This window comes from Streptomyces sp. NPDC059224, assembly GCF_042754285.1.
Classification (GTDB): domain Bacteria; phylum Actinomycetota; class Actinomycetes; order Streptomycetales; family Streptomycetaceae; genus Streptomyces.
The window spans coordinates 7,874-64,706 of record NZ_JBHZAN010000044.1 but is presented as its reverse complement, the minus strand read 5'-3'; the positions used below and the strand labels follow the sequence as shown (position 1 = coordinate 64,706).

The following is a 56,833-nucleotide window of genomic DNA, read 5'->3' as shown; positions in this document are numbered from 1 at the left end:
GCGGCCGTGCTGGCGCTGTGCGTGGAGGATCCGCTGCTGGGGCTCTCGCTGGTACGGACCGTCGCCGAGATCCTCGCCAGCCGGCTGGAGGCCACCCGGGGCAAGCTGCTGGACGCGTACGTGGGGCGGCGGCCCGCGTAGGGGGTCAGACGCGGTAGCGGCGCAGCGCGGGGGCGGCCGCCGCCAGCACCAGCATCACGGCCACGACCAGCAGTCCTCCGCCCGCAACGGCCGCCCGCGGTCCGAACACGGACCCCATGGTGCCGTGCAGGACGTCGGCCAGGCGCGGGCCGCCCGCGACCACCACCGTGAACACGCCCTGCATCCGGCCGCGCATCTCGTCGGTCGCGGCGGACAGCAGGATCGCGCCCCGGAAGACCATCGAGACCATGTCCGCGACCCCGGCCGCGGCCAGGAAGGCGACCGCCACCCAGAGGTTGCGGCTGAGCCCGAACCCGGCGACGGCCGCTCCCCAGCCTACGACCGCGCCGATCACCATCCAGCCGTGCCGGCGCGCCCGCGAGAACGTGCCGGAGAAGAGCCCGCCGAGCACCGCGCCGACGGGGATCGCCGCGAACAGCAGACCGAGCGCCAGCCCTTCGCCGTAGGAACCGTAGGTCTCGGCGGCCAGCTGCGGAAAGAGGGCGCGGGGCATGCCCAGGACCATCGCGATGATGTCGGCCAGGAACGACAGGAGCAGCACCTTGTGCATCGAGATGTAGCGGAACCCCGCCACGACCTCCCGCAGCCCGGCCCGGCGTGCCACCGCGCGTGCCAGCGGCGGCAGCGCGGGCAGCCGGTAGACCGCCCACACCGTCACGCACAGCGCCAGCGCGTCGATCAGATACAGCTCGGGCAGGCCGATGACCGGGATCAGGGCACCGGCCAGCAGCGGGCCGATCACCTGCCCGGTCTGCATGACCGTCGAGCCGAGGGCGTTGGCCGCGGGCAGTTGCCCCTCGGGGACCAGCCGGGCTATGGAGGCCGTGCGGGCCGGGGCGTTCAGCCCCCAGAACGCCTGCTGCAGGGCGAGCAGGACCATCAGCGCGGCCACGGATTCGAGACCGGTGACGGCCTGGAGCCAGAACAGCAGCGAGGTGACGGCGATACCGCAGTTGGTGATCAGCAGCAGCTTGCGGCGGTCCATCGCGTCGGCGACCGCGCCGCCCCAGAGCGCGAACACGACGAGCGGCAGCAGTCCGGCGAGGCTCGCGGCACCGACCCAGGCCGAGGACCCGGTGATGTCGTAGATCTGCTTGGGCACGGCCACCGCCGTGAGCTGGCTGCCGACCGAGGTGACGATCGTCGAGGTCCACAGCCGGCGGTAGGCCGGGACGGCCAGCGGGCGGGTGTCCATCGCCCACCGGCGCCAGCCTCGCCGGGGCGGGGGCAGGGGCGCCGTGGTGTCCTCGGGGGGCTGTATGCCGGACTGGGTGCCGCTCTCGCTGGTGTCCACTGAGTTCCTGGTGTCCTGGTCCTCTTGGTGCTCGCTACATCTTTCGACCGCGGGATCACTATCCCAGCAACTTCTGTGACCGCCGAACCGGCTGTCTCAGGATGCGGCCGCAACCGGGTTCGGGGACGTCAGGATCCGGCCACGAGCATCAGGCCGAGCCCCACCATGGTCAGGGCCACCAGTGCGTCCAGCACCCGCCAGGCGGCCGGCCCGGCGAGGTACCTGCCGAGCAGCCGGCCGCCGAAGCCGAGCGCGGCGAACCAGCACAGGCTCGCCAGGGCGGCGCCCAGACCGAAGGTCCAGCGCAGGTCGCCCCGGTCGGCGGCGAGGGAGCCGAGCAGGAACACGGTGTCCAGGTAGACATGCGGGTTCAGCCAGGTCATGGCGAGGCAGGTGAGCACGGCCCGGCGCCGGGACCCGGCCGTCTCGCCCTCGGTGCGCAGACCACCGGTGCCGGGCCGCAGAACCCGGCGGGCGGCCAGGACGCCGTAGCAGAGCAGGAAGGCACCGCCGACCAGGCCGACCGCCCGCACCGCGCCCGGCCACGCCACCACCAGCGCGCCCACCCCGCCGACGCCGAGGGCGATGAGGGCGGCGTCGGACAGGGCACAGATGCCGACGACGACCAGGACCGCGTCCCGGCGGACCCCCTGGCGCAGGACGAAGGCGTTCTGGGCGCCGATGGCGACGATGAGCGAGAGGCCGCTGCCGAAACCGGCGGCAGCGGCGGCGAGAGTGCTGGACATGCCTCGACGGTAGGAAGGCGATCTCTGTACGTACAGCTAAAGGTTCTTACGTACCCTTAGCACGACTGCAGACGGGAGCGGAACGGTGGAACTACCTCTCGACCAGGTGCGGACGCTGCTGGCGGTGGTGGACGAGGGGACGTTCGACGCGGCGGCCGTGGTCCTGCACGTGACACCGTCGGCGGTCAGTCAGCGGGTGAAGGCGCTGGAGCAGCGGACGGGACGGGTCCTGCTCCAGCGCACCAAGCCGGTGCGGCCGACCGAGTCGGGCGAGGTACTGGTGCGGTTCGCCCGGCAGCTGGCCCGGCTGGAACGCGACGCGCGCGGCGAACTGGGCATGAGCGGCGCCGGGGAGCCGACCCGGGTGTCGGTCGCGGTCAACGCGGACTCGCTGGCGACATGGTTCCTGGAGGCGTTGACCGGTCTTCCCGACGTCTTCGTGGAACTGCGCCGGGAGGACGAGGAGCACACGGCCGCGCTGCTGCGGGAGGGGCTGGTGATGGCGGCGGTGACCTCGTCGCCGGACGCGGTGCCCGGCTGCTCCGTGCGGGCGCTGGGACGGATGCGGTACCTGCCGGTGGCCGCCCCGGCGTTCGCGGCGGCGCACCTCACCGGGCCGCTGCCGGACGCCCTGGCCGCGGCACCGGTGATCGTGTTCGACCGGGTGGACGACTTCCAGGACGCGTTCCTGCGACGGCTGGGCCGGGACGGGGCCAGTTCGCTCCGGCATTACGTGCCCACCTCGGAGGGGTTCGTGGAGGCGGTGACGGCCGGGCTGGGGTGGGGGATGGTGCCGCAGGCGCAGGCGGAGCCGCGGTTGCGGGAGGGGCGACTGGTGCGGCTCGGGGGGCCGGGGCTGTGGGTGGACACGCCGTTGTACTGGCAGCAGTGGAAGCTGGACTCGCCGGCGCTGGGGGCGGTGGCGGAGGCGGTGGTGAGGACGGCGGGGGGTGCGTTGCGCCGGCCGTAGCGGGTCAGTTCACCGGACGGCGGCTGCGGGTGCGTGGGGGCCGCTCGCGCGAGTCCCCGCGCCCCTGGCGGGGCTCTGCACTCACCAGGAGCATCTCCAGTGCTGTCGGATAGGCACTGGTCACCATGCGTTTCGCCAGAAGGGGGGCCGCTTCCGCGATGCGCGGGTGCGTCGTGGGCGACACCTGGGCATAGGTCGACTGCCACTTGGCCTCGTCCGCCCGCTGGGAGTCCGCCGGCAGGGTCAGCGAGGCCGCGTCCAGGGCCGCGAAGGCCAGGGTCTGGTCGATGAAGGCGTGGTAGACGCGGACCGTCTCCGGCAGCGAGAAGCCCGCCGTGCGCAGGACGTCGAGGATCGCCTCGTCCGCCGCCAGCTCCTGCGCCCGGCCCGTCACCCGGTTCGCCGTCAGCAGGGCCGCCTGCGGATGGGACACGTACCGCGCGTGGATGCGCAGGCCGATCGCGCGCAGGTCCGTGCGCCACTCCCCCGTCGGTGCCCAGCCGGCCAGCGCCTCACCGATGAGGGCGTCGCCGATGGCCAGGGTCAGCTCGTCCATGCCCCGGAAGTAGCGGTAGAGGGTGCTCGGGTCGCAGTCGAGGGCGAGGCCCAGACGGCGGGCGGTGAGACCCGCGCTGCCGTGCTCGCGCAGCAGCCGCAGGGCGGTGTCGACGATCAGCCGCTCGGACAGCACGGTACCGCCGCGGGTCGGGCGGCGCCTGCGCCTCCTGTCCTCCGGCACGACCTGTTTGGGCACCGCGCTCTCCCTTGTCCGTTCTTATGCCAACGCCATTGACCTTATGCGACGGCCGGGCGTTTGATTCCGGCCAAGGCGCCCCGTACCCGACCCCGTGTTCTGTTCGAGAAGGAGATTTGGCCATGCGTGTACTGCTCGTGGGAGCCGGAGGTGTGGGCACCGCCGTCACCCGGATCGCGGCCCGCCGTCCGTTCTTCGAGGTGATGGTGGTCGCCGACTACGACCCGGCCCGCGCCGAGGCGGCCGTGGCCGCCGTCGGCGACGACCGGTTCCTCGCCGAGCGGGTCGACGCCGGTGACGAGGGGGCCGTGGCCGGCCTGCTGGCCCGGCACGGCTGCGACGTGCTGCTCAACGCCACCGACCCGCGCTTCGTGATGCCGCTGTTCCGGGCCGCCCGCGCGGCCGGTGCCGACTACCTCGACATGGCGATGTCGCTGTCCCGGCCGCACGCCGAGCGGCCCTACGAGGAGTGCGGGGTCAAGCTGGGCGACGAGCAGTTCGCGCGGGCCGGTGAGTGGGCGAAGGCCGGCGCGCTGGCGCTGGTCGGGATGGGTGTGGAGCCGGGGCTCTCGGACGTGTTCGCGCGGTACGCGGCCGACGAACTCTTCGACGAGATCGAGGAGATCGGCATCCGCGACGGTGCGGACCTGACCGTGGACGGCTACGCCTTCGCGCCCTCGTTCAGTATCTGGACCACGATCGAGGAGTGCCTCAACCCGCCCGTCGTGTACGAGAAGGAGCGTGGCTGGTTCACCACCGCCCCGTTCAGCGAGCCGGAGGTGTTCGACTTCCCGGAGGGCATCGGACCGGTCGAGTGCGTCAACGTCGAGCACGAGGAGGTCCTGCTCGTGCCCCGCTGGGTGGACGCGCGGCGGGTCACCTTCAAGTACGGGCTCGGCCGCGAGTTCATCGACACGCTGAAGACGCTGCACCTGCTCGGCCTCGACAGCACCACGCCGGTGACCGTGCCGGGCGCCGACGGCCCGGTCGCGGTCTCGCCGCGGGACGTGGTCGCCGCCTCGCTGCCCGACCCGGCGACGCTGGGCGACCGGATGCGCGGCAGGACCTGTGCGGGCACCTGGGTGCGCGGCGTCAAGGACGGGCAGCCGCGCGAGGTGTATCTCTACCACGTTGTCGACAACGAGTGGTCCATGACGGAGTACGGTAGTCAGGCCGTGGTGTGGCAGACGGCCCTCAACCCGGTCGTCGCCCTCGAACTCCTGGCCACCGGCGCGTGGTCGGGCTCGGGCGTCCTCGGTCCGGAGGCGTTCCCGGCCCGCCCGTTCCTCGACCTGCTGACCGAGTACGGCTCGCCCTGGGGCCTGCGCGAGCAGTGACCGCCCGCGATTTTCCCGGGACTTGGCCGTTTCGGCGGCGCCCGCTCCGGTGACCCGGACCGGAGCACGCATACGAAACGGCAGAGTCGACTTGGATCGCAGGTGACTTCGATGGACGACTGGCGAGACCACGCCGAGTGCCGCGAGGAGGACCCCGACCTCTTCTTCCCGATCGGCACCACCGGACCTTCGCTGCACCAGACGCGGCGCGCGAAGGCCGTCTGTGAGCGTTGTCCGGTCCAGGAACCGTGCCTGGACTGGGCGATGGACACCGGGCAGACCGTAGGCGTCTGGGGCGGTACGACCGAGGCGGAGCGCCGACTGCTGGCCCGGCGCCGGCAGCGGGCCGCACGCCGGTTCAGCTGACGTCGGCCGGTACCGGGGCGGCCGGCAGCCGCAGGGTGAACTCGGCCCCCTTGCCCGGTTCGCTCGCGGCCTCGACGGTCCCGTCGTGGGCGGCGACCAGATGACGCACGATCGGCAGCCCGAGCCCGCTGCCGCCGGTCCGGCGGCTGCGGGACTTCTCGGCGCGCCAGAACCGCTCGAAGACGTGCGGCAGATCGGCGGGGGCGATGCCCTTGCCGGTGTCGGTGACGGTGAGCCGGACCTCGTCGCCGGCCCGGCGGGCGGCCAGCGTCACCGTGCCCTCGGCGGGGGTGTGCCGGATCGCGTTGGAGACCAGGTTGCCCAGCGCCTGGCGCATCCGCACCGGGTCGGCGTCGAGCCAGGCCGTACTGTCGGCATCGGTCAGCAGGGTGACCCCGGCCGCGTCCGCGGCCACCCGGTGGGCGGCGGCGACCTGGTCGAACAGGTCGGCGGCGCCGACCGGTTCGCGGTGCATGCGCAGGGTGCCGGCGTCCGCGGCCGCGAGGTCCTGGAGGTCGTCGATGATCCGCTGGAGCAGCAGCGCCTCCTCGTGCAGCGAGGCCAGCAGCGCCGGGTCGGCGTCGACCACGCCGTCCCGGGTGACCTCCAGCCAGCCCCGGATGTTGGTGAGCGGGCTGCGCAGCTCATGGGCGATGTCGCTGACCATCGCCTTGCGCTGCTCCTCCAGGCGTTCCCGGCGTTCGGTGAGGTCGTTGAACGCCTCGGCCAGCAGCCCGGTCTCGTCCCGGGTCCGCACCGGCGCCCGCGCGTGCAGTTCGGGCGGCTGGCGTACCGTGACGGTCAGCGCGCGCAGCGGCCGGACCAGCCGGGTGGCGATCACCGCGGTGACGGCGACCGTGAAGGCCAGGACCAGCCCGGCCGCGCCGACGATCTTCGCCTTGTTGGTCCGGGACATGTCGAACCGGGGCACGGTCTGGTCGCCCAGGCCGAGGAAGAGTTCGGCCGGCGGGGCGGCGTACGGCTCCAGTTGGGTGCGGCGCGCGCTGGTGACGCAGTTCTTCGCGACCTGGTCCGTGTGCGCCTGGTCGCGCCTGGCCTTCCTGGTGGTGACGACGAAACCGCCGGTGACCGGGTTGCGTCCGGTCTGGTCGAAGGTGAGGTACAGCTGTCCTGCGATGTCCAGGTCCTTGGCCTGCAGACATGGGCGGACCAGGTCCGTCAGCGTGGCGAGGGCCTTCGTCTCGGTGCGGGTGACACCGAGGAACCCCTTCTTCATCGCCATGAGGGGATCGCCCAGCCCGCCGCAGCCGACCGAGCGGAACGCCGAGGCGTCCGTGCCGTCGTCGTCGACGAGGTAGGGCCGCCCGCTGGGCGTACGGGCGACGGTGGTGCGGATGCCGTAGGCGTTGTAGCAGGACCGCTCCTTGTCCGCCACCGTGTCCAGCTCGCCGCGTTCCTTCGCCGTGAGCCGGTACGGGCCGACCACCCGCGGGTCGATACCGCTGAGCTGCGCGCCGGACTCGGTGTAGGTGTCGGTGTGCAGGGGGTCGATGGCGGCGGCCGGCCGGGGCGGCAGCCCGGTGCCCCGTGCCGCCGAGTCGGCGATCAGCGTGCGGTCGGCGGTGGTCAGCGCGATCCTGCGGCCGGTCTGCACGGCCAGCGTACGGACCGTGCGCTGCACCCCGCTCCAGTCGGAGTGGTCCGCCGCGTACCCGCTGAGCTGGGCGAGGATCTTGTTGTCGGCCGCGAGGTCCTGGCCCTGCTCCTCCTCCAGCGCGCTGGTGGTGGTCGTCACCGCGAGCCAGGCGGTGGCGGCCACCGAGCACGCGGCGATCAGCACCGAGGCGAACAGCAGCCGGACCAGCAGCCGCTTGCGCCAGGGTATCCGGGTTCTCACGGCCGGCCGCCGCTCAGCTTGTAGCCGACGCCGAACACGGTCAGCAGCCGTCGCGGCCGCCGGGGGTCGGCCTCGATCTTCCGGCGCAGGTTCATCACGTGGACGTCGACGGCCCGTTCGGTCGAGGCCCGGTCGAAGCCGCGGGTGCACTGGAGCAGCTGCCGCCGGGTGAACACCCGGTCGGGCTCCCCGGCCATGGCGAGCAGGATCTGGAACTCGGCCGGGGTCACCTCCACCGGCGCCCCGTCGCAGCGCACCTCGTGCCGCACCGGATCCACACTGATCCCGGCCGCGGTCACCGCCGGTTCCTCCCGCACCGCCGTGACGCGCCCGCTGCGCCGCAGTACCGTCCGGATCCGGGCCATCAGCTCACGCGGGCTGTACGGCTTGGTCATGTAGTCGTCGGCACCCAGCTCCAGGCCGAGCAGCACGTCGTCCTCCTCGGCCCGGGCGGTGAGCATCAGCACCGGGATCTCCGGGTCGCCGCCGCGCAGCACCCGGCAGACGCCGAAACCGTCGATCACCGGGAGCATCAGGTCGAGGACGACCAGGTCGGGCCCGAGCCGCCGGGCCGCGTCCAGCGCGGCGGCGCCGTCGTGGACGACCGTCGCGGTATGGCCCTCGGCCAGCAGGGAGCGCCGGATCAGCTCGGCCTGCATCTCGTCGTCCTCGGCGACCAGCACATGTGCGCACACAGGTTCGGATCCTAAGCGGTCTTCCGGCGGCTACCGGGCGAGCCAGTCGGCGTACCCCATGACGACGACCGGATGCCGGTCCGGGTCCAGGGTGCGCAGCAGCTGCCTCATGTGCGCCTTGGCGACGCTGACACAGGCGTGCGTCGGACCGCCGTGGTCCACGTGCAGCCAGACACCGCCGCCGCGCCCGGCTCCCATGGGGCGGGTCCAGTCGAGGGGCGAAGTGCCGGGCTGCCGGTTGTAGTTGATGGCGACGACGTAGTCGAAGGAGCCTTCCAGCGGCTCGCCCTCGAAGCCGGTGCCGGGTGAGCGGAAGCCCCACCCGTGGTCGTACGGCAGCCTGCTGCCCGGGTCGGCGAGCAGGCCTCCGGCGTCGGTGAGCCCGTACACGCCGACGGGCGAGCGCAGGTCCCCGGCCATGTGGTGCTCGCTCCAGCCGTCCTTGCCGTTGTGTGCGGGCCAGGTGGCGCCGGGCTGCCAGACGTCGTCGTCGCGCTCGTACAGGACGACGCTGGAGACGGGCGAGTTCCTGCCCCGCCCCCGGGCGACGACGACCTGTTCGGCCCGCTCGGGTATCGCCGCCGCGGTCCGCGGACCCAGGCCCGGTATGCCGGTGGGCCGCGGGCTGCTGCTCTCGGCTGCGGGGGCAGCCGCCGCCCGTGCCGGCCGGTCGTCGTCCGACCGGCTCGGCGCGGCCTCGGCGCCGCCCCCGCAGCCCGAGAGCAGGAGGGGGGAGGCGAGGAGCGCGACAGCTGTTCTGCGATGGATCATGAGACCGACTCTGGCTGAAAATTGTAAGAAACTCGTCAGCTTCAGATCCCTGTTGGTGGAAGCGCGCCGAAGGGGCGCGGGGAACTGCGCGACAAGCCCCTGCCGGCCCGCACTCAATTCCCTACGGCTTGCCCTTCTTGTACAACCACGTCTGGAACAAGGACCCGAGATCCTTGCCCGACTGCCCCTGCGCGAGCTTCACAAACTCCGCGGTGGTCCCGTGCCCGTACCGATGCCCACTCGCCCAGACCCGGAGAATCCGGAAGAACACCGCGTCCCCCACGGCCTTGCGCAGCTCGTGCAGCGCCATCGCGCCCCGCGCGTACACCGGCGTGCCGAAGATGTTCGCGCCACTGCCCGGGTCGGCCGGCGGATACGCCCACAACTCGTCGCTCGCCGGCTTGGCGTACAGCGCGTCGAAGGTCTTCTGCGCGCTGTCGCCCCCGTGCTGCTCCTCGTAGAGCCACTCCGCGTAGGTCGCGAAGCCCTCGTTGAGCCAGATGTCCTTCCAGGAGGTGAGCGAGACGGAGTCACCGAACCACTGGTGGGCGTTCTCGTGCACCAGCGTGTCGAGGTCGGGCGCGGAGTCGTAGATCGGCCGGCCCTGCGTCTCCAGGGCGTAGCCGACGCTCGGCGCGTGGTCGACGATCGCCCCGGCCGAGCGGAACGGATAGGGCCCGAACAGCCTGCTCTCCCACTCCAGGACCGACGGCAGCTTCTTCAGCACGGCCGCGGACCCGCTCCCCTCGCGCGGGTCGACCGCGTTGTACACCTTGATCCCGTCGCGGGTGGTGTACTGCTGCACCTTGAAGTTCCCGACAGTGGCGGTGGCCAGGTAGGCGGCCATCGGCTCGCTCTGCCGCCAGCGGAAGGTGGTGCGGCCGCCCGAGGTGTGCTGCCCGAGCAGGACTCCGTTGGCGACGGCGGTGCGCCCCTTGGGGACGGTGATCGTGAAGTCGTACGACGACTTGTCCTTGGGGTGGCTGTTCGCCGGGAACCAGGTCATCGCGCCCTGCGGCTCGCCGGCGACGAACGCGCCGTCGTCGGTGCGGATCCAGCCGTCCGGCGAGCCGTCGGGGTCGGTGACCTGCTTCGGGGTGCCGTTGTAGGCGACCGCGACCCGGAACTGACGGCCCTTGGCGAGCGGGCGCGACGGCGTGACGACCAGCTCCTGCCCGCTGCGGCTGAATCGGGCGGTCCGGCCGTCGACGGTGACCCGGGTGACCTTCAGGCCGCTGAGGTCCAGGTCGAAGCGGGTGAGCTTCTGGGTGGCGCGGGCCGTGAGGACGGCCTTGCCGTCCAGATGGCGGGAGGAGGTGTCGTAGCGCAGCGTCAGGTCGTAGTGGCCGACGTGGTAGCCGCCGTTGCCGCTGAGCGGGAAGTAGGGGTCGCCCGCGCCCGCGGCGCCTGTCGTGCTCGCCGAGGCCGTGCCGGCGGCGGCGAGCAGGGCCGCCACGGCGACCGGGACGGTGGCGAGGACCGCCTCGCGGCGGAGGACTGCGGTACGTCTGCTTGCACCCTGCACCTGCACAAGCGCTCCTTCGGACGGTGGCCGATGATCAGTGGCCCACAGACTAGGCGCGCGGGCGTCCGTGTTTCCCCCTCATTCTGGTCAAGCCGCGTCGCGTCGGCAGCCGGTGGGGCGGACCCGCCGCTACCCTCGCGGGGACCGTCACCGAGCCGAGGGGCGCCCGACCGTGAGTGTGCGTGTCCGCAGGATCTATGAGAGTCCCGAGCCGGACGACGGGGTGCGGGTCCTGGTGGACCGGCTGTGGCCGCGCGGGATGTCGAAGGCGGACGCGCACGTGGACGAGTGGCCCAAGGCACTGACGCCCTCGAACGAGCTGCGCCGGTGGTTCCACGACGGCGGTTCCTACGAGGAGTTCACCCGCCGCTACGAGGCGGAGCTGGCCGCCCCCGAGGCGGCCGGACTCCTCGACGGCCTGCGGGAGTCGGCGAGCAGGGGCCGGGTGACCCTGCTCACCGCGTCCAGGTCCCCGGACGAGAGCCACGCCACGGTACTGGCACGGCTCCTGTCCGCGTAGGGCCTGTCCGGCGGACCGTGCGGCGGACACACCAGACCCCGCTCACCGGCGGCGACGAGGCGCCGTCGACCTCCCGCGACCCGTTCCGCCGGACAGACCCTAGGCGGTCTGCCTGGCCGCCGCGCGGCCCGCCGAGCGGCCCGAGAACAGGCAGCCGCCGAGGAAGGTGCCCTCCAGCGCGTTGTAGCCGTGCACGCCGCCGCCGCCGAAGCCGGCCACCTCGCCGGCCGCGTAGAGCCCCTCGATCGGCTGCCCGTCGGCGCCCAGGGCGCGGGATTCCAGGTCGGTCTGGATGCCGCCGAGGGTCTTGCGCGTCAGGACGTGCATCCTGACCCCGATCAGCGGTCCGGCGGCCGGGTCGAGGATGCGGTGCGGGGAGGCGACCCGGCCGAGGCGGTCGCCGATGTAGCGGCGGGCGTTGTGGATGCCCTGGATCTGGGAGTCCTTGCTGTAGGAGTTGCCGATCTGCAGGTCGCGGGCGACGATCTGGCGGCGCACCTCGGCCGCGTCCAGGAGCGCCTTGCCGGTGAGCCCGTTCATCTTCTCGACGAGCTGCTCCAGGGAGTTCGCGGTCACGAAGTCCGCGCCCTTGTCGACGAAGGCCTGCACCGGGCCGGGGGCGCCCTTGCCGAGCAGCCGGTCGCGCAGCACGGCCTTGCGGTCCTTGGCGGTGATGTCCGGGTTCTGCTCGGAGCCGGAGAGCGCGAACTCCTTCTCGATGATCTTCCGGGTGAGGACGAACCAGGAGTGGTCGTGTCCCGCGATGTCCTCGGTGGTGCGCAGGTACTTCAGGGTGCTGAGGGTGTCGTATCCCGGCAGGCAGGGGTCGGGGAGCCGGCGGCCGAGGGCGTCCAGCCAGATCGAGGACGGGCCGGGCAGGATGCGGATGCCGTGGCCCGGCCAGACGGGGTTCCAGTTCTGGATGCCCTCGGTGTAGTGCCACATGCGGTCGCGGTTGACCAGGCGGACGCCTGCCTCGGCGCTGATGTCGAGCATGCGGCCGTCCACGTAGGCGGGGACGCCGGTGACCATCTCGGCCGGGGGTGTGCCGAGGCGCTCGGGCCAGTAGCGGCGGACGATGTCGTGGTTGGCGCCGATGCCTCCGGTGGTGACGACGACGGCCTGGGCGGTGAGTTCGAAGTCGCCGGTCCGGTCACGGCTGGAGGCGACACCGCGCGGCGAGTCGTCGGGGGCGAGGACCGTGCCGCGCACGCCGCGTGCCGCGCCGTCCTCGACGACGAGTCCGTCCACCCGGTGACGGTGGTGGAAGGTGAGCAGTCCGTCGCGGGCGGCCTGCCTGGCGTACCGGACGAAGGGTTCGACGACGCCGGTTCCGGTGCCCCAGGCGATGTGGAAGCGGGGTACCGAGTTGCCGTGCCCGGTCGCGCGCAGGTCGCCGCGTTCGGCCCAGCCGACGGTCGGCAGCAGGCTGATGCCGTGGCTCTGCAGCCAGGGCCGCTTCTCCCCGGCCGCGAACTCCACGTAGGCCCGCGCCCAGCGCACCGCCCAGGAGTCCTCGTCGTCCTCGCGGTCGAACTGGGCGCTGCCCCGCCAGTCGTTCCAGGCCAGGTCGAGGGAGTCCTTGATGCCGAGGCGGCGCTGCTCGGGCGAGTCGACGAGGAAGAGCCCGCCGAAGGACCAGAACGCCTGGCCGCCGAGGTTGGCCGCGTTCTCCTGGTCGACCAGGGCGACCCGGCGGCCCCTGCTGGTGAGTTCGTGCGCCGCGACCAGGCCGGCGAGGCCCGCTCCGACGACGATGACGTCCGCGTCCATGGCGACCGTTGCCTTTCTCATACGGGGTGGGTGCTGCCGTCGGTCAGCAGCGCGGTGAGCAGTTGCTTGAGCCAGGCCCTGGCCCGGTCGACGTCCTTGTCGAGGAGCAGTTGGGTGCTCACGCCGTCGTACGCGGCGACCACGGCGTGGGCGGCGCCGTCGACGCCGCCGAGCACGGCGGGGACCGGGGTGTGGCCGCCGGCCCGGAAGAGCCGGTCGGCGACGGCCTGCCGCAGCCGGGCGCGGTGGTCCAGGAGCGCATCGGCGACGGCCGGGTCCCGGGCGGCGTGCACCAGGAAGTCGGTCTTCACCAGCAGCCAGTCCACGTCGAGGAGCAGCACGTCGGTGACCCGGTCCACGGAGGCCGCCACGTCCAGGTCCGGGCCGTCCAGGGCGAGGGCGTCGGCGACCTGCCGGGCGATGAGGTCGGCGCGGTCCCGGTAGAGGGCGAAGAACAGCTCGTCGAGGGTGGCGAAGTTGGAGTAGAAGGCGCCTCTGCTGAACCCGGCGGCCTCGCAGACCTCCTCGATGGAGACGCGCCCGAACCCCTTGGCCGCGAACACGGTGAACGCGGCGTCGAGCAGCCGGGCCCGGGTCCGGACCCGGCGCCGGGTGACCCGCCCGGTCGCGCCGTCGGCATCCATGTCCCGACCTCCGTTCGATACAGGAACGTATCCGATACATGAACGTATCGAAAGACCTCGGCCGGAGGTCGCGCGAGACCGCCAAGATCGAATGGGAACACACATTCGATTAAGGAGTACGCTGGCTCCATGGCCACGCACCTCCAGGGCTCCCTGTTCGACCAGACCGACGAGCTGCGGCTCAACACCCTCGACGGCGTCGGCCGCACCGAGCTGGGCTCCGGCGCCTGGATCGACGTGCTGCCCGGCTGGCTGAGCGGCGCCGACGCCCTGTTCGAACGGCTGGCGGCGGACGTCCCCTGGCACGCCGAGCGCCGCACGATGTACGACAGCGTCGTGGACGTACCGCGGCTGCTCGCCTTCTACGGCTCCGCCGACCCGCTCCCGCACCCCGTCCTCGCCGAGGCCCGCGCGGCGCTCACCCGCCACTACGCCGACGAGCTGGGCGAGCCGTTCAGCACGGCGGGGCTCTGCTACTACCGCGACGGCCGGGACAGCGTCGCCTGGCACGGCGACCGGATCGGCCGGGGTTCACGGGAGGACACCATGGTCGCGATCCTCTCCGTGGGCGCCCCACGCGACCTGCTGCTGCGCCCGATGCGCGGCGGTCCCTCGGTCCGGCGCCCGCTGGGCCACGGCGACCTGATCGTGATGGGCGGCTCCTGCCAGCGGACCTGGGAGCACTGCGTACCGAAGACCGCGCGGGCCGCCGGTCCGCGCATCAGCATCCAGTTCCGGCCGCACGGGGTGCGGTGACCAGGGTCCCCGTCGGCGGTCACCGCGCCTCGTCTGGTTGGCTGTCCTCCGGTTCGGTCAGGATGCTGCGGGAACGTCGGAGAGATCATGCGCGCAGAGGTACACGAAGTCGGCAAGGGCATCTACCTGGTGCACGGACAGCACACCAACTGGGTGATCCTCAAGGACGGCGACGCCGTCACCCTGGTGGACACCGGCTACCCCGGTGACCGGCCGGGGCTGCTCGGCTCCCTGGCGGAGGTGGGCAGTTCACCGGAGGCGGTAGCGGCCGTCCTGATCACCCACGCGCACAACGACCACCTCGGGTCGGCCGAGTACCTGCGCGACGCCCACGGCACCCCGGTCTACCTGCACGAGGCCGAAGTGCCGCACGCGCGGCGGGACTTCCTCCAGCAGGTCTCGGTGGGGGCGGTGCTGAAGAACGCCTGGCGGCCGGGTGTGGTGCCGTGGCTGGTGCACGTCCTGCGGGTCGGCGGCACCGAGCAGCACCCGGTGACGGCGCCCGAGGCGTTCCCGGTCACCGACGGCCCGCTGGACCTGCCCGGCCGCCCCGTCCCGGTGCACACGCCCGGCCACACCGACGGGCACACCGTCTACCACCTGCCCGACGCCGGGATCGTCATCTCCGGCGACGCCCTGGTCAGCGGCCACGCCACCGCGCGCCTCACCGGCCCGCAGCTGCTGCCCGACATGTTCCACCACGAGCGCTCCCGGGCGGTGGACTCGCTCGGCGTCATCGAAACGCTCGACGGCGACGTCCTGCTGCCCGGGCACGGCCCCGTGCACCGGGGATCCATCGAGGCCGCCGCCCGGCTGGCCCGCGAACGCGCCGTCTAAAGTCGGGCCATGGCTTTGCAGATCAGCGCCACCAACCCGGAGCACCCCGCGCTCCTGCTGGAACTCCCCTGGGACGTCCCGCTGGAGGAGTGGCCCGAGGAGTACCTCGTACCGCTCCCCCGCGGCATCTCCCGGCACGTGGTGCGCTACGCCCGGGCCGGTGACGAGGTCATCGCCGTCAAGGAGCTGGCGGAGCGCCCGGCGCTGCGCGAGTACGAGCTGCTGCGCGATCTGGACCGGCTCACCATCCCCGCGGTCGACCCGCTCGCGGTGATCACCGGACGTACCGACACGGCGGGCGGGCCGCTGGAGTCGGTGCTGGTCACCCGGCACCTGGGCGGCTCGATGCCGTACCGGTCCATGTTCGAGACGACCATGCGGCCGGCCACCATGCACCGCCTCATGGACGCCCTCGCCGTGCTGCTCGTACGGCTGCACCTGGCCGGCTTCGCCTGGGGCGACTGCTCGCTGTCCAACACGCTGTTCCGGCGGGACGCGGGCGCCTACGCGGCCTACCTGGTGGACGCCGAGACCGGCGACCTGCATCCGCAGCTCAGCAACGGCCAGCGGGAGTACGACCTCGACCTGGCCCGGGTCAACATCAGCGGCGAGCTGCTCGACCTGGAGGCGTCGGGGGCGCTGCACCCGTCGCTGGACCCGGTCGAGTTCGGGTTCGAGATCTGCACCCGGTACGGCGAGCTGTGGCAGGAACTGACCCGCACCTCGGTGTACCCGGCCGGCAAGTACCACTACATCGAGCGCCGGATCCGGCGGCTCAACGAGCTGGGTTTCGACGTGGCCGAGATGCAGATCGAGCACTCCTCCAACGGCGACAGCGTCACCTTCGTGCCCAAGGTCGTCGACGCCGGGCACCACCAGCGCCAGCTGCTGCGGCTGACCGGCCTGGACGCCGAGGAGAACCAGGCCAGGCGGCTGCTGAACGACCTGGAGAGCTGGATGGCCACCCAGGACGACTACGCCCCCGGCGACCCCCTCGCCGCCCGGCCCGAGGTACTGGCCCACCGGTGGGTGCGGGACGTCTTCCGCCCCACCGTGCGGGCCGTGCCGCCGGAGCTGCGCGGGTCCATGGACCCGGCCGAGATCTACCACGAGCTGCTCGAACACCGCTGGTACCTGTCGGAGCGGGCGCAGCACGACATAGGCCTGGACAGCGCGGTCGAGGACTACATCGCGAACGTGCTGCCCAAGGCGCGGGAGACCCTGGAGCCGGTCACTCCGGAATGACCCGGTCGTGCGGCACCACGGCCACCGGGCAGTCGGCGTGGTGCAGCACACCGTGCGCGACCGACCCGATGCGGGCGCCGACCGCCGTGCGGTGGGCGCGCCGGCCGACGACCATCAACTGGGCCCGTCCGGCCACCGACAGGAGCACCTGGCCCGCGCTGCCCATCTCCACGTGCTCGGCCACCGGTACGTCCGGGAACCGCTCCCGCAACGGCCGCACCGCCTCGGACAGGGCCTTCTTCTCGTAGGGCTCCAGACCGCCGGTCTCGTCCAGCAGCTTCAGCGAGCCCGGGCTGTAGGCGAAGACCGGCGGCAGGGTCCAGGCCCTGACCACCAGGACCGTCGCGCCCCGGGCCGCCGCCGTCCCGAACGCGAACTCCAGCGCGTCCGCACTGTCCTCGGGGCCGCCCTGCTGGCCCACGACGATCTCCCGCCCGGCGGCCTCGGTCGCGACCCGGTCCCCGGCGCGCACCAGGACGACGGGCCGGGCGGCCTCCGCGATCACCTGCTGGCCCACCGAACCCAGCAGGAACCCGACGACCGGACCGTGCCCGCGCGAGCCCAGGGCCAGCAGCTCGGCCCCCGCCGCCGCCTCGACCAGCACCTCGACCGCCGCGCCCTCCAGGACGTCCACGCTCACCTCGAGCTCCGGATACCGCCCGGTGACGGTCCGCACCGACTCGGTCACCCCGTCCGACACCCAGCCGCGCTGGGTCTCCCGGTCGCCGCCCAGCCCCTCCTGCTCCTCGTGGCGCCAGGCGTGCACCACCCGTAGCGGCAGACCGCGGCGCACCGCCTCCCGGGCCGCCCAGTCCAGAGCCGCGAGGCTCTCCTCCGTACCGTCGACCCCTGCCGTGATCGGGCGTGTCATGCACCGGCCTCCTCGTCGGTTCCGCGTCTGCGTGAGCAGTCTTCCGCACTGACGGGTGCCCGCTGTGCACCGGCGTACCAGAGCGGAGGCGGGCGATCGAACATACGATGGACGGGTGCGGTGGCCGCGCTCCTCCCGGAGGGCCCGCCGTACCGACGAACCAACGGCTCGGGGTGGGAGACGTATGGCACAGGCTGCCGACGCAGCACGGACCGTCATCATGACCGTGGACGACGACCCGGGGGTCTCCCGTGCCGTCGCCCGCGACCTGCGGCGCCGCTACGGCGCGTCGTACCGGATCGTGCGCGCGGAGTCCGGGGAGTCGGCGCTGGACGCGCTGCGGGAACTGAAGCTGCGCGGCGACCTGGTGGCGGTGATCCTGGCCGACTACCGGATGCCGCAGATGAACGGCATCGAGTTCCTGGAACAGGCCCTGGACGTGTACCCGGGCGCACGGCGCGTGCTGCTGACCGCGTACGCGGACACCAGCGCGGCGATCGACGCGATCAACGTGGTCGATCTGGACCACTATCTGCTCAAGCCCTGGGATCCGCCGGAGGAGAAGCTTTACCCGGTCCTCGACGACCTGCTGGACGCGTGGCGGTGCAGCGCGTACAAGCCGGTGCCGGCCACCAAGGTCGTCGGGCACCGCTGGTCGGCCAGGTCCTCGGACGTGCGGGAGTTCCTCGCCCGCAACCAGGTGCCCTACCGCTGGTACTCGGTCGAGGAGCCGGAGGGCCGGCGGCTGCTGGCGGCCGCCGGGGCCGACGGACAGCGGCTGCCGCTGGTGATCACGCCGGACGGCACACCCCTGATCGAGCCGGAGGCACCCGAACTGGCGGCGCGGGTGGGGCTCGCGACCACACCGACGGCGGACTTCTACGACCTGATCGTCATCGGCGGCGGGCCGGCCGGGCTCGGCTCGGCGGTGTACGGGGCGTCGGAGGGGCTGCGGACCGTGCTCGTGGAGCGGGCGGCGACCGGCGGGCAGGCCGGGCAGAGTTCCCGGATCGAGAACTACCTGGGCTTCCCGGACGGGGTGTCGGGAGCCCAGCTCACCGACCGGGCCCGGCGGCAGGCCGCCAAGTTCGGCGCCGAGGTGCTGACCGCCCGCGAGGTCACCGCGCTGGAGGTCAACGGGGCCGCGCGGGTGGTGCGGTTCGCGGACGGTTCCACGATCGCGGCGCACAGTGTGATCCTGGCGACCGGTGTGCAGTACCGGCAGCTGGAGGCCGAGGGCTGCCTGAACCTGACCGGCTGCGGGGTGTTCTACGGTTCCGCGCTGACCGAGGCCGCCTCCTGCCAGGGCCAGGACGTGTACATCGTCGGTGGCGCCAATTCGGCGGGCCAGGCGGCCATGTACCTGTCCCGTTTCGCCAAGTCCGTGACGCTGCTGGTGCGCGGCGCCGACCTGTCGGCCTCGATGTCGTACTACCTGATCCAGCAGATCAGCGAGGCCCCGAACATCTCGGTACGCGGCCACACGGTGGTCGACGCCGCGCACGGGACCGGCCGGCTGGAGCGGCTGACGCTCCGTCATTCGGTGAGCGGGGAGACCGAGTCGGTCGAGGCGCAGTGGATGTTCGTGTTCATCGGCGCGGCCCCGCTGACCGACTGGCTCGGCGACACCGTGCTGCGCGACCGACGCGGCTTCATCCTGGCCGGCCCCGACCTGACCGTCGACGGACGGCCGCCGACTGCCTGGGAGCTGGACCGGCCGCCGTACCACCTGGAGACCAGCGTGCCCGGGGTGTTCGTGGCGGGCGACGCGCGTGCCGAGTCCGCCAAGCGGGTCGCGTCCGCCGTCGGAGAAGGAGCCATGGCCGTGATGCTCGTCCACCGTTACCTGGAGCAGTCATGAGCGGTCAGCTGATGCCGTGCAGTCCGCAGGAGGTCGGCGCGCTCTTCCTCTTCGAGAAGCTGGAGCCGGAGCAGCTGGGGCGGCTGTGCGCGGCGGGCCGGGTGGAGCTGTTCGAGCCCGGTCCGGTGTACACGGAAGGCGAACCGGCCACCTGTTTCTTCGTGATGATCGAGGGCACCGTGGTGCTCTCCCGGCAGGTCGGCGGGGACGACGTCGAGGTCACCCGGACCTCGCAGCCCGGGGTGTACGCGGGTGCCATGCAGGCGTACCTCGGGGACCGGGTGCGGCAGGCGTACAACAACTCGATGCGGGTGACCGAGCCGACACGGTTCTTCGTGCTCCCCTCGGACACGTTCGCGGAGATCATGCAGGACTGGTTCCCGATGGCCGTGCATCTGCTGGAGGGCCTGTTCTTCGGTTCGAAGAACACCCAGGCGGCGATCGGGCAGCGCGAACGGCTGCTGGCGCTCGGCTCCTTGTCCGCCGGACTCACCCACGAGCTGAACAACCCGGCCGCGGCGGCCGTCCGGGCCACCGCCACGCTGCGCGAGCGGGTGGCGAAGATGCGGCACAAGCTTGCCGTCATCGCCGAGAGCCCTTTCTCCCGCGAGCAGTTGGCCGCGCTGATCGATATCCAGGAGCGCACCGCCGAACGGGTCGCCAAGGCACCGACCCTCACGCCGCTGGAGGCCGCCGACCGGGAGGACCTGCTCACCGACTGGCTGGAGGACCACGGCTGCGACAACGGCTGGCAGGTCGCGCCCACCTTCGTACAGGCGGGACTCGACGTCGACTGGCTGGACCAGGTCGCGGCGGCCGTGGACGAGGAGATCCTGCCGAACTCGATCCACTGGCTCAACTACACCATCGAGACCGAGCTGTTGTTGAACGAGATCGACGACTCCACCACCCGGATATCGAACCTCGTCGACGCGGCCAAGCAGTACAGCCAGCTGGACCGGGCGCCGTACCGGGTCGTGGACGTGCACGAACTCCTGGACAGCACGCTGCTGATGCTGTCCGCGAAGATCGGGCAGGACATCCAGGTGGTCAAGGAGTACGACCGTACGGTCCCGCCGGTCCCCGCCTACCCCGCCGAGCTCAACCAGGTGTGGACCAACCTGGTCGACAACGCGGTCTGCGCGATGAAGGACGGCGCCGGGGCCGGGCGGGGCACGCTGACGGTGCGGACCGCGCGCGACCACGAACAGCTGCTGGTCGAGTTCCGGGACACCGGGGCCGGGATCGCGCCGGAGATCAAGGACCGGATCTTCGACCCCTTCTTCACGACGAAGCCCGTGGGGCAGGGTACGGGTCTCGGTCTGGACATCTCGTGGCGGATCGTCGTGAACAAGCATCACGGAACCATGCGGGTGGAGTCGGTGCCCGGGGACACCCGTTTCCAGGTACTGCTTCCGCTGACCGCAGAGGTGACCGAGACACAGACCCCCCGAACATCCGAGGAGACGGTATGAGTGCCGACACCGCGATCGACCCGAACGTTCCACCGAGCGGTGCCGGGTGCGTGGAGTGCGACAAGGCGGGGGGTTGGTGGTTCCATCTGCGGCGGTGTGCGCAGTGCGGGCACATAGGGTGCTGCGACGACTCGCCCGCGAAGCACGCGACGGCGCACTTCCGTGACACCGGGCACCCGATCATCCGCAGCTACGAGCCGGGCGAAGGCTGGTTCTGGAACTACGAGACGGACGAAGTGTTCGAGGCGGGACCGGAGTTGGCGCCGCCGGAGTGCCATCCCGCGGACCAGTCGGTGCCGGGTCCCGCGGAGCGGGTGCCGGAGAACTGGGCACAGGTACTGCGGGGTTGAGCGGGGCGCCGCGTGCCAGGATGGGGCACGTGTCGCAGAGATCGTTCACCACCACCGAGCTGATCGGGCGGGACGACGAACTGGCTCGTCTGGCCGCGGTGGTCACTCGTGCCGGGGGCAGCAGCGGGCAGGCCGTGCTGGTCGCCGGGGACGCGGGGGTGGGGAAGACCCGGCTGCTGGACGAGGTGACGGCCCGGGCGGCCGCGGCCGGGGCCACCGTCGTCACCGGACACTGCGTCGATCTCGGTGACGTGGGACTGCCGTACCTGCCCTTCACCGAGGTCCTCGGGGTGCTGGCCGCGGATGCCCGATTCGCCGCGGTCGTCTCCGCGCATCCCCCCGTGGACCGGCTGCTCGGGGCCGGGTCGGACTCCGCCCGGGACGCGGACGGCCGGCTGCGGCTCTTCGAGGGGGTCGTCGGCCTGTTCGCGGATCTCGCCGCGACCGCGCCGCTGCTGCTGGTCCTGGAGGACCTGCACTGGGCCGACCAGTCCTCCCGGGACCTGTTGCGCTTCCTGCTCAGCCGGGCCGGGCTCGCCCGGGGTCTCACCGTGCTGGCCTCCTACCGCGCGGACGACCTGCACCGCCGGCATCCGCTGCGGCCGCTCCTCGCCGAGCTGGTGCGGCTGCCCGCCGTGGAGCGCCTTGAGCTGCGGCCGCTCGCCGACGCCGAGGTGACGCGGCTGGTACGGGCCCTGGCCGACCGGCCGCTGTCGGACACGGCCGTGCGGGGCATCGTCGAGCGGGCCGAGGGCAACGCCTTCTACACCGAGGAGCTGGTGGCCGCCGACGCCACGCAGGGCATGCCGGACGGGCTCGCCGATCTGCTGCTCATCCGGGTCGAACAGTTGCCGGAGACGGCCCAGCAGGTGCTGCGCACCGCCGCGGTCGCCGGTCGCCGGGTGGGGCACGACCTGCTGCGGGACGCGGTCGGGCTGCCGGAGGAGGAGCTGGAGTCGGCGCTGCGCGAGGCCGTCGGCCGCCGGCTCCTGGTCCCGGGCGACGGGGACACGTACGCCTTCCGGCACGCCCTCGCCCGGGAGGCGGTCTACGCCGACCTGCTGCCGGGGCAGCGGTCGCGGCTGCACGGCACGTTCGCCAGGCTGCTCGCCGTGGGCGGGGGCGGCGCGGCCACGGCGGCCGAGCGGGCCCACCACTACCGGGAGAGTCACGACCTGCCCGAGGCACTGGCCGCCTCGCTGGAGGCGGCCGACCACGCCCGCCGGGTGCGTGCCCCCGCGGAGGAGCTGCGGCAGCTGGAGACGGCGCTGGACCTGTGGCCGGCCGTGCCCTGCGAGGAGCGGCCCACCGGTGAGGGGCTGGACCGGGTGACCCTGACGCTGCGGGCCTCGGCGGCGGCCGCGCACGCCGGTGACGCGCACCGGGCGGTGTCCCTGACCCGGTCCGCGCTGGCCGGCACCGGACAGGACGCGGATCCCGAACTCGCCGCCCGGGTGCGCTACACGCTCGCCGGGAACCTGATGACCGTCGACAACCTGGCCGCCGCGTTCGCCTACAGCAGCGAGGCGCTCGCGATGATCCCCGCGGATCCGCCCTCGCGGACCTGGGTGTGGGCGGCGGCCACCCACGTGGTGGCGGCCCGCCAGATCGGCGACGACGTCACCGCGCTGCGGGTGGCCCGGCAGGCTCTGGAGGTCGCCGAGCGGATCGGCGCCACCGCGGCCCGGGCCGACCTGCTGATCTCACTGGCCCGCCTCGAAGGCGGCGGCCGGCACAGCCTGGAGGGGCGGGCCCGGCTCCGGGAGGCCCGCGAGCTGGCCCGGTCGGCCGGGGACGCTCCGGTGGAGATGCGGGCCCTGTTCACCCTGGCCATCGGATGCTTCGAGGCGGGTGAGTTCCAGGAGTGCCTGCCGTGGATCACCGAGGGACTCGACCGGGCGCGGCGCTCGGGCCTGCTGTCCTCGCCGTACGCCTCGGAGATGCGGTATCTGCGGCTGCTGGTGCTGTACACGCTCGGGCAGTGGGACGAGTGCGTGCGCTCGGCCGGCGCCGACCCGGTGCCCGGTTTCACCAGGGGGCCCGCCCTGTACGTGGCGCTGGCCCGTGGCGAGCCGGATGTCGTGGAGCGGGGCCGGGCCCTGCTCGGGGAACCCTTCGACTGGATGGGCCGGCTCGTCGGGGGCATCGTGCTCACCGACGCGGCGGCGCTGCGCGGCGACCCGGAGGAGGCGGTGGCGCGGATGCGGGACGCGGTCACGGCGCTGACCGACGAGTCGGGGCGGCCGCCCTACGTGACGGTCCGGCTGGCCGCGCTGGCGCTGGCCGCGGTCGCGGACCGGGCGGCCGAGGTGCGTGGCACCGGGGACGAGGGCCGCTGGAGGGACCTCGCCGGCGAACTGGTGGAGTCGGCCCGGGCCTCGGCCGGCCGGCAGGGTCCGGAGGGGCAGGCCTGGCTGGCGCGTGCGGAGGCGGAGCGGATCCGTGCGGTGTCCGGGCCGGACGTGACGGCCTGGGAGAAGACGGTGGCCGCGTTCGCGCACGACGACGTCTACGAACTGGCCCGGGTCCGGTTCCGGTACGCCGAGGCGCTGTCGGCCGGCGGCCGGCGCGCGGAGGCGGCGGAGCAGGTGCGGGCGGCGCGGGAGACAGCCGTCGCGCTGGGCGCCGGGCCGTTGCTGGAGCGGCTGGGCGCGCTGCCGGGCGGGGCACCGGAGGTCCGGGTCTCCCCGCTGACCGCGCGGGAGCGGGAGGTGCTGCGGCTGCTGGCGCTCGGCCGCAGCAACCGGCAGATCGGCGAGGCCCTGTTCATCACCGGCAAGACGGCGAGCGTCCACGTCTCCAACATCCTCGCCAAGGTGGGTGCGGCGAGCCGTACGGAAGCGGTGGCGATCGCCTACCGCGAGGGCCTGATCACCCCTGAGCCGGCGGCCCAGGAGTGATCGGGCGCCGTGCGGGTCAGCGCGTGCAGGCGAGACTCGCCAGGTCGACGGAGTCGGCCATGGCCTGCATTCCCTTGTCGTTGGGGTGGATGTGGTCGCCGCCGTCCAGGAACGGCAGCATCCGCGCCTGGTCGTAGGGGCTGCGCAGGATCCGGTCGAAGTCGGCGGTCGCGTCGAACTCCCCGCTGGTGCGGATGAACCGGTTGACCTCCTGGCGTACGGCCTCGCCCGCGGTGTCCCACTCCGGCCAGCCCTCGAACGGGCCGACGGTCGAGGCGACCACGCACTTGCCGGCCGCGTGCGCCCGCCGGACGATCTCGCGGTACCCGGCGATCAGGCCGGCCGCGGTGACCCCGGTGTGGGCCTTGATGTCGTTGACCCCCTCGAAGAGGAAGACGGTACGGACGCCGGGCTGGCTGAGGACGTCGCGGTCCAGGCGGTGCAGGGCCGCCTGCCCGGCGCCGTCGGCGAGCACCTGGTTCCCGGAGATCCCTTCGTCGGCCACGCCCTCGACCCCGGTGTCCGCCTTCTGGAGGCGGCGGGCGAGGTAGTCGGGCCAGCGGCGGTTGAGGTCGCTGGTGGACGCCCAGCCGTCGGTGATGGAGTCGCCGAGCGCCACGACGGCCCCGGTGGCCGGGTTCGCCGGCCGAACGGAGACCGAGTCCAGGTACCACCAGGAGCCGGTGGTCCCGGTCCAGTTGGCGCCGCTCTCCTCGGCCGTGTGGTCGCCCTGGGTGACGTAGGAGGTCTGCATGGCCATGCCGTGGCCGGTGGCGGGACCGGCCGCGTCCGGGCTGTGCAGGCTCACGACCAGGTTGCTGCCGGCGGGCAGGCTGCCGGGCAGCGGGTCGCTCCAGGCGGTTGCGCCCGCCGGCACGGTGACCGTGCGGGCGCCGTCGAAGGTGAGCCGCCTGTTGCTGCCCGGTTCGAGGGCGGCGCCCTGGCGCTGCCGGCCGGCGTAGACGCTGTCCAGGGTCAGCGGCCGGTCGCCGAAGGCGTTGGACAGGCGGACCCGCAGACCGCTGCCGGCGGCGCTGGTGTGCACGACCAGCCGGTAGCCGCGGTCGGCGGCGCCCTGTCCCAGCTGGTCGGCGCTGGCTCCCCAGGTGACGACGTCGTGCCGTGCCGCGGCCGCCTGGGCAGGCCCGGTCTGGCAGGCGACCGTCGCGAGCAGGACGGCGGCGAGGCCGAGGAGCCGCCCGATCCGGCCGGTCACCGCGCGAAGTCCTTCAGGGTGACGGACCCGCCGGGCTTCAGCGTGATCGTCCGTGTCTTGCCGCCGTACGCCACGGTCGTCGTACGGCCGCCGACGCTGCGGATCCGGGCCTCGGTGGGCCGGCCGTCGCGCCAGCTCAGGTCCACGACGAAGCCACCGCGCGCGCCCGCTCCGGTGATCTTGCCGGAAGCGGCCCAGGCGGCGGGCAGGGCGGGCAGGAGCTCCAGATGACCGGGGCGGGAGTACAGCAGCATCTCCGCGATCGCGGCCGGGGTACCGAAGTTGGCCTCGATCTGGAAGATGCCCCGGCCCTGCTCGACCTCGTAGATGTCGAAGAGGTTGGGTGAGGTGCCGTTGCTGCCGTTGCTGGACGGGCGGAGGTTCCTGACGACGAGCTGGTAGGCCTTGTCGGCGTCCTTCAGCCGCGCCCAGCACAGCGAGCGCCAGGCGTTGGCCCAGCCGAAGCTGTCCATGCCACGTGCGGTGAGCAGGGCGGTGGCGCCCTTGACGATGTCGGCGGGCGTGGAGCCGTCGGGGCGGATCCGGTCGCCGGGGAAGAGGTTGATCAGCGGCGAGAGGTGGCGGTGGGTGGTCTCGCCGAGGTTGTCCGGAGACATCCACTCCTCCAGCCAGCCGGTCTTGGGGCTCACCACCGGCAGGTAGAGGCGGTCGCGGAGCTCGCCGATGGTGCCCGCGTATCCAGCATCCCTCTTCAGCTCGGCGGCCGCAGTCCGGAAGTTCCCGAACAGCGTCCACACCTGTTCCTGGGCGTAGGTGATGCCCTTGGCGTCCAGCGGTCCCTGCTCCGGCGACCAGTCGCTGTCGGCGATCAGCACGTCCCTCCCGTCGTCCAGGGTGGTGGTCAGCAGCCGCGCCTCCCAGAACTCGCAGGCGCCCTTGAGGAGAGGGTAGATCTTCTCCAGGTGAGCGCGGGACCGGGTGAACTCGTAGTGCTCCCACAGGCTCTGGCAGAGCCAGGCGTTGCCCGCCGGGTGCCACCACCAGCCGCCTCCGCCGAAGGGGTTGGTGGAGATGGCGACGGTCCAGCCGGCCACCTTGCCGCTGGAGTTGCGGTAGCGGTTGCGGGAGTCCTGGAAGAGCCGCCGGGTCAGGTCGGTCCAGGCCGGGAGCTGGTCGACGCAGTAGTCGGTGTAGGCGTCGAAGCACTGCGACAGGCCCAGCCGGTCGGACATCCAGTAGTTCATCTGGATGTTGATGTCGGTGTGGTAGTCGCCCATCCAGTCCGGGTCGTTGCCGTCCAGCCAGAGGCCCTGCAGGCCCATCGGCAGGCTGTCGCGCGACCCGGCGATCATCAGATAGCGGCCGAACTGGGCGTAGGCGGCCTCCAGTTCCGGGTCGGGGTCGCCGGTGTCGGCGCGGGCCTGGATGCGCTCCCAGGTGTCGAGTTCGCGCTGGTCGGCCGTCGAGGTGCCGAGCGACAGGTCGAACTGCCCGAACAGCGCGCGGTGGTCGGCGGCGTGGGTACGCAGCAGCGAGTCCGCCGAGTGCCGGGCGGCCGCCTTGACCTTGGTGCGGGCGAGCGCCCGCGGGTCGAGGGACGGGTCGCGGAAGCCGGCGGCGGCGTCCGGCGCGTAGTTCGTACCACCGCTGAGCACGACCGTCAGCTCCCGGCAGTCGGTGAAGGTGACGTGCGTGCCGCTCACGCGGACGCTGCCACCGCTGCCGTACGCGTTGACGGCGGCCCCGTACTTCAGCCCGTTGGCGAAGGAGCCGGCGAACGACTCGGCCGTGCCGCCGGTCTCGTCGTGCGTGCCTTCGAGCGTGATGGTGCCGGTGTACCGGCCGCCGCCCTCCTGGCTGAAGTGCAGCACGATCACGTCGTCGGGGCGGCTGGCGAAGATCTGCCTCCGGTAGGTGACCCCGGAGCGGACGTACGACGCCGAGACCACGCCGTTGTCGAGGTCGAGGTCGCGGCGGTAACCGGAGACGGCGCCCAGGTCGTGGTCGGGGATCTCCACGGTGAGCCTGGCGAGCAGGGTGAGCGAACCGAAGTCGGCGCGGCCGTAGGGGAACTGGCCGTCCGAGTCCAGGGTGTCGTTGAGGCCGCCGGTCCACAGGGTGGCGTCGGTGATCAGGAGGAGTTCACGACCGGAGTCGTTGCTCGCGAGGGCACCGAGCCGGCCGTTGCCGACGGGCAGGCCCTGCTCGATCATCGACCCGTCACCGGCGGGCGCCTGCCACCAGAGCCGGTGGCGAGGAGCGGTGAGCGGCTCCGCGGACCGGACCGGGGCGGCGGAAGCGGTGAAGGAGGGAAGCGCGGCGAGGGCCCCGGTGGCGGCGGCCAGGGCGAGGAAGCTTCGTCTGCTGGGGTGGTTGTCCATGGGGTTCCAATCCGACGTCCGTGAGGGGGTGCCCCTTCGGGGGCGCTGGGGGTATCCCCGGCGCCCCCGAAGGCTGGGGGAGGAACTGCGCGACCGGCCCCCACCGGTCCGCAGTTCCCGAACGACGCACGTGCCGAGGTGACTACCGGGGCGACTTGGGAACGTCGATCCGGTCGACGTCCGGCGCGTACCCTGACCCGCTGTCGAAGCTGATCGTGTTGGCACCGGCCTTCAGGGTCACCGGGACGCTCACCGTGGAGACGGTTCCCCAGTCACCGGTGGACGGGAACTTGTGACTCGTACCGCCCCCGGAGTTGGCCGCGATCGTGGCCGGCCGGGAGTCACCGCTGACATAGGCCACCTTCACCAGGTACGTGCCGGCCTTGTCGACCACCACGTTGTTGAAGGTCAGCTTGCCGCCCTGGTACAGGTTTCCGACCTTCTTCTGTCCGGAGCACGCGTCGCAACCGGCCACCGACGCGTTGCCGCTCAGCGTGTTCCCGCTCGCCTCGGCCTCGTACCCGGTGGACGCCTGCGCACCGCCCTTCGGCGTCACGGTGAACAGCCGCGAGCCGTGCGCGGGCAGCGCCTGGGTGATCTTGTTCGTGTAGGAACCGAGGTTCTCGCTGTTCCACACGTCCCGCACCGAGGCCTTGCCGCTGAAGCCCAGCGCGGTCCAGTCGGCGGTGACGGCCGAGGGTGAGTCCGCGAGGTTGAACAGGGCCACCGTGTAGGTGCCGTCGGCGTTCTTCGCGGCCCACACCTGCTGCGGGTCGGACGGGGTGACGGGCCGGGCCGGCGGGTTGTCGCTCTGGTCGATCGCGATGACGTCGCGGTTGGTCAGCAGGGAGACGCCGTAGTCGTCGAGCTTGGTGAGGTCGTCGCCGGTGAACAGGGGGGACTTGGCGATGGCCCAGAGGGTGGCATAGCTCTGCCGTTCGGCCTTGGTGAGGCCGTCCATCGCGCCGTTGCCGACGTCGAGGGAGTCCAGGTCGTTCCAGCCGCCGGGGCCCGCCTTGCCGGTCCAGGCCGGGGTGTCGTCCCAGCGGTCGTCGACCGAGTTCTCCCAGCTGACCAGGGTGTTGCAGTAGCACTCGACGTCGGTGTCGATGCGCCAGCCGTTGGTGTACTTCTGCCAGTCGGCGGCGTGCCCGAAGTCCAGGGACCAGGAGGCCTCCAGGTGGATCGGGCGGCCGGTGGCGGCGATCGCCTGGTGCCAGGCAGCCACGTCGGCGACGTTGTCGTACTGGTCGCCGCTCTTGCCGGAGCCGGGGCCCACGCCGTCGAGCTTGAGGAAGTCATAGCCCCAGCCGGCGATCAACTGGGCCTGGGAGTCTATGTACTTCTGCGCGCACGGCTTGTCGAAGTCGATCTTGTACGAGCTGTCCCAGCCGTTGGTGGTGCGCAGGTCGTCGTAGACGATGTCTGCGGTGGTGCAGCCCTCGGCGTTCCAGATCGGCGTCTTGCCGTCGCCGTAGGCGCCCTTCTCCAGGCCGGCCGGGAGGTAGATGCCGGCCTTGAGGCCCTTGGCGTGGATGTGGTCGGCGACGGCCTTCATCCCGCTCGGGAAGCGGGCGGAGTCGGCCTTCTGGCGGCCGTACTGGTCGTACCCCTGCTTCCAGTTCCAGTCCATCCACCAGCCTGCGTCGATGTTGACGTAGTCGTAGCCGTACTTCTTGAGCTTGCCCGCCAGGGCGTCCGTCTGCTTGAGGACGTTGGCCTCGGTGAGGTAGCTGTAGTCGCCCTTGTCGTTCAGACCGGGGTACTTGGACGACTGCATGCTCCAGCTGGACCAGCCCATGTAGGGCTTGGCGGCGATCGGGGCGGTGGCCCCGTCGGGAGTCCGGGCCTGGGCGGCCGGCACGGCGGCCGCGAAGGCGGCGGTGAGTGCCAGCACCAGGACTGTTCTCAGTCCGCGTGCGGGCAGGACGGAGTACGAAGGTGACCGCATGGGCCCTCCTGGGTTCGGGGTCTCGGGCGGCTCAGCCCTTGCCCGTTGGGGTGGGAGAAGAGGTGATGAAGGACTGGATCGCGGTGGCCGCGGCCCCGCGCGCCCACTCCTCGAAGGGGAGCGGGCGGGTCTGTACGTCGCACTGCGCGGCGGAGCCGAAGGCGGCCGCGGTGAACGAGTCGAGGATCTGCTCGGCGAAGAGGTCGTAGGCGGCGAGTCCCTCGCCGGAGATGATCACGCGTTCGGGGCCGAAGAGGTTGGCCACGGTGGCGATGCCCCGGCCGATGGCCTCGCCGGCGTTCGCGTACACCTCCCGCGCTCCGGGCACGCCTTCGTGGGCGAGGGCCACCGCTTCGGCGGAGTCGGCCACCTGACGGCCGGTCACCTCGCGCATGCGGGCGACGATCGCGGCGTCCCCGGCGATCGCCTCCACACAGCCGCGGTTGCCACAGTGGCACAGGGGCCCGGCCGGGTCGATGGCGACATGCCCGATCTCCCCCGCCACCCCGTGCGCGCCCGCGACCAGCAGGCCGTGGATCACCAGCCCGCAGCCGATGCCGGCGCCGACGGTGACCACGGCGAAGTCGGAGAGCCCTACGCCGGCCCCGAACCACTGCTCGGCGACGGTCAGGGCACGGACGTCGTTGTCGACGACGACCGGCAACCCGGTGGTCATGGCGGCGATTTCGGCCAGGGGCACGTCCCGCCAGTCGAGGAAGGGCGAGTAGCGCACGGTCCCTTCGGCGCGGTCCACGTCGCCGGAGACGGCGATGCCGAGGCCGAGGACGGGGGCGCCGAAGTCCTCGGCCTCGGTGCGCAGTTCGTGGGTCAGTTCGGCGATGGAGGTCAGGACGGCCTTGGCGGCGCGGTCGGTGACCGGCAGCCGGCGGGCCAGCCGGATCCGGCAGCACAGGTCGGTGAGGACGGCGATGACCTCGTCGCCGGTCACCTTGACCCCGATGAACAGCGCCCGTCCACCGTCGACCCGCACCAGGTTGGCGGGGCGGCCGAGGGCCGGCCGGGCCTCGCCGTCGGCGTCCTCCGCGAGATACCCGGCCGCCAGCAGCGGCCGGACGGCCTTGGTCACGGCCGCCGCCGACAGGCCGGCCCGGCGGGCCGCCTCCAGCCGGGTGAGGGGGCCGTGGGACAGGACCGTTGTGAAGATCTGCGAGGCGGCCGGCGTGTGGGCCGGGAACGTCTCGGTACGGGAGGTGGAGCGCATGGCCGGGAACTTAGGTGGCTTATTTTCCGCTGTCAATAAAAGAAACAGGAATCACCCGAAGGTTGACTGCGAGGCTGCCGTGGCCTTCAAATGGCGGGTGACGTGGGGGCGTTGACCCCTGTTCCACCGGCGGCTGCGACCCGTTCGCGCCGGGGGACCGATCCGGGTGCCCGGCCCCCCGACAGGGCACCCGGATCAGCGGTGCGGTGCCCGTCAGTGGCGGGCGGCCGGCGTGTCGGCCTCGGTGACGTTGACCGCGGACCAGGCCTGGTCGACCGTGCGGTACTCGACGCCGCTCGCGCCGTAGAGGTCCCTGGCGGCCTTCAGCGTCGCGGTCCGCGCGTCGTGGAAGTCGGTCGAGGAGACCATGTACCGGGTCAGGGCACGGTAGAAGATCGCCGTGGCCTTGGCGCGGCCTATGCCCTTGACCGTGGAACCGTCGTAGGTCGGCGAGTCGTAGGTGGTGGCGCCGACCTTCTTGCGGCCGCTGCCCTCGGCGAGCAGGTAGTACGCGTGCGAGGAGACACCGGAGCCCGCGTGCACCTCGGCGTCCGCCACCTCGGGCGACCAGTAGTCGACCGTGCCTTCGAGGCGGTCGAGCGAGGGGTGGTCGAGACGGCGCAGGAACTTCTGCGCCAGGCCGAGCTTCTCGCCGAGCAGGTAGTTCGGCGGGTTCTTCGGGTTGTTCGCGGAGAACTCCACGTTCGAGCCGAAGATGTCGGCCAGCGACTCGTTGAGGGCGCCCGGCTCGCCGTACTGGTTGCCGTCGTCGTCGACACGGGTCGGTTCGAGCTTCGCGGTCGCGTCCACCACGCCGTGGGTCAGCTCGTGGCCGGTGACGTCGAGAACGACCAGCGGCTTCTTGATCTCCCGCCCGTCGCCGTCGCCGTACAGCATGCAGCCGCAGTCCGAGTCCCAGAAGGCGTTGCCGACCTTCCGTCCCCAGTGGACCATGGCGCGGGCGGGCTTGGAGTTGTTCGCCATGCCCTTGCGGCCGAAGGTCTTCTTGTAGAAGTCCAGGGTCTTGGTGATGCCGTACTGGGCGTCGGCGGCGGCGCTGCCCCGGCTGCTGGTGGCGCCGTTGCCCCAGCTGTCGGTGGTACTGGTGAACCTGGTGCCCTGGGCGAAGCTCTCGGTCTCCTTGCCCTTGGCGTCCCGGGTCTCGGTGCCGTACCGGGTGGGGTCCTTGAGCAGGAAGCTCTTGCGGGCGGTCTGCGTGGTGGTGAGCGGTACCTTGCCGACGAAGAGCGACCTGCCGAAGCCGTGCGCGGTCGCCGGGTAGCGGGCGGCGGCGGAGGCGGACGCCCCGGTGAGGGCCCGGGCGGCGATGCCGGTGGCCGGGTCGAGGCTCTCGCCGCGCCGGCGCAGTGCCTCCAGCACCCTGGGCGAGAGGAACTCGTCGTTGTCCGGCGTGTTGCTCCGTACGGCGCCGGTCGTGGCGTCGACGACGACCGTCCGGGAGCCGTCCGCACCGTCGACCGTCACCTGGTAGGCGAGGGCGGAGGCAGCGCCGCGGGCGTCCACCACGAGTGCGGCGGTACCCGCGTGGCCGTCGGCCGCGGAGGCGGCCTTCTCCTCGGCCTGGCGCGCCGTCAGCTTCGCCTCGGTGGCGGCGGGCCGGACGGCGTGGTCGGCCGCCCGGGTGACGCCGGTGTAGGCCAGCAGACGGGAAAGATGGACGACGAGATCTCCGCCGAGTACCGGCATCCCCCGGTGGGTACGGACGAAACGGACATGACGTGCCCCCTCGGGGTCGATCATCACGTCCTGCGGCTGGAGTTCGTCGCCCGCGCCGACACCGGTCGCCGAGGCGTGGGCGAAGGCCGCGGTCCGCGCCGCGGTCACCACCACTCGGGCCGTCGTGGCGGCGGTCGCGGCCCGCTGCTCCACCCCCGTGGCGGGACCGGCGAAAGCCGTACCGGTCAGGCCCGTGGCGGCCGTCGTCACGGCGACGGCGACCGCCACGCTGCGTATGTGCGCGCTACGCACTGATCAGGGTTCCTTACGTTCGAAGGCGGCCGGGATCGCTCACCGACCGCCTTGCGGCACGGCGCCGTCGAGGCGCCAAAGGGGCTGGTCGGGCCCCGGCCGCAACCCTTCCGGACAAGTCATGTCCATGTAAAGCACAATTCATCGCTTTTCTTGCGCTTCCGGGCAATATTTTGCGAAGGCGCACCGCGTGGTGATCGCAGGGTGACCAACTGTGCGTCGACTGTGGAGAGGTGACGGGATGCGAGAGGGTTCCCCGAACCGAATGTGACCCATCTCGCATCGGAGGCAGACAGAGAGGAGCAGGGTCCGGATGGTCTCGGCAAAGGTGAGCAGAAGCGCGGTGCACGGAGCGGTGGCGCTGTCACTGCTCGCGGTACCGGCCCAGGCGGCGCCCAGGAAGGCGGGAGCGGAGCCACGGCCGGCCGCCGCCCTGCCGGCGCCGGACACCGCCGGCATGGCCGCGGTGCTGAACTCGGTGGTGGCCAAGGGGGCACCCGGCGCGATGGCGCGCATCGACGACGGCGCGAAGGTCTACAAGACGACACGGGGCGTCGCCGACCGGACCACCCGGCGTGCCATCATGACCGGCGACCGGTTCCGCGTCGGCAGTGTCACCAAGACGTTCTCGGCGGTCGTCCTCCTGCAACTGGCCGACGAGGGCAGGCTCGCCCTGGACGCACCGGTCAACCGCTACCTGCCCGGGCTGTTGCCCGACGACCGCATCACCGTGCGGCACGTGCTCGGCCACCGCAGCGGGCTGTACGACTACACCAACGACATGTTCGCCGACAGCGTGTCGGGCTTCGAGACGGTCCGGAACAAGGTCTTCACCTACCGCCAGTTGGTGAACCTCTCCCTTCGGAAGCCGCGCACCAACGCGCCGGGCGCCGCCTACTCGTACTCCAACACCAACTTCGTGGTCGCCGGGATGCTGATCGAGAAGCTCACCGGGCACAGCGTGCGGACCGAGTACGAGAACCGCGTCTTCGAGCCGCTGGGACTGCGTGACACCTTCTACGTCCACCCCGGCACGAAGATCCCCGGGCAGCACGCCAGCGGCTATCTCACCGCGGACAGGGCGGGCGCGCAACCGGTCGACGCGACGGACCAGACGGCGTCCTGGGCACAGAGCGCGGGCGCCATCATCTCCACCGCCCGGGACCTCGACACCTTCTACTCGGCGCTGGTCCGGGGCAAACTCATGTCGGCCGCGCGCCTCGCGGACATGGAGCGCTTCACCCGGGTCAACTCCACCACCTCCTACGGTCTGGGGCTGCGCCGCCGCGATCTGTCCTGCGGGATCTCGGTGTACGGCCACACAGGCGCCGTGCAGGGCTACTACACGTACGCGTTCACCACCAAGGACGGCAAGCGCAGCCTGACCGCGCTGGCCAACGCCTCCAACAACTCGGCCGTGCTCAACACGCTGGCGGACTCGCTGGAGCCGGCGTTCTGCGGCAAGCAGGCGGCACCGGCGAAGGGGACGCGGAGCGCCGCGACACCGCCGGAGCGGGAGGACATCGCACCGTCCGCACCCCGGGAGCAGTAGCGGCGGGCCCCGTCGGACAGCCCGGCAGCACCGGCCACGAGGCGCCGGCCGCCCGTGCGGCGCCTCGGCCCGGTAGGGGAACCTCGTGCCCGGGCCGGACGTTCTACCGGCGACTTCCCCACCGGGCGCGGCGTTCGGCCCCTGACCTCACGGAGGCGGCGCGATGAGCGAGCTGGTCCCCGGGGGCAATCTGCCTCTTCCGGACGGCGCGCTGACGCTGCGGGTGCCCGGTCCCTTCGACGTCTCGGCACTGATCACCGGGGAGGGCGGCAAGGTCGGCGGCGACACCGACTTCGTCTTCTACAACCAGCCGGACGCGCCCGGTGTCCGGCTGCGCGGCGACACGCTGACCGTCGAGCCGGCCAGACTGCGGACCGGCGCGCAGCGCGTGACCCTCACGGTCACCGGCGCCGAGCCGGGCACCCCGCTCGGCCGGCTGCCCGCCTCCACGCTGCACGTCACCGACCGCCTCGGCCGGACGCTGGCCAGGTTCGCCCCGCCGCGCCCGCAGACGGAGACCTTGCTGCTGCTCGCCGAGATATACCGCCGGGGCACCGGCTGGAAGCTGCGTGCGGTCGGACAGGGGTACGCCGACGGACTGGCCGGCCTGGCCCGGGACTTCGGGGTCGACGTCGTCGAGGACCGGCCGCCGGCCCCGGCGCCCCGCCCCACGATCCCCACTCAGCGCACCGCGGCCGCACCGCCCCGGCCCTCGGCGGCCGCCCCCGCGGACCCGGACGGTCTGCTGGGCCTGGTCAACTCCGCGCGCGGCCGGGCCGGCCGGCCGCCCGTCGCCCCGGACGCCCGGCTCACCTCCGCCGCCCTCGCCCATGCCACCGCGATGGCCGACGCCGGCCGCCTGGTCACCGAGAGCCCCGACGGCGTCTCGCTCCACCAGCGGATCGGCCGCACCGGATTCGCGTACGTCACGGTCGGCGAGCATCTCGTCTCCGGCCCGCGCACCCCGGCCGAGTTCCTCGACCACTGCCTGCGCACCGAGGGTGCCCGGCGCACCCTGCTCGACCCGGCCTTCACCCATGCCGGCCTGGCGCACGTCCGGGGCCCGCGGGACGGGGACACCTACTGGACCGCACTGTGGGCCCGGCCCCTCACCCCGGCCGAACTGACCCGCACCCGTACCGAGGTGGCCGACCTCACCAACCGCGAGCGTGCCCGGGCCGGGCTGCGGCCGCTCACCGTGGACCCGCACCTGGCCACGGCCGCGCAGGCGTACAGCACGGACATGGCGGCCCGGGACTTCTACTCGCACACCTCCCCCGAGGGCACCCAGCCCTGGGACCGGGCCGCCGCCGCGGGTTCCCGGCGGCGCACCATCGGCGAGAACATCGCCTGCGGTCAGCGCTCGGCAGCCGAGGTGGTGGACGGCTGGATGAACAGCCCGGGCCACCGGGCCAACATCCTCGGACCGGACTTCACCCACATCGGGACCGGCTTCGCGGGCGGCGGCCGGGCGGGCACGTACTGGACCCAACTCTTCGGTGCCTGAACCGATACGGTCCGTGATCTTGGCGGAACGGGTCCGTCCGGGACACCATGCCCGGCATGAAGGGTGATCTCTTTTCCAGTCAGCACATGGTGGAGCCGGCCGTCGAGCCGGGCATGACGATCGAGAACGCCAAGTGCGTCCGGTACGCCGTGAACGGCGAGATGCTCGCGCGCCAGGGCGCGATGATCGCGCACCGCGGCAATCTGCGGTTCGAGCGCAAGGGCCAGGGCGTGGGCGGCATGCTCAAGCGCGCGGTCACCGGCGAGGGGCTGCCCCTGATGTCCGTACAGGGCCAGGGCGAGGCCTGGTTCGCGCACGAGGCACAGAACTGCTTCATCGTCGAGGTCGAGCCCGGCGACCAGTTCACGGTCAACGGCCGCAACGTCCTGTGTTTCGACGCCTCGCTGGCGTACGAGATCAAGACCGTGAAGGGGTCCGGCATCGCCGGCGGCGGCCTGTTCAACAGCGTGTTCACCGGACACGGCAGGCTGGGGCTGATCTGCGACGGCAATCCGCTGGTCATACCGGTGTCGCCGCAGGCACCGGTGTACGTCGACACGGACGCGGTGGTGGGCTGGACGGCCCAGCTCCAGACCTCGCTGCACCGTTCGCAGTCCATCGGGTCGATGCTGCGCGGCGGCTCGGGTGAAGCGGTCCAGCTGATGCTCCAGGGTCAGGGACACGTCGTGGTGCGACCGAGCGAGGTGACCCCGCAGAAGGCCCAGCAGCACTGACACCCTCGCGCGGTGATCCACGCCACGCAGGCAACCCCGACGGCCGTACCGACGTCTTGATTCACAACAGTGAAGCCCTGGCCCCTGCGGCCAGGGCACATTTCGGGCGCACTATACACAGCATGTATACACGTCACGTATACACAGGGTGTATATGTGCCATGCGAGAGAGGCACGCATGTACGGCAAGGCATTCGCCCCGGAGTACCAGGGCGCGCTGACCTCCCTGTCCGTGAACTCCTCCCTGGTCGACGTGCTGACCGAGGGCGTCGAACGGCTGCGGGAGGCCGAGCGGTCCGGCCGTCTCGACGAGGAGGCGCGCTGCGGACTGGCCGTCGCCGAGGCACATCGGCGCCTCGGCCAGGTGGAGGACGCCGACCGGGCCTGGAAGGCGAGCTACCGTGCCGCGCGGGCGGCCGGGGACACGGCCGCGATGGCGTGGGCGCTGTGGAGCGGCGGCACCCTGGCCCGGCAGCGCGGCGCGTTCCCCTTGGCCCGGCGGCTGCTGGGGCTGGCGGCAGGCCTCGGCGAGCGGGGCGGGGACGTCGTCGTACGCGGCTACTCGCTGGCCGGACTCGCCGAGACCGGCCGTATCCAGGGTGACTACGCGGCCGTGGGCCGGCTGCACGAGCAACTGCTCGCCGAGGCCCGGCGGCGCGGTGAGGCCCGGCACACGGTGTGGGCGCTGGAGGGCATCGCGCAGATGCATCGCAACACCGGCTCCTACGACCGGGCCTACGAGCTCTTCGAGGAGGCGGCGGGGATAGCGGCGCGGGCGGAGGACCGGCGCGGGCACGCCTGGGCGCTGCGCGGGCTCGCGGACATCGTGTCGGTGCGGGACGGCGACAGCGAGCGGGCCCTCACGCTGCTGTCCGAGGCGGAGCGGTCCTGCCGGACCATGAACCTGTCCAGCGCGCTGGCCTACAACCACAAGATGCGCGGCAACGTCTACTACCGGGCCGGGCGTTACGCCGAGGCGCGGACGATGTACGAGCTCGCGCTCACGGAGTTCCGCGCGATGAGCGAGCCGCGGGGGGAGGCGCTGGCGCGGCTCGGCCTGGCCAAGTCGCTGGCCCGGCTGGGCCGTGACCGCGCCGAGACGGCGGCCGAACTCGCCGACCTCGCGGACGTGCTGGAGCGGGCCGGTCTGCGGCACGCCCGGGAGATGGTGACCAGGGCCCAGGCCGAGTTCGGCGTCGCGACGGAGGCCGTCCGATGACCGTGCTCGCGCCCGTCGCCGCTCCCCCGCAGGTCCTCGTCCGCTGCCGGGATCTGGTGCGGCCGGCACTGGCGACGGCGGTGGGACGACTGCACCCCTGGGTAGGCGAGATGGCGGGGTACGCGTTCGGCTGGTGCGAGGCAGGCGGCTCCCCCGCCGCCGCCCCCTCCGGCAAGGGCGTCCGGCAGGCGCTGGCGGTGCTCGGCGCTGAGGCGGCCGGCGCACCCGCCGAGCGCGGGGTTCCGGCGGCCGTCGCGGTGGAACTGGTGCACGCCTTCTCGCTGGTGCACGACGACATCATGGACGGTGACGCCACCCGGCGCGGCCGCCCGGCCGTCTGGCAGGCGTACGGCACCGGAGCAGCCGTACTGGCCGGTGACGCCCTCTTCGCCCTCGCCGTCGAGACCCTGGCCGGCGCTCCCGGCGGCCCCGGGACCCTGCGGCTGCTGTCGGCCGCCCTGGCGGACCTGGTCCACGGGCAGGCGGACGACCTGCTGTTCGCGGCGCGGCCCTGGACCGACGTGTCCGTGCGGGAGTACCGGACGGTGGCCGAGCGGAAGACGGGCGCGCTGCTGGGGTGCGCCCTCGCGCTGGGCGCCGCGCTCGGCGGCGCGCCCGACGCCACGGTGGCCGCGCTGGACATGGCCGGACGCCATCTCGGCGTGGCGTTCCAACTGGTCGACGACGTCCTGGGGATCTGGGGCGACCCGGCCGTCACCGGCAAGCCCGTGCACGGCGATCTGCGGGAACGGAAGAAGACGTATCCGGTGCTCGCCGCGCTCGGATCGCCCGCCGGAACCCGGCTCGCCCCCCTTCTCGACACGCCGGCCCGCGCCGCGGAGGCGGCCGTGTTGATCGAGGAGGCGGGCGGACGCGCCGCCGCGCTCGCCGAGGCCCGCCGGCACACCGCCCGGGCCGAGGCGCTGCTCGCCGGGCCGTCGCCCGCGTCGGCCGAGTTGCGCGGCCTGCTGGACTTCCTGGTGCGCAGGGACCTCTGAACCGTGTTGACCTGCGCCGTGTCCTCGGGTCAGGGTGCGAGTGGCGCGGTCTCCACCCCCGCGCCGGAAGGGTGAACCGCCTTGATCGGCATCTCGGACATCGAAGCCGCGGCACAGCGCATCGCCGGGCACGTCGTACGCACGCCCACCGTCCCGAGTCCGGGGCTGGCGGAACTGCTCGGCGTCCCGGTGACCGTCAAGCTCGAACTCCTCCAGCGGACGGGCTCGTTCAAGGCGCGCGGGGCCACGGCGAAACTGCTGTCGCTCACCGAGGCCGAGCGCGCGGCGGGTGTGGTGGCCGTCAGCGGCGGCAACCACGGCATCGCCCTCGCGGTGATGGCCGCGGCCCTCGACGTGAAGGCGACCGTGGTGATGCCCCGCACGGCGCCCGCCCGGTCGATCGGGCTGGTGGAGGAGGCGGGGGCGTCGGTGCGGCTGACCGACGGCATGAACTCGGCGTTCGAGCTGGTGACGCGGTTGCGGGACGAGGGGCTGACCCTGGTCCACCCCTTCGACGACCCGGTGGTGATCGCCGCGCAGGGCACGGTGGGCCTGGAGTTCGCCGAGGACGCGGACGAGCTCACCGATGTGCTCGTCAGCATCGGCGGCGGGGGACTGATCGCGGGGGTGGCGGCGGCGCTGCGCGCCCGGCGTCCGCACGTCCGGGTGTGGGGGGTGGAGACGGAGGGTTCCGAGACCCTGTCCGAGGCGCTGGCGGCGGGCGGCCCGCTGCCGGTCGCGGTGTCGTCGATCGTGACGACGCTCAGTGCCCCGTCGGCGTCCCGGTTGACGTACGACCATGTGTCGGCACTGGTGGAGGACGTGCTGGTGGTCCCGGACCGGGAGGCCGTGCGGGGCAGTCTGCACCTGGCCGAGCACGCCAAGGTGTGGGCCGAGCCCGCCGCCGGCTGTCTGCTGCCCGCTGCCCGGCAGGTGCTGGAGCGGGTCGGTGACGGCGCCCGGCTCGGCCTGGTGGTGTGCGGGGGCAATGTGACCCATCGCGAGATCGCGGAGTGGAGCGACCGCTTCGGGCTGCGCTGAGCGGCGGACCGCAGCCGGGCTTCTACCGTCGGTTACCCGCAGGTCGCAGCCCGGTCACCGGCCGTTTTCCTCAAGTCCCCGGTAGGGGACGCCAATTGAATAAAAGGCAAGAAGGGACTTCGAGTTGCAGATTCTTTGAACAAACCCGGGCGGCTCCCGCGTACCACTGGGCAAAGACGAGGCAGGGGTTCCAGCGAGGGATGACGATGGTCAAGGCGCATGTCTCCGCACAACAGTTGGCCGCCGGCCGGTACCGGCTCCTCGAGGTCGCCGACCGCGAGCCGAACCGCGTCAGCTGGTACGCGGAGGACGTGCAGACCGAACGTCCACGTCTGGTGACCCAGACGGTGCTCCCCGACGCCCTCACCGACGACGTGGTACGCCGGACGACCTCGCGCATCCTGCGGACCTCCGAGGTCCTGGGCGCGCTGCGGCCGGGCCGGGTCGCCATGGTGATCGACGCCTTCGTGGAAGCGGGCACGCTGTGGACGGTCACGGAGCTGATCGACGGCACACCGCTCAGTGAACTGCTCGTCCGGCAGACCCCGTTCGGCTTCGCACAGGCCGCCCGGATCACCCTCGACGTGCTCGACGTGCTGGACGGCGCACACGGCGAGGGCTACACGCACGGCGAACTCAGCCCCGGCCAGATCTTCGTCCGGGACGAGGGCCCGGTGGTGATCACCGGGTTCGGCCTGGCGGGCACGACACTGGCCCCCCGGGTCACCGCACCGTCGTACGCCTCGCCGGAGCAGGCCAGGGACGAGCGGATCGGCCCGGCCGCCGACCTGTGGGCGCTCGGCGCGATCCTCTACACGATGGTCGAGGGACGGCCGCCGTTCCGGGACCGCGGCCGGTCCGACGCCACGTTGAAGGGCGTGGACCGGCTGCCGCTGCGCACACCGCTGCGGGCAGGTCCGCTGACCCAGGTCGTCCAGGGGCTGCTGCGCAAGAACTCCCGTGAGCGGCTGAGCCGGCCGGTGGTCCGCCAGGCGCTGACACGTGTGGTGAACGACGACCCCGGCGCGATCGGGGAGCCCGCCCCCGTGCCCCGGCTGCGCGGCGCCTATGTGGCGGCGCGGGCGTCGGGGTGGAGCCGGACCACGATGATCGGGGGGACCGCGCTGGCCGTGGTGACCGTGTCGGTCGCGGTGCTCGCCGCCACCCAGGGACTCCCGGGCGTGGACTCCTCGGGCGGCCCGGCGCCGAGCGCCACCGCGACGGCCCCGGACCCGGGCGACCGCACGGACGGCAACGCCCCCGCCGCGTCGCCCTCCCCGTCCGCCCGCGCTTCCGCACCCCCCTCTCCCTCGAAGACGGCGCCGTCGCCCTCCCCGTCGGCCACGGCCGGTGCCCTGCCCGCCGGGTTCCACCGCTACACGGCCCCGGAGGGCTTCTCCGTGGCGCTCCCGACCGGCTGGAAGCGCCTCGACACCGCCCGGGACGACGTCGCCTATCGCGTCACCTTCGGCCCGGGCGGTGACGACCCGCGGACGCTGGCGGTCACCTACAGCACCCAGGCGGGCCCGGACCCGGTCGCGATCTGGCGGGACGACGTGGAGCGGGGGCTGGAGCAGCTGGACGGCTACCGGCGGATCGGCGGGATCGTCGCGACCACCTACCAGGGGTACAAGGCGGCGGACATGCAGTGGCTCACGGGCACGGGCGCCGACCGGGTGCGCACCTTCGGCCGGGGCTTCCTGCTGGGCGGCGGCCGCAGCTTCTCGCTGCGGTTCACGGCCCCCGCCGCCACCTGGAACGACGCCGCGACCACCCTGGCGCAGAAGACGTTCCTGGCCACGTTTGCGCCGATATAGGCTGCCCGTCGGTACGTCAGCCCGGCAGCTTCCAGGAGTGTCCTCCGTGACCCTAGCGATCGACCCGTCCCGGACGTCCAGCGCCTCCCCGGCTCCCCTGTCCGACCTCGTGGCGCGGGACGCCCGGGAGTTCGGCGCCTATGTGCGCACCGGAGGCTGGACGTTCGGGCTGATGGTGGCCCGCAGTGTGCGACCGGGAGGGCAGGGCGCGGACGAGACGCCGAAGGTGTCGGCCAAGGAGTTCGCCGAGCTGGCCGGCTGTTCCCCGGAGCGGGTGATGCGTTACTACAAGGCCTGGGACAGGGCCGCCGACGACGGTGTGGTCCCGCACTTCGAGGCTCTCGCCCCGGGCCAGGAGGCCGAACTGCCGGACTCCGACGTCTGGCTGGACTACTACGTCTCCCGCAACAGCGCGACGTCCGAGCGCGGCACCGCGATCAGCCAGGCCGCCGAGGCCGAGGGCATCCGGCCCACCAAGGCCCTGGAGGTGGCCGAGAACCCGACCGCCCTGCGGGCCGCGATCCTCGCCGACCCCTCCACCGCCCGCGCGGCCCGCTCGGCCCTGCTGGACCGCATCAAGGAGGACCCGGACCTGCAGACGGTGCTGGCCCGTGACGTGGTGCGCACCGCCGACCTGAAGAGGGCCGTCGCCTCCGAGAGCCGCTCGGCCGACCGCATCGGATACGTCCGCCAGATCGCCGAGTCCGGACAGATCAGGACACCCGCCGGGCAGACGGTCGAGGCCCCCGTCGAACTGCGGCAGGAGGCCGAGCGCCATCTGTCGCTCCTCGACGAGCTGGACGAGGACGAGGACACCGGCGAGTGGGCGACCGAGGCCTACGACACCATGAAGAACCTGGTCGTCGAGACGGTCGAGACGGACCCCGAACTCCGCGTCCAGGAGCAGCGCACCCGCTTCTACAGCGGCCTGCAGAAGGCGACCAGGGCGTTCGAGGAGCTGACCTTCGACGACGCCCAGGACTTCTACGAGGACGACATGGTGCGGCGCCTGGAGGAACTCCAGCAGGCCATCGGCTCCTGTCTGGCCGCACTGCGCGGAGGCAAGCGCCCTTCCTCGGTGAATTCCGCCGCGGAATCCGCTCACGATTGAGCGATTCTCATGTGAGAGGGGTACTAGAGGGCACCAAGCCGATCGTTCTCGGAGGTCTCTCGCGTGAACCCCATCGTGCACAGGACCCTGGTGGTGCAGCTACGCGCCGAGGGCACGGCCCGCTGCCCCGTCCTCGCCCATCTGTCGTACGACGCCGAAGACCCGTTCGCCGTCACCGCGCTGTTCACCCTGGACGGCCGGGTGCTCGCCCGATGGCGACTGGACCGGGAGATGCTGAACGAGGGCCTGAGAGAGCCGGTCGGGGCCGGCGACGTACGGCTGCGTCCGGTACGGCAGGGGCGCTGGAGGGAAGTACGGATGGACTTCCTCGGCGATCCCCTGCCCGGCGGCGAACGGCACCACGCGGTGGTGTTCGCCTGGGCGCCCGCGCTGGCGTCGTTCCTGAGCGACACGTACATGGCCGTCCCGCCCGGGCGGGAGGAGATCCGCGTGGACGACCTGCTGGCGGAGATCCTCGCCACCGGCTGAGCAACCACGGTGCCCGGCTGAGCAGGCGTACTCATGCCCGGGCCCGCACGCCGCGGCCACGATGGTGCTCCCACGAGGAGGAGTCCGCCATGACCGCAGTGCACCCCGCCCCGCGCCCCGTCCCGCACCGTGTGCCGCCCCGGGTTCCGCCCGCCCTGTACGCCGGGGTGGTGGCGGCCGGCATGACCGTGTCGGCGTGGGGCGCCCGGGACCGTACGACCTGGTTCCTGGAGACGGTGTGGGTGCTGGTCGGCCTGCCACTGGTGGCGCTGACCTGGCGGCGCTTCCCGCTGACGGGACTGCTGGCCGGGCTCCTCACCGCGCACGCGCTGGTGCTGGCCGTCGGCGGCCACTACACCTACGCCGAGGTGCCGGTGGGCGACTGGGTGCGCGACACCTTTGAGCTGTCCCGTAATCCCTACGACCGCTTCGGCCACCTCATGCAGGGGTTCGTACCGGCGGTCCTGGTCCGTGAGCTGCTCAGCCATACCTCACCGCTGCGCGGCAGCCGCTGGCTGGCCTCGCTGACGGTGTGCACCTGCCTCGCCTTCAGCGCCTTCTTCGAGCTGCTGGAATGGCTGGCCGCCGTGATCGGCGGGCACGGCGCGGACGCCTTCCTCGCCACCCAGGGCGACGTCTGGGACACCCAGTGGGACATGTTCTGCGCACTGGTCGGGGCCACGGTGTCGGTGCTGCTGCTGAGCCGGGCGCACGACCGTCAGCTGCGGGCCCTGGAGGCGGCTCAGCGGGTGGTGTGACGGTGCCGGGACCACAGCGGCAGGCCGTACCAGCACACCAGGTACCAGGCGACGACGGCCGCGACCACCCAGGTCACATCGCTGCCGCCGGTGGCGACCCGAAGGATCAGCACCAGCGCGGAGGCCATGGTGGTCAGCAGCAGGAACAGCCCGGTCTGGGTCAGCCTGGAGGCCAGCCGCACCGCCTGCGGCTTGACCCGGCGGCCGGCGAGCAGCCGGTGCAGGGAGACCGGGCCGATGAGGGCGCCGGTGGCCGCGGCGCCCAGGACGACGGTCACGATGTAGATCGTCCGGTCCACGTCGGAGAGGTCGGCGTACTTCTGCTGGAACACCACCGTGAGCAGGAAGCCGAAGAGGATCTGCACGCCGGTCTGGGCGACGCGCACCTCCTGGATGAGGTCGCCCCACATCCGGTCGGCACGCTCCTCCTCGCTCTCGTCGCGCCCCTGCCGCCGCTCCTGGTCGGTCATGGGGAGCGTGTAACCATCGGGCCCGCCGTTCAAACCGGCGGGCCCGTCGTCCCAATGACCCGGTCCGGGCTACCAGCGGCTCTCGACCTGGTCCTTGATCCGGCGGTCGTAGAGGTCGCGGATGGCGGTGACCGTCTGTGCCGGCAGCTCCGGGAGCTTGGCGGCGGCCGCGTTGCCGCGGGCCTGCTCGGCGTTGCGGGCGCCCGGGATCACCGTGGTCACACCCGGCTGCCCGATGATCCAGCGCAGGGCGAGCTGAGCCGGCGTGTACCCCTCGGGGGCGAGCGCGGCGAACTCCGCGGCGGCCTCGACGCCCGTCGTGTAGTCGACGCCGGAGAAGGTCTCGCCCTGGTCGAAGGCCTCGCCGTGCCGGTTGTAGGTGCGGTGGTCGTCGGCCGCGAAGACGGTGTCCTTGGTGTACTTGCCGGACAGCAGACCGGAGGCGAGCGGCACGCGCGCGATGATGCCGACGCCGGCCTCCTGGGCGGCCGGCAGGACCTCGCGCAGCGGCTTCATGCGGAACGGGTTGAGGATGATCTGGACGCTGGCCACGCCCGGGCGGGCGATCGCGGTGAGCGCCTCCGCGCAGGTCTCGACACTGACGCCGTAGGAAGCGATGCGTTCCTCCTCGACCATCGTGTCGAGGGCGTCGAACACCTCGTCCGAGGAGTAGACCGGGGTCGGCGGGCAGTGCAGCTGGACCAGGTCCAGCCGGTCCACGCCGAGGTTGCGGCGGGACCGGTCGTTCCACGCGCGGAAGTTGTCCAGGACGTAGTTCTCCGGGATCTGGTCGACCCGGCGCCCCATCTTGGTGGCCACCATGACATGCAGATCGGGCCTGCCGCGCAGGAAGGCGGCGATGGTCTGCTCGCTGCGCCCGTCACCGTAGACGTCGGCGGTGTCGAAGAACGTCACCCCCGACTCGGCCGCGGCCTCCAGAACGGCCAGGGCCTCCTTGTCGTCCACGTCGCCCCAGTCGGCGCCCAGCTGCCAGGTGCCGAGGCCGACGACGGATGCCAACTGCTGCGACCTGCCGATTACACGTTCGTCCATGCGGCCAGTCTGCCACCCACCGCCGACAACGGTGTCAGGGGTCTGCCCTGCCTGGCGGAACCCGGGTCTCGGGCCGGTCACGGACCTCCCTTGCCCGGCCGCTCCGCGGACCCTGACCAGGGCGTCAACTGGGCCTGGACGGCCGGGCCGTAGCGGTCGGCGAGGTCGTCGATCGCGGAGTCGCGCAGCCTTGGGCCGCGGGCGATGCCGTACATCACGCCGAGGCCGATGAGCTGGGCGACGGCGAGTTCGGCGCGCAGTCCGGCGTCGGGGCCGGTGAGCCGGGCGGTCACGCGGTCGACCACCTGGGCGCGGAAGTTGGCGCGCAGCACGTCTCCGTGGTCGCCGTGCAGGGGGGCGAAGACGATCCGCAGCAGCGGGTCGGCGCCCCGGTCGCGCTGGCCCTCCAGGACGTGCCGGACCATGTGCCGGCCGAGGTCGTCCAGGGGTGCGTCGAGCAGGGCGGCCGCGTCGGTGTCGAAGGACATCACGCGGGCGAACAGGCTGTCCTTGTTGCCGAAGTACTTGAGGATCAGCGGCGCGCTGACCCCGGCGCGGTCGGCGACGTCCTTGAGCGTGATGTCGGCGTGCGCGTGCCGGGCGAGGAGGTGGCGGGCGGCCTTGAGGATGGCGGCCTTGGTGGCCTCCGCGTCGCGGCGGGCGGGGGCGGGCGCGGAACCGGCGCCGGCGTCGGGTCGGGTGCTCACGGCACTCATGCTCCCTCCAGCGCGTCGTCCCGGGCGCCCCGGGTGCGGGCCTTGGCGCGCGGGGCGTCGTCCGTGGCCTTGTCCCCGGGTATGGACAGGGCTGCGGCGCTGGCGGCGAGGGCGATGACGCCGGCCATCGCGAACGCCAGCAGATAGCCGTGCAGCGTGGGCAGCTGGGCACCGCCGACGAGGCTGGTGTGATGGGTGAGGACGGCGGCCACGGCCGCGCTGGAGGTGGCCTGGCCTATGGTCCGCATGAGGACGTTCACGCCGTTGGCGGAGGCGGTCTGGCCCGCCGGGACGGCCCGCAGGATCAGCGTGGGCAGCGCGGAGTAGGCGAGGGTGGTGCCGGTGGCGACGACGGTGGCGCCCAGGATGATCATCCAGAGGTCGCGGCTGTCGGCGATGCGCACCGCGTAGCCGCAGGCGATGACGGCGGCACCGAGGGCGAGGGTGACGCGCGGGCCGCGCGAGGCCGAGATCCGGGCGGAGAGCGGCGAGAACAGCAGCATGGTGATGCCGCCGGGGAGCAGACACAGGCCGGTGGCGACGATGGACAGGCCCAGGCCGTACCCGGTGGCCTTCGGCGCCTGCACCAGCTGGGCGGTGACCAGGGAGTTGGCGTAGAAGGCGAACCCGGTGAGCAGCGCGGCGACATGGGACAGGCCGACCCGGGGCCGGGAGACCAGATGCAGGTCGACCAGGGGCTGCTCGGTGTGCAGCTGCTGCCACCACCACAGGGCCAGGACGAGGACGGCGGCGGCGAACAGTCCGAGCACCCGCGGGCTGCCCCAGCCCCACTGGCCGCCCTGGGAGACGCCGAGCAGCAGGCAGGTCAGCGCGACGGCCAGGCCGAGCGCGCCGAGCACGTCGAACCGCCCGGGTTCGCGCACCGGTGACTCCCGCACGGCCCACCACACGGCCGACACGCCCAGCGCCCCGAGGAGGCTGGTCAGCCAGAACATGGTGTGCCAGTCGTAGTACTGCACCACCAGCGCGGCCAGCGGCAGGCCCAGCGCGGCGCCGATGCCGACGGTGGAGCTCATCAGCGCCACCGCCGATCCCCGCCGCTCGGGCGGCAGTTCGTCGCGCAGGATGCTGATGGACAGCGGTACGACGGAGGCGGCGGCGCCTTGCAGGGCGCGGGCGACGATGAGCACCGTGATGTCGGACGACAGGGCGCACATCACGGAGCCCACGGTCATCAGCGCGAGGGCCCCGGTGAGCACCCGGCGCTTGCCGTACATGTCGCCGGCCCGGCCGAGCACCGGGGTGAGCACGGCTCCCGCGAGCAGGGTCGCGGTCACCATCCAGGAGACCGCGCCGGCCGAGGAGTGGGTGAGCCTCGGCAGGTCCGGGAGCAGAGGGACGACCACCGTCTGCATGACGGCCATCAGGATCCCGCCGAAGGCCAGTACCGGGATGGTCAGCCGCTCCCGCAGCCGGGGCGGTGCGAGGGACGAGCCCGAGGGGCCGGCTGTCGGGGCGGGGTGGTCCATCGGGGCTCCTGCGTGCGGCACAGATATGAAGGTGAATACGAATTCACCCTATCGAGTGAATCGCCTTTCACCAACTCGTGCCGCCCTCGACGGGCCGCCGCGGCGCGCGCTCAGGACCGGGAGTGCAGGGCGCGCGCGGCGCGTGGCCCGGCCCACCTCTTGAACCGGCGCAACACCTCCAGCCGTCCGGCCGCCTTGTCGATCCCGTAGTAGATCTGCGGGGGCACGTACGGCAGCAGCGGCGAGTGACGCTGCCCGAGCAGGGCGAACATGCGGTGCGCCGGGAGGTCGATGTAGCGGGGCAGGTTCTCGTACCACTGGGCGCTGAGCCGGGCGGCGCTCTGGGCGGAGACCAGTTCGGCCCTGCGCTGCCGTTCGTAGGCGACGAGGGCCTGCGGTACGGCCCCGTGCCTGCGCAGGGCGTCGGCGAGGCACATCGCGTCCTCCAGCGCGAGGGTGGTGCCGGCGCCGATGGAGTAGTGGGTGGTGTGGGCGGCGTCGCCGAGCAGGACGAGGTTGCCGTGGTGCCAGGTCCGGTTGGTGACCGTGCGGAAGGTGGGCCAGGCGGTCGCCGAGGAGCCGCCGATCAGCGGCCGGCCCTCCAGGATGCCGGCGAACAGCTTCTCCAGCAGGGCCAGTTGGTCGGCCTCGTTCAGAGTGTCGAGGCCGAGGCCGGTGAGGGTCCGGGGGGCGCACTCGATGACGCAGGTGCTGTGCCCGTCGTCGTAGGGGTAGCCGTAGCACCAGACCCAGCCGTGCTCGGTCTCGGCGAAGGCGAAGGTGAAGGAGTCGAAGACCTTGGCGGTGCCGAGCCACACGTAGTGGTTGCGGCCCTCGGTGGCCTCCGCGCCGAGGGCGTCGGCGTGCCGTGCGCGCAGGGCGCTGTGGATGCCGTCGGCGGCGACGACCAGGTCCGCCTCGGGGAGGTCGTCGGGCGTGATCTCGCTCTCGAACTCCAGTCGTACGCCGAGGGACCGGGCGCGGGCGGCGAGGATCTCCAGGAGGCGGTGGCGGCCGATGCCGTGGCCCGGGTCGCCGGGCCGCCGGGTGACCTGGTCGCGGACGTGGGCGACGCCCTGGTTCCAGCGCACCGAGCTCTCCTCGACGGCACGCGCCGACTCGGGGTCGTACGTGTGCAGCCGGTCCATCAGGGCACGCCAGCAGGTGACGCCCCAGCCGTAGGTCGAGCCTTCGGGGTTGCGCTCATGGACGGTGATGTCGTGGGACGGATTCTGCCGCTTGAGCAGGATTGCCAGATACAGGCCTGCGGGCCCGCCTCCGACGCAGACGACCTTCACACGCACCCCCGGAAACTACCGAATGTGTTCAATTGGCACCGCAGGGTAGCAACGGAGGCGGGCCGGCCGGGTTTTCGGATCACGCCAGATTGACGGCGTGAGCCACGCCACCCGGGCAGTGGATCGTTGCGAAAGATCACCGGAAACACCCTCGACCCGGCAAGGAATTCCCCGTTCCGGTACATGCGACCCACCCGCCGCAGCAAGATCATCTTTGTTAAATCTTGTATGACATGTAGTCAATTGTCCTGATCGTAGCCAACCCGATCCGGGCGATTTCTCCCACTCGGAAACCGGCGGATAGGCATACGGAGTCATCACCCGCACCCAGCACAGGAGCATCCGTATGCCCGAACTCACCCGGCGTCGCGCACTCACCGCCGCGGCCGCCCTCGCCGCGACGGCTGGCACCACGGCCCTGATCGCCTCCGGCACCCCGGCCGCAGCTCACCCCCAGGAGGGAGCCCTCGAACCCTTCGACGAGGTCTACAAGGGCCGCCGGATACAGGGCCGTCCGGCGGGCACGGACGGCACGGGCGGCATGGGGAACATGGGCGGCACGGGCGGTCACCACCACGGACACGGCGCCGGCTACGTGGTGTCCGTGGACGGGGTCGGGCTGCACGTCATGCGGAATGCGGACGGCAGCTGGATCAGCGTGGTCAGCCACTACGAGCCGGTGCGCACCCCGCGTGCCGCCGCCCGCGCCGCGGTGGACGAGCTGCAGGGCGCGCCACTGCTGCCGTTTCCCGCCAACTGACCACCCGCGCAAGGACTTCCGGAGTTCCGAAGCACATGACCATACGCAAGAACCAGGCCAGTCTGTCCGCCGACGAGAAGCGGCGTTTCGTCGCCGCCGTCATCGAGCTGAAGCGCAGCGGCCGGTACGACGACTTCGTGCGCACGCACAACGCCTTCATCATGTCCGACACCGACGACTCGGAACGCACCGGCCACCGTTCGCCGTCGTTCCTGCCCTGGCACCGCAGATTCCTGCTCGACTTCGAGCAGGCGCTGCAGTCGGTGGACTCCTCGGTGGCACTGCCCTACTGGGACTGGAGCACCGACCGCACCGTCCGTGCCGCGCTGTGGGCGCCGGACTTCCTCGGCGGCACCGGGCGCAGCTCGGACGGACGGGTGACCGACGGGCCGTTCGCCGCGGCGGGCGGGAAATGGCCGCTCAACGTCCGGGTGGACGGGCGTACTTATCTGCGCAGGGCGCTCGGGACGGGCGTGCGGGAGCTGCCCACCCGGGCCGAGGTCGAATCGGTGCTGGCCATGCCGACGTACGACATGGTGCCCTGGAACAGCGCCTCGGACGGCTTCCGGAACCATCTGGAGGGCTGGCGCGGGGTCAATCTGCACAACCGGGTCCACGTCTGGGTCGGCGGGCAGATGGCCACCGGGGTCTCCCCCAACGACCCGGTGTTCTGGCTGCACCACGCCTTCATCGACAAGCTGTGGGCCGAGTGGCAGCGCCGGCATCCGCAGTCGGCCTACGTGCCGGGCGGCGGGACGCCGGACGTCGTCGACCTGAACGAGACGATGAAGCCGTGGAACGACGTGCGGCCGGCGGACCTGCTCGACCACACGCGGTTCTACACGTTCGACGCCTGAGCGCCTCTGATCAGGCGTCCGCCGTTCGGCACTCCGGGTGGCCCCAGCTCTGCCCGTTCTTCGCGATCGGCTCACCCGCCGCGTAGGAGCGGCCGCACAGGCAGCGGCCGGGGAACTTGGCCTTGATGGTGCGCGACGAGGCGCCGCCGGCGGCGCTCTTGCGCGGTGCCGCCTTGCGGCGCGGGGCCCCGGCGAAGGCGGCGGAGGTCGGCGAGGGCGGCGGTACCGGGGAGCCGAGGGCGCTGCCCGCGGCCTCCTGGGCCGTCGCCGCCTGGCTGGCCGCGCGGTCGGCGAAGTCGTTCAGCGGGTCGCCGTCCACCTGGTGGGCGGGCACGTACCGGAAGTCGACCGTGCGGCCGTCGAGGAGCGCGTCGATGCGGACCACCAGGTCCTGGTTGGCGACCGGCTTGCCCGCCGAGGTCTTCCAGCCGTTGCGCTTCCAGCCGGGCAGCCAGGTGGTGACCGCCTTCATGGCGTACTGCGAGTCCATCCGCACCTCGAGCGGCACGTCCGGGGCGACGGCCGTCAGCAGCCGCTCCAGCGCGGTCAGTTCGGCCACGTTGTTGGTGGCCTTGCCGAGCGGGCCGGCCTCCCAGCGGTCCGGAGTCGCCGCGTCGTCGGACACCACCCAGGCCCAGCCGGCCGGTCCCGGGTTTCCCTTTGAAGCCCCGTCGCACGCGGCCACCACTCGTTCACGCATGGGCCCGATCATGCCACGGCCGGCCGGGGCCCCCGGCCGTGGCCCGGGTCCGCCCTGGTCAGACGTCCTTGACCGAAGGCTGCTCGCCCTCGGTGGTGGTGATGTCGATCACGGAGAAGTTGGCGCCCTGCGGGTCGGTGAGCGCCGCGAACCTGCCGAAGGGGCTGCTCATCGGGCCGAAGCGCAGCACCGCACCCTGCTTGACGGCCTTGGCGACGGCCTCGTCGCAGTCGTCGACGGTGAAGTAGACATTGATGTACGAGGGCACCTCGGGCGGGAAGTCGTCGGTCATCCCCATCCGGCCCAGGACCGTGTTCCCGCCCACGTCGAACATCCGGAAGTCGACGTTGTCGTCCTCGACCTGCCGGGCCGTGTAGGAGAAGACGGCGGTGAAGAAGGCGTCGGCCTTCGCGGGCTCGCGGGTGAAGACCTCCGCCCAGCAGTAGGCGCCGGGCACCGCCGTGGCCTCGAAGCCCTCGTGGACGCCGCCCTGCCAGATGCCGAACACGGCGCCGCTGGGCTCGCGCGCCAGGCACATCGTGCCGAAGTCGCCGACCTGCATCGGCTCCATCAGCACCTCGCCGCCGTTCTCCCGGATCCGCGCGGCGACGGCCGCCGCGTCCGGCGAGGCGAAGTACAGACACCACTGCGACTGTCCCTCCTGGCCGGGCATGGGCGGTACGACGGCGGCGACGGCCTTGCCGTTCGCGTAGGCCTGCGTGTAGTTGCCGTACTCCGACGCCGACTCGCCGAACGTCCAGCCGAGGACCTCGCCGTAGAAGCTCTTGGCCCCCTCCAGGTCGCTGAACATGGCGTCGGCCCAGCAGGGGGTTCCTTCGGGTTGTACCGCCATGCCCGCGGCCCTTCCGATCGCACGGATTCTCCCGGTTCCTCACGCTAGCCATCCGGCGGACCGCCCGCGCGCCGAACACCGGACTCCGGCGGACACTGGGAAGGACGACCGGGTGGCCTTCGGCGGACGGGGCACGGCATGGCGGACGTGATGCGGGCGTGGACGGTGGAGCGGCCCGGACCGGTGGAGGCGGATCCGCTGCGCCTGGTCGAGCGTGCGGTACCGGCCCCCGGGGCCGGTGAGCTGCTGGTCCGGGTGCGCGCCTGCGGGGTGTGCCGGACCGATCTGCATGTCACGGAGGGCGATCTGCCCGTCCACCGGCCCGGGGTGACGCCCGGGCACGAGGTGGTGGGCGAGGTCACGGGCCTGGGGACCGGGGTGGCGGACTTCGCGGTGGGCGACCGGGTGGGGGCGGCCTGGCTGCGGCGCACGGACGGGACCTGCGCCTACTGCCGGCGGGGCGCCGAGAACCTGTGTCCGCACTCGGAGTACACCGGCTGGGACGCGGACGGCGGCTACGCGGAGTACACGACCGTGCCGGCGGACTTCGCCTACCGGCTGCCCGGCGCCGTGGACGACGTGGCGCTCGCCCCGCTGCTGTGCGCCGGGATCATCGGCTACCGCGCGCTGCGCCGGGCCGCGCTGCCGCCGGGCGGCCGGCTCGGCCTGTACGGCTTCGGGGGCAGCGCCCACCTGTGCGCGCAGGTGGCGCTCGCGGAAGGCGCGACCGTGCATGTGCTGACCCGGGGTGCCGAGGCCCGCCGGCTGGCCCTGGAGCTGGGCGCGGCCTCGGCCCGGGGTGCCTCCGAGGCGCCGCCCGAGCCGCTGGACAGCGCCGTCCTGTTCGCACCGGTCGGCACTCTGGTGCCGGTCGCGCTGCGCGCCCTGGACCGGGGCGGGGTGCTGGCGGTGGCGGGCATCCACCTCAGCGACGTACCGGCGCTGAACTACGAGCGGGAGTTGTTCTACGAGCGGGAGCTGCGCAGCGTCACCTCCAACACCCGGGACGACGGGCGGGAGTTCCTGGCCCTGGCCGAACGGCACCAGGTGCGCGCGACCACCCACGCCTACCCGCTGTCCGAGGCCCCGCGGGCCCTGCGGGACCTGAAGGCCGGGCGCTTCGACGGGGCCGCGGTGCTGGTCAACGACCTTTCCTGAGTCCAACCCGCGCCGCACCCGGGCACCGGAGCGATCAACGGCGCACGATCAGGAGACACCACCTTTTCCACCCCGGACATCGGGTTTGCACAACCAAGGCGCGCAACCGCCCCTTTCACGCCGTACCCGTAGATCACCACGGCTGTTTGGCTGGTCCTGGCGCAGCGCCACCTCGCACACCACCGACCCTCCGGGTCACCTCTGTTCGCCTCTCTGCTGGAGGGAATGTGTCCACACCGGACAGCGTCATCGGTTCCGCCGTCGACGAGCCCGAGCCGGATCCGACCACCGACGCGGAGCTCACCAGTCTGAGCACCCGGGCGGCGCGTCAGCTCGCCACGACCACCAAGTCCGAACCGCAGATGCAGGCCATCACCTCACGATGGCTGCTGAAGACGCTGCCGTGGGTGGACGTGAAGGGCGGCGCCTACCGGGTCAACCGGCGTCTCCAGCTGCGCACCGGACGCGGCCGGGTGAGCTTCGAGCAGAACGGCGGCGACGACATCCGGGTCATCCCGGGAACCCTCACCGAGCTGCCCGTCCTGCGGGGTTACGGCGACCTGGACGCGCTGACCCAGATCGCCGAGCGGTTCCAGCCCCGCGAAGTACGTGCCGGCCAGGTGCTGTTCGAGGCCGGACAACCGGTCACCGAGACCTACCTGGTCGTGCACGGCCGCTTCATCCGGTTCGCCACCGGCAAGTACGGCGAGGAAGAGGTCGTCGGAGTCGTCACGGACGGCGACCAGATGGGCGACGAGGCGGTCGGCCAGACCGACCCGCTCTGGCTCACCTCGGTCCGGGCCGAGACGGCCGGGGTGGTGCTGGCGCTGCCCTGGACGGTCGTCGAGGAGATCATGGACCGGGTGCCGTCGCTGGGCGCGCATCTCCAGGCGTACGTCGACCGGCAGCGGCTGCCGATGAACCGCAAGGGCGAGGCCGAGGTGCCGGTACAGGCCGGCCACCGGGGCGAGCCGACCCTGCAGGGCGGCTTCGTGGACTACGAACTCGCGCCGCGCGAGTACGAGTTGTCGCTCACCCAGACCGTCCTGCGGGTGCACTCCCGGGTCGCCGACCTCTACAACAACCCGATGGACCAGACCCAGCAGCAGCTGCGCCTCACGGTCGAGGAGATCCGTGAACGCCAGGAGTGGGAACTGGTCAACAACCGGGAGTTCGGGCTGCTGCACAACATCGACTACGGGCAGCGGATCAGCTCCTTCACCGGCCCCCCGACACCGGACGACATGGACGAGCTGATCTCCATGCGCCGCAAGACCAAGGTGATCCTGGCGCATCCCAAAGCGATCGCGGCGTTCTTCCGGCAGTGCAACCGGCGCGGCCTCGTGCCGCCCAGCGCGAACATCGACGGGCACGAGATCCCGGCCTGGCGCGGGGTCCCGATCTATCCGTGCAGCAAGATCCCGGTCAGCGACGACCACACCAGCAGCATCATCGCGCTGCGCACCGGCGAGGCCGACCAGGGGGTCATCGGCCTCTACCAGACCGGCATCCCCGAGGAGTTCCAGCCCGGCCTGAACGTCCGCTTCATGGGCGTCAACGAGCAGGCCATCGTCAACTACCTGGTCACCGCCTACTACTCGCTGGCCATCCTGGTCCCCGACGCGGCCGGGATCCTGGAGAACGTCCAGCTCGGCCGCACCGCCGACTGACGGCCTGGAGCACAGTCATCATGACCACACCCACCACCTCCTACGTCCCGCCCGGGCCGCCGAGCATCGCGCGGAGTCTGCTCCCGGCCAGGCGTACCGGGGCGGTCCCCGGACTGCACTACCGTCCGGCGGTGCCCGCCGACCCGGCGAAGGCCGCCGAACTCGACCTCCGCCTGGAGACCTGGGCACGGGAACTCGACCTGTTCCCGGAAGCCTGGAAGGGGGACTTCTCGGGCTTCCAGTTCGGCCGGGCCGTCGTACTCCAGCATCCGGGCGGTCTCGACCTGGACCGGCTCACCGTCGCCGGCAAGCTGCTGCTCGCCGAGAACATCGTGGACTCCTGCTACTGCGAGGAGGACGAGGGGCGCGGCGGCTCCCGGCGCGGGCTCGGCGGCCCGCTGATCATCGCCCAGTCGGCGCTCGACCCGTACCACGGCGTCCCGGAGCTGGAGGAGGAGTGGCGCGAGGGCATCCGGTCCGACGGTCCGCTGCGCTCGTACCACTTCGCCCTCGCGGAGTTCGCGGAGTTCGCCACCCCCAGCCAGACCGACCGGTTCGTGCACGACGTCGCCCGGCTGCACCTCGGGTACCTGGGCGAGGCCGCCTGGATGGAGACCGGGTACATGCCGCGGGTCTGGGAGTACCTGGTGATGCGGCAGTTCAACAACTTCCGGCCGTGTCTGTCGATCGTGGACGCGGTGGACGGCTACGAACTGCCCGAGCCGCTCTACGCCCGCCCGGAGGTCCAGCGGATCACGGCGCTGGCCTGCAACGCGACCACGATCGTCAACGACCTGTACTCCTTCACCAAGGAGCTGGCGAGCGATCCGGACCACCTCAACCTGCCCCAGGTGGTGGCCGCCAACGACCGGCGCGGGCTGAAGGCGGCCTATCTGAAGTCCGTCGACATCCACAACCGGATCATGGACGCCTTCGAGGAGGAGTCGGCCGCGCTGGCCGCCGGCTCGCCGCTGCTCGCACGCTACGCGGAGGGCCTCGCCGCCTGGGTCTCGGGCAACCACGAATGGCACTCCACCAACACCAACCGCTACCACCTGCCCGACTACTGGTAGCGGCGGGTCCATCCGCACCACCCGCACCACCGGCACCACCCGAAACACCGTCAGAAACACTTCGAGGAGAACCTGTTGACCACTGCGCCTGTCGCTCGGAAGACCACCACGTCAGCCCCGGTACCGACCCAGTCCAGGTACCAGAACAGCGTCGCGGAGTACTGGAACGCCGAGGAGAACCCGGTCAACCTCGAACTCGGAAAGATCGACGACCTCTACCACCACCACTACGGCATCGGTGAGGCCGACTGGTCGGTGCTCGACGAGACCGACCCCGAACTGCGCAGGGAGCGCGTCACCAGCGAGCTGCACCGCCTGGAGCACGCGCAGGCCGAGCTGCTCGCCGGGCATCTGGGACCGCTCACCGCCGACGACCGGGTCTTCGACGCCGGCTGCGGCCGGGGCGGCGGCAGCATCGTGGCGAACCTGCGCTACGGCTGCCACGCCGACGGAGTCACCATCTCAGCCAAGCAGGCCGGCTTCGCCAACGACATGGCCCGCAAGCGGGAGGTCGGCGACAAGGTCCGCTACCACCACCGGAACATGCTGGACACCGGCTTCGAGACCGGCGCGTACGCGGCCTCCTGGAACAACGAGTCCACGATGTACGTCGAGCTGGAGCTGCTCTTCGCCGAGCACGCCCGGCTGCTGCGCCGCGGCGGCCGCTACGTCACCGTCACCGGCTGCTACAACAACGCCTACGGGCAGGCCTCGCGCGAGGTTTCCCTGATCAACGCCCACTACATCTGCGACATCCACCCGAGGTCGGAGTACTTCCGGGCGATGGCGAACAACCGGCTGGTGCCGGTCCATGTGGAGGACCTCACCGAGGCGGCCATCCCGTACTGGGAGTTGCGCAAGCAGGCCGACCACCTGGTCACGGGGATCGAGGACGCCTTCCTCACCGCGTACAAGAACGGCAGCTTCCAGTACCTGCTGATCGTGGCCGACCGGGTCTGACCCGGGACGGCGCGGGCGCGGGGGGGGGGGGGGGGGGGCCGCCCCGCCGCGGCCGGGGGGGGGGAGGGCGCCGGCGGCGGTGTTACAGGGGGGGGGGTTGAGGAGTGGGCAGGCGGAGA

General features: G+C 72.2%; 50 protein-coding genes (1 of these 50 only partly in view). 28 read left to right on the top strand and 22 right to left on the bottom strand.

Features of this window, described 5'->3' with window-relative positions; translation table 11 throughout:
- On the top strand, positions 1-141 hold the final stretch of the coding sequence (locus ACFXI4_RS37355; RefSeq protein ID WP_362729953.1) for a cyclic nucleotide-binding domain-containing protein. It extends 309 nt beyond the left edge of the window; only the last 141 of its 450 coding nucleotides appear in the window; its start codon lies beyond the left edge, outside the window; it ends in the stop codon at positions 139-141.
- A gap of 4 nt (positions 142-145) precedes the next feature.
- Here the strand turns inward: ACFXI4_RS37355 and ACFXI4_RS37350 are convergent, their stop codons facing one another.
- Together ACFXI4_RS37350 and ACFXI4_RS37345 are read right to left on the bottom strand one after the other, a co-directional pair.
- The gene (locus tag ACFXI4_RS37350) at positions 146-1,456 is read right to left on the bottom strand and encodes an MFS transporter (RefSeq protein ID WP_384999902.1); all 1,311 of its coding nucleotides are present in this window, start codon (positions 1,454-1,456) and stop codon (positions 146-148) included.
- Between the two features lie 128 nt (positions 1,457-1,584).
- A complete protein-coding gene (locus tag ACFXI4_RS37345; protein ID WP_384999899.1) occupies positions 1,585-2,202 on the bottom strand; it encodes a LysE/ArgO family amino acid transporter in 618 nt (205 codons plus the stop codon).
- An 85-nt stretch (positions 2,203-2,287) separates the two neighbouring features.
- Between ACFXI4_RS37345 and ACFXI4_RS37340 the strand changes: the two genes are divergently transcribed.
- Positions 2,288-3,172, top strand: coding sequence for a LysR family transcriptional regulator ArgP (locus ACFXI4_RS37340; protein ID WP_384999896.1), 885 nt, complete (start codon positions 2,288-2,290; stop codon positions 3,170-3,172).
- Positions 3,173-3,176: 4 nt separating this feature from the next.
- Here the strand turns inward: ACFXI4_RS37340 and ACFXI4_RS37335 are convergent, their stop codons facing one another.
- Entirely contained in the window at positions 3,177-3,926 is a 750-nt protein-coding gene (locus ACFXI4_RS37335; protein ID WP_384999893.1) for a TetR/AcrR family transcriptional regulator, read from the bottom strand.
- Between the two features lie 122 nt (positions 3,927-4,048).
- On the opposite strand from ACFXI4_RS37335, the gene ACFXI4_RS37330 reads away from it, so the two are divergent.
- Positions 4,049-5,263, top strand: coding sequence for a saccharopine dehydrogenase family protein (locus ACFXI4_RS37330; protein WP_384999890.1), 1,215 nt, complete (start codon positions 4,049-4,051; stop codon positions 5,261-5,263).
- Positions 5,264-5,374: 111 nt separating this feature from the next.
- The gene (locus ACFXI4_RS37325; RefSeq protein WP_384999887.1) at positions 5,375-5,629 is read left to right on the top strand and encodes a WhiB family transcriptional regulator; all 255 of its coding nucleotides are present in this window, start codon (positions 5,375-5,377) and stop codon (positions 5,627-5,629) included.
- On the opposite strand, the gene ACFXI4_RS37320 is transcribed toward ACFXI4_RS37325, so the two are convergent.
- The 4 genes from ACFXI4_RS37320 to ACFXI4_RS37305 form a co-directional block, all read right to left on the bottom strand.
- A complete protein-coding gene (locus tag ACFXI4_RS37320; protein WP_384999884.1) occupies positions 5,622-7,487 on the bottom strand; it encodes an ATP-binding protein in 1,866 nt (621 codons plus the stop codon). The two genes, ACFXI4_RS37325 and ACFXI4_RS37320, sit on opposite strands and share 8 nt — an antisense overlap.
- The gene (locus ACFXI4_RS37315) at positions 7,484-8,182 is read right to left on the bottom strand and encodes a response regulator transcription factor (RefSeq protein WP_362730597.1); all 699 of its coding nucleotides are present in this window, start codon (positions 8,180-8,182) and stop codon (positions 7,484-7,486) included. Before ACFXI4_RS37315 ends, ACFXI4_RS37320 begins: the two co-directional genes overlap by 4 nt.
- A gap of 30 nt (positions 8,183-8,212) precedes the next feature.
- On the bottom strand, positions 8,213-8,953 hold the full coding sequence (locus ACFXI4_RS37310) for a L,D-transpeptidase family protein (RefSeq protein WP_384999880.1): 741 nt from the start codon (positions 8,951-8,953) through the stop codon (positions 8,213-8,215).
- 121 nt (positions 8,954-9,074) lie between these two features.
- Positions 9,075-10,478 (bottom strand): M1 family metallopeptidase, encoded by a 1,404-nt coding sequence (locus ACFXI4_RS37305; protein WP_384999877.1) that lies wholly within the window; start codon positions 10,476-10,478, stop codon positions 9,075-9,077.
- Between the two features lie 172 nt (positions 10,479-10,650).
- Between ACFXI4_RS37305 and ACFXI4_RS37300 the strand changes: the two genes are divergently transcribed.
- Positions 10,651-10,998, top strand: coding sequence for a DUF488 domain-containing protein (locus tag ACFXI4_RS37300; protein ID WP_384999874.1), 348 nt, complete (start codon positions 10,651-10,653; stop codon positions 10,996-10,998).
- Between the two features lie 99 nt (positions 10,999-11,097).
- On the opposite strand, the gene ACFXI4_RS37295 is transcribed toward ACFXI4_RS37300, so the two are convergent.
- The gene (locus ACFXI4_RS37295) at positions 11,098-12,771 is read right to left on the bottom strand and encodes an FAD-binding dehydrogenase (protein WP_384999912.1); all 1,674 of its coding nucleotides are present in this window, start codon (positions 12,769-12,771) and stop codon (positions 11,098-11,100) included.
- A 17-nt stretch (positions 12,772-12,788) separates the two neighbouring features.
- Positions 12,789-13,415, bottom strand: a complete 627-nt coding sequence (locus ACFXI4_RS37290; protein WP_384999871.1) for a TetR/AcrR family transcriptional regulator — start codon at positions 13,413-13,415, stop codon at positions 12,789-12,791.
- Between the two features lie 129 nt (positions 13,416-13,544).
- On the opposite strand from ACFXI4_RS37290, the gene ACFXI4_RS37285 reads away from it, so the two are divergent.
- The 3 genes from ACFXI4_RS37285 to ACFXI4_RS37275 all read left to right on the top strand — a co-directional run bounded on the left by ACFXI4_RS37285 (position 13,545) and on the right by ACFXI4_RS37275 (position 16,253).
- The gene (locus tag ACFXI4_RS37285) at positions 13,545-14,171 is read left to right on the top strand and encodes an alpha-ketoglutarate-dependent dioxygenase AlkB (RefSeq protein WP_384999869.1); all 627 of its coding nucleotides are present in this window, start codon (positions 13,545-13,547) and stop codon (positions 14,169-14,171) included.
- Positions 14,172-14,258: 87 nt separating this feature from the next.
- Positions 14,259-15,008, top strand: coding sequence for an MBL fold metallo-hydrolase (locus ACFXI4_RS37280; protein ID WP_384999866.1), 750 nt, complete (start codon positions 14,259-14,261; stop codon positions 15,006-15,008).
- A gap of 9 nt (positions 15,009-15,017) precedes the next feature.
- The gene (locus ACFXI4_RS37275; protein ID WP_362714969.1) at positions 15,018-16,253 is read left to right on the top strand and encodes a DUF4032 domain-containing protein; all 1,236 of its coding nucleotides are present in this window, start codon (positions 15,018-15,020) and stop codon (positions 16,251-16,253) included.
- Here the strand turns inward: ACFXI4_RS37275 and ACFXI4_RS37270 are convergent.
- Positions 16,240-17,124 (bottom strand): universal stress protein, encoded by an 885-nt coding sequence (locus tag ACFXI4_RS37270; RefSeq protein ID WP_362714972.1) that lies wholly within the window; start codon positions 17,122-17,124, stop codon positions 16,240-16,242. The two genes, ACFXI4_RS37275 and ACFXI4_RS37270, sit on opposite strands and share 14 nt — an antisense overlap.
- 184 nt (positions 17,125-17,308) lie before the next feature.
- Between ACFXI4_RS37270 and ACFXI4_RS37265 the strand changes: the two genes are divergently transcribed.
- Genes ACFXI4_RS37265 through ACFXI4_RS37250 form a run of 4 tightly spaced genes read left to right on the top strand, consistent with a single transcriptional unit; the run spans position 17,309 to position 23,710 of the window.
- Positions 17,309-18,985, top strand: coding sequence for an FAD-dependent oxidoreductase (locus ACFXI4_RS37265; protein WP_384999861.1), 1,677 nt, complete (start codon positions 17,309-17,311; stop codon positions 18,983-18,985).
- Complete coding sequence (locus ACFXI4_RS37260) at positions 18,982-20,460, top strand: ATP-binding protein (protein WP_384999858.1); 1,479 nt, start codon at positions 18,982-18,984, stop codon at positions 20,458-20,460. The genes ACFXI4_RS37265 and ACFXI4_RS37260 overlap by 4 nt, the downstream gene beginning before the upstream one ends.
- Positions 20,457-20,810 carry a UBP-type zinc finger domain-containing protein gene (locus ACFXI4_RS37255; RefSeq protein ID WP_362714981.1) on the top strand — a complete coding sequence of 118 codons (354 nt, stop codon included), beginning with the start codon at positions 20,457-20,459 and terminating at the stop codon, positions 20,808-20,810. Before ACFXI4_RS37260 ends, ACFXI4_RS37255 begins: the two co-directional genes overlap by 4 nt.
- A gap of 20 nt (positions 20,811-20,830) precedes the next feature.
- The gene (locus ACFXI4_RS37250; protein ID WP_384999855.1) at positions 20,831-23,710 is read left to right on the top strand and encodes an AAA family ATPase; all 2,880 of its coding nucleotides are present in this window, start codon (positions 20,831-20,833) and stop codon (positions 23,708-23,710) included.
- 16 nt (positions 23,711-23,726) lie between these two features.
- On the opposite strand, the gene ACFXI4_RS37245 is transcribed toward ACFXI4_RS37250, so the two are convergent.
- The 5 genes from ACFXI4_RS37245 to ACFXI4_RS37225 form a co-directional block, all read right to left on the bottom strand.
- Positions 23,727-24,926 (bottom strand): SGNH/GDSL hydrolase family protein, encoded by a 1,200-nt coding sequence (locus ACFXI4_RS37245; protein ID WP_384999852.1) that lies wholly within the window; start codon positions 24,924-24,926, stop codon positions 23,727-23,729.
- Positions 24,923-27,268 (bottom strand): glycoside hydrolase N-terminal domain-containing protein, encoded by a 2,346-nt coding sequence (locus ACFXI4_RS37240; protein ID WP_384999849.1) that lies wholly within the window; start codon positions 27,266-27,268, stop codon positions 24,923-24,925. The genes ACFXI4_RS37245 and ACFXI4_RS37240 overlap by 4 nt, the downstream gene beginning before the upstream one ends.
- A gap of 142 nt (positions 27,269-27,410) precedes the next feature.
- Positions 27,411-29,219 (bottom strand): alpha-galactosidase D, encoded by a 1,809-nt coding sequence (locus ACFXI4_RS37235; RefSeq protein WP_384999846.1) that lies wholly within the window; start codon positions 29,217-29,219, stop codon positions 27,411-27,413.
- Between the two features lie 31 nt (positions 29,220-29,250).
- Positions 29,251-30,441 (bottom strand): ROK family protein, encoded by a 1,191-nt coding sequence (locus tag ACFXI4_RS37230; protein ID WP_384999843.1) that lies wholly within the window; start codon positions 30,439-30,441, stop codon positions 29,251-29,253.
- A gap of 213 nt (positions 30,442-30,654) precedes the next feature.
- On the bottom strand, positions 30,655-32,430 hold the full coding sequence (locus ACFXI4_RS37225) for a M4 family metallopeptidase (RefSeq protein ID WP_384999840.1): 1,776 nt from the start codon (positions 32,428-32,430) through the stop codon (positions 30,655-30,657).
- A 313-nt stretch (positions 32,431-32,743) separates the two neighbouring features.
- Between ACFXI4_RS37225 and ACFXI4_RS37220 the strand changes: the two genes are divergently transcribed.
- The 10 genes from ACFXI4_RS37220 (at position 32,744) to ACFXI4_RS37175 (ending at position 43,656) form a co-directional block, all read left to right on the top strand.
- Complete coding sequence (locus ACFXI4_RS37220) at positions 32,744-33,982, top strand: serine hydrolase domain-containing protein (protein WP_384999837.1); 1,239 nt, start codon at positions 32,744-32,746, stop codon at positions 33,980-33,982.
- 163 nt (positions 33,983-34,145) lie between these two features.
- On the top strand, positions 34,146-35,489 hold the full coding sequence (locus ACFXI4_RS37215; protein ID WP_384999834.1) for a CAP domain-containing protein: 1,344 nt from the start codon (positions 34,146-34,148) through the stop codon (positions 35,487-35,489).
- A gap of 56 nt (positions 35,490-35,545) precedes the next feature.
- Complete coding sequence (locus tag ACFXI4_RS37210) at positions 35,546-36,223, top strand: AIM24 family protein (RefSeq protein ID WP_384999831.1); 678 nt, start codon at positions 35,546-35,548, stop codon at positions 36,221-36,223.
- Between the two features lie 178 nt (positions 36,224-36,401).
- Positions 36,402-37,442 (top strand): tetratricopeptide repeat protein, encoded by a 1,041-nt coding sequence (locus tag ACFXI4_RS37205; protein WP_384999828.1) that lies wholly within the window; start codon positions 36,402-36,404, stop codon positions 37,440-37,442.
- Positions 37,439-38,440 (top strand): polyprenyl synthetase family protein, encoded by a 1,002-nt coding sequence (locus ACFXI4_RS37200; protein ID WP_384999825.1) that lies wholly within the window; start codon positions 37,439-37,441, stop codon positions 38,438-38,440. Before ACFXI4_RS37205 ends, ACFXI4_RS37200 begins: the two co-directional genes overlap by 4 nt.
- Before the next feature lie 81 nt (positions 38,441-38,521).
- Entirely contained in the window at positions 38,522-39,481 is a 960-nt protein-coding gene (locus ACFXI4_RS37195) for a threonine/serine dehydratase (RefSeq protein WP_384999822.1), read from the top strand.
- Positions 39,482-39,681: 200 nt separating this feature from the next.
- On the top strand, positions 39,682-41,298 hold the full coding sequence (locus ACFXI4_RS37190; RefSeq protein WP_384999819.1) for a serine/threonine protein kinase: 1,617 nt from the start codon (positions 39,682-39,684) through the stop codon (positions 41,296-41,298).
- A gap of 46 nt (positions 41,299-41,344) precedes the next feature.
- Positions 41,345-42,409: a hypothetical protein gene (locus ACFXI4_RS37185; protein WP_384999817.1), complete on the top strand. Its 1,065-nt coding sequence runs from the start codon at positions 41,345-41,347 to the stop codon at positions 42,407-42,409.
- A gap of 63 nt (positions 42,410-42,472) precedes the next feature.
- Positions 42,473-42,898: an SsgA family sporulation/cell division regulator gene (locus tag ACFXI4_RS37180; RefSeq protein WP_384999814.1), complete on the top strand. Its 426-nt coding sequence runs from the start codon at positions 42,473-42,475 to the stop codon at positions 42,896-42,898.
- 89 nt (positions 42,899-42,987) lie between these two features.
- Positions 42,988-43,656, top strand: coding sequence for a DUF2238 domain-containing protein (locus ACFXI4_RS37175; RefSeq protein WP_384999811.1), 669 nt, complete (start codon positions 42,988-42,990; stop codon positions 43,654-43,656).
- Here ACFXI4_RS37175 and ACFXI4_RS37170 read toward each other — a convergent pair.
- From ACFXI4_RS37170 to ACFXI4_RS37150, 5 genes are all read right to left on the bottom strand, one after another.
- Positions 43,641-44,126, bottom strand: a complete 486-nt coding sequence (locus ACFXI4_RS37170) for a DUF6328 family protein (RefSeq protein WP_384999808.1) — start codon at positions 44,124-44,126, stop codon at positions 43,641-43,643. The two genes, ACFXI4_RS37175 and ACFXI4_RS37170, sit on opposite strands and share 16 nt — an antisense overlap.
- A gap of 69 nt (positions 44,127-44,195) precedes the next feature.
- Complete coding sequence (locus tag ACFXI4_RS37165; protein WP_384999805.1) at positions 44,196-45,179, bottom strand: aldo/keto reductase; 984 nt, start codon at positions 45,177-45,179, stop codon at positions 44,196-44,198.
- 77 nt (positions 45,180-45,256) lie between these two features.
- Positions 45,257-45,895, bottom strand: coding sequence for a TetR family transcriptional regulator (locus ACFXI4_RS37160; RefSeq protein ID WP_384999802.1), 639 nt, complete (start codon positions 45,893-45,895; stop codon positions 45,257-45,259).
- The gene (locus tag ACFXI4_RS37155; protein ID WP_384999799.1) at positions 45,892-47,385 is read right to left on the bottom strand and encodes an MFS transporter; all 1,494 of its coding nucleotides are present in this window, start codon (positions 47,383-47,385) and stop codon (positions 45,892-45,894) included. The genes ACFXI4_RS37160 and ACFXI4_RS37155 overlap by 4 nt, the downstream gene beginning before the upstream one ends.
- 110 nt (positions 47,386-47,495) lie before the next feature.
- The gene (locus ACFXI4_RS37150) at positions 47,496-48,689 is read right to left on the bottom strand and encodes an FAD-dependent monooxygenase (RefSeq protein ID WP_362721984.1); all 1,194 of its coding nucleotides are present in this window, start codon (positions 48,687-48,689) and stop codon (positions 47,496-47,498) included.
- A 340-nt stretch (positions 48,690-49,029) separates the two neighbouring features.
- Here ACFXI4_RS37150 and ACFXI4_RS37145 point away from each other — a divergent pair, with 340 nt between their 5' ends.
- On the top strand, positions 49,030-49,443 hold the full coding sequence (locus ACFXI4_RS37145; RefSeq protein ID WP_384999795.1) for a tyrosinase cofactor: 414 nt from the start codon (positions 49,030-49,032) through the stop codon (positions 49,441-49,443).
- 35 nt (positions 49,444-49,478) lie between these two features.
- Complete coding sequence (locus ACFXI4_RS37140; protein ID WP_384999792.1) at positions 49,479-50,300, top strand: tyrosinase family protein; 822 nt, start codon at positions 49,479-49,481, stop codon at positions 50,298-50,300.
- 10 nt (positions 50,301-50,310) lie between these two features.
- On the opposite strand, the gene ACFXI4_RS37135 is transcribed toward ACFXI4_RS37140, so the two are convergent.
- Together ACFXI4_RS37135 and ACFXI4_RS37130 are read right to left on the bottom strand one after the other, a co-directional pair.
- On the bottom strand, positions 50,311-51,012 hold the full coding sequence (locus ACFXI4_RS37135; RefSeq protein WP_384999789.1) for a ribonuclease H: 702 nt from the start codon (positions 51,010-51,012) through the stop codon (positions 50,311-50,313).
- A 46-nt stretch (positions 51,013-51,058) separates the two neighbouring features.
- Positions 51,059-51,853 carry a VOC family protein gene (locus ACFXI4_RS37130; protein WP_384999786.1) on the bottom strand — a complete coding sequence of 265 codons (795 nt, stop codon included), beginning with the start codon at positions 51,851-51,853 and terminating at the stop codon, positions 51,059-51,061.
- 150 nt (positions 51,854-52,003) lie between these two features.
- On the opposite strand from ACFXI4_RS37130, the gene ACFXI4_RS37125 reads away from it, so the two are divergent.
- From ACFXI4_RS37125 to ACFXI4_RS37110, 4 genes are all read left to right on the top strand, one after another.
- Positions 52,004-53,011: a zinc-binding alcohol dehydrogenase family protein gene (locus ACFXI4_RS37125; protein ID WP_384999909.1), complete on the top strand. Its 1,008-nt coding sequence runs from the start codon at positions 52,004-52,006 to the stop codon at positions 53,009-53,011.
- 227 nt (positions 53,012-53,238) lie between these two features.
- Positions 53,239-54,681 carry a family 2B encapsulin nanocompartment shell protein gene (locus ACFXI4_RS37120; RefSeq protein ID WP_384999783.1) on the top strand — a complete coding sequence of 481 codons (1,443 nt, stop codon included), beginning with the start codon at positions 53,239-53,241 and terminating at the stop codon, positions 54,679-54,681.
- Positions 54,682-54,701: 20 nt separating this feature from the next.
- On the top strand, positions 54,702-55,754 hold the full coding sequence (locus ACFXI4_RS37115; RefSeq protein ID WP_384999779.1) for a family 2 encapsulin nanocompartment cargo protein terpene cyclase: 1,053 nt from the start codon (positions 54,702-54,704) through the stop codon (positions 55,752-55,754).
- Between the two features lie 75 nt (positions 55,755-55,829).
- Positions 55,830-56,714 carry a geranyl diphosphate 2-C-methyltransferase gene (locus tag ACFXI4_RS37110; protein WP_384999776.1) on the top strand — a complete coding sequence of 295 codons (885 nt, stop codon included), beginning with the start codon at positions 55,830-55,832 and terminating at the stop codon, positions 56,712-56,714.
- Positions 56,715-56,833 lie beyond the last annotated feature (119 nt).

Bases quoted from the DNA above. Each gene is read 5' to 3' on its own strand.
- ACFXI4_RS37265 (WP_384999861.1), top strand. From the start codon at position 17,309: ATGGCACAGGCTGCCGACGCAGCACGGACCGTCATCATGACCGTGGAC.
- ACFXI4_RS37345 (WP_384999899.1), bottom strand. From the start codon at position 2,202: ATGTCCAGCACTCTCGCCGCCGCTGCCGCCGGTTTCGGCAGCGGCCTC.
- ACFXI4_RS37160 (WP_384999802.1), bottom strand. From the start codon at position 45,895: ATGAGTGCCGTGAGCACCCGACCCGACGCCGGCGCCGGTTCCGCGCCC.
- ACFXI4_RS37215 (WP_384999834.1), top strand. From the start codon at position 34,146: ATGAGCGAGCTGGTCCCCGGGGGCAATCTGCCTCTTCCGGACGGCGCG.
- ACFXI4_RS37325 (WP_384999887.1), top strand. From the start codon at position 5,375: ATGGACGACTGGCGAGACCACGCCGAGTGCCGCGAGGAGGACCCCGAC.
- ACFXI4_RS37270 (WP_362714972.1), bottom strand. From the start codon at position 17,124: ATGACACGCCCGATCACGGCAGGGGTCGACGGTACGGAGGAGAGCCTC.
- ACFXI4_RS37260 (WP_384999858.1), top strand. From the start codon at position 18,982: ATGAGCGGTCAGCTGATGCCGTGCAGTCCGCAGGAGGTCGGCGCGCTC.
- ACFXI4_RS37235 (WP_384999846.1), bottom strand. From the start codon at position 29,219: ATGCGGTCACCTTCGTACTCCGTCCTGCCCGCACGCGGACTGAGAACA.
- ACFXI4_RS37210 (WP_384999831.1), top strand. From the start codon at position 35,546: ATGAAGGGTGATCTCTTTTCCAGTCAGCACATGGTGGAGCCGGCCGTC.
- ACFXI4_RS37140 (WP_384999792.1), top strand. From the start codon at position 49,479: ATGACCATACGCAAGAACCAGGCCAGTCTGTCCGCCGACGAGAAGCGG.
- ACFXI4_RS37220 (WP_384999837.1), top strand. From the start codon at position 32,744: ATGGTCTCGGCAAAGGTGAGCAGAAGCGCGGTGCACGGAGCGGTGGCG.
- ACFXI4_RS37285 (WP_384999869.1), top strand. From the start codon at position 13,545: ATGGCCACGCACCTCCAGGGCTCCCTGTTCGACCAGACCGACGAGCTG.
- ACFXI4_RS37130 (WP_384999786.1), bottom strand. From the start codon at position 51,853: ATGGCGGTACAACCCGAAGGAACCCCCTGCTGGGCCGACGCCATGTTC.
- ACFXI4_RS37205 (WP_384999828.1), top strand. From the start codon at position 36,402: ATGTACGGCAAGGCATTCGCCCCGGAGTACCAGGGCGCGCTGACCTCC.
- ACFXI4_RS37125 (WP_384999909.1), top strand. From the start codon at position 52,004: ATGCGGGCGTGGACGGTGGAGCGGCCCGGACCGGTGGAGGCGGATCCG.
- ACFXI4_RS37255 (WP_362714981.1), top strand. From the start codon at position 20,457: ATGAGTGCCGACACCGCGATCGACCCGAACGTTCCACCGAGCGGTGCC.
- ACFXI4_RS37115 (WP_384999779.1), top strand. From the start codon at position 54,702: ATGACCACACCCACCACCTCCTACGTCCCGCCCGGGCCGCCGAGCATC.
- ACFXI4_RS37330 (WP_384999890.1), top strand. From the start codon at position 4,049: ATGCGTGTACTGCTCGTGGGAGCCGGAGGTGTGGGCACCGCCGTCACC.
- ACFXI4_RS37250 (WP_384999855.1), top strand. From the start codon at position 20,831: ATGGGGCACGTGTCGCAGAGATCGTTCACCACCACCGAGCTGATCGGG.
- ACFXI4_RS37310 (WP_384999880.1), bottom strand. From the start codon at position 8,953: ATGATCCATCGCAGAACAGCTGTCGCGCTCCTCGCCTCCCCCCTCCTG.
- ACFXI4_RS37275 (WP_362714969.1), top strand. From the start codon at position 15,018: ATGGCTTTGCAGATCAGCGCCACCAACCCGGAGCACCCCGCGCTCCTG.
- ACFXI4_RS37190 (WP_384999819.1), top strand. From the start codon at position 39,682: ATGACGATGGTCAAGGCGCATGTCTCCGCACAACAGTTGGCCGCCGGC.
- ACFXI4_RS37165 (WP_384999805.1), bottom strand. From the start codon at position 45,179: ATGGACGAACGTGTAATCGGCAGGTCGCAGCAGTTGGCATCCGTCGTC.
- ACFXI4_RS37295 (WP_384999912.1), bottom strand. From the start codon at position 12,771: ATGGACGCGGACGTCATCGTCGTCGGAGCGGGCCTCGCCGGCCTGGTC.
- ACFXI4_RS37145 (WP_384999795.1), top strand. From the start codon at position 49,030: ATGCCCGAACTCACCCGGCGTCGCGCACTCACCGCCGCGGCCGCCCTC.
- ACFXI4_RS37135 (WP_384999789.1), bottom strand. From the start codon at position 51,012: ATGATCGGGCCCATGCGTGAACGAGTGGTGGCCGCGTGCGACGGGGCT.
- ACFXI4_RS37200 (WP_384999825.1), top strand. From the start codon at position 37,439: ATGACCGTGCTCGCGCCCGTCGCCGCTCCCCCGCAGGTCCTCGTCCGC.
- ACFXI4_RS37175 (WP_384999811.1), top strand. From the start codon at position 42,988: ATGACCGCAGTGCACCCCGCCCCGCGCCCCGTCCCGCACCGTGTGCCG.
- ACFXI4_RS37230 (WP_384999843.1), bottom strand. From the start codon at position 30,441: ATGCGCTCCACCTCCCGTACCGAGACGTTCCCGGCCCACACGCCGGCC.
- ACFXI4_RS37290 (WP_384999871.1), bottom strand. From the start codon at position 13,415: ATGGATGCCGACGGCGCGACCGGGCGGGTCACCCGGCGCCGGGTCCGG.
- ACFXI4_RS37280 (WP_384999866.1), top strand. From the start codon at position 14,259: ATGCGCGCAGAGGTACACGAAGTCGGCAAGGGCATCTACCTGGTGCAC.
- ACFXI4_RS37170 (WP_384999808.1), bottom strand. From the start codon at position 44,126: ATGACCGACCAGGAGCGGCGGCAGGGGCGCGACGAGAGCGAGGAGGAG.
- ACFXI4_RS37240 (WP_384999849.1), bottom strand. From the start codon at position 27,268: ATGGACAACCACCCCAGCAGACGAAGCTTCCTCGCCCTGGCCGCCGCC.
- ACFXI4_RS37155 (WP_384999799.1), bottom strand. From the start codon at position 47,385: ATGGACCACCCCGCCCCGACAGCCGGCCCCTCGGGCTCGTCCCTCGCA.